Annotated in this window: 54 protein-coding genes and 1 pseudogene (2 of these 55 cut by a window edge); 31 read left to right on the forward strand and 24 right to left on the reverse strand. The window is 75.8% G+C overall.

Annotated elements, in window-relative coordinates; translation table 11 throughout:
* Positions 1-349: the 5' portion of an FAD-binding and (Fe-S)-binding domain-containing protein gene (locus V1J52_RS15620; protein ID WP_330140403.1), read on the reverse strand. Its footprint begins 2,450 nt before the window's first position; the window shows 349 of its 2,799 coding nt (coding positions 1-349); its start codon is at positions 347-349; its stop codon lies beyond the left edge, outside the window.
* 363 nt (positions 350-712) lie between these two features.
* On the opposite strand from V1J52_RS15620, the gene V1J52_RS15630 reads away from it, so the two are divergent.
* The gene (locus tag V1J52_RS15630; RefSeq protein WP_443075831.1) at positions 713-2,287 is read left to right on the forward strand and encodes an RICIN domain-containing protein; all 1,575 of its coding nucleotides are present in this window, start codon (positions 713-715) and stop codon (positions 2,285-2,287) included.
* Between the two features lie 391 nt (positions 2,288-2,678).
* Positions 2,679-3,122, forward strand: a complete 444-nt coding sequence (locus V1J52_RS15635; protein ID WP_330140404.1) for a DoxX family protein — start codon at positions 2,679-2,681, stop codon at positions 3,120-3,122.
* A 162-nt stretch (positions 3,123-3,284) separates the two neighbouring features.
* Here V1J52_RS15635 and V1J52_RS15640 read toward each other — a convergent pair whose 3' ends face one another.
* Positions 3,285-3,632, reverse strand: a complete 348-nt coding sequence (locus V1J52_RS15640) for a DUF2530 domain-containing protein (protein ID WP_330140405.1) — start codon at positions 3,630-3,632, stop codon at positions 3,285-3,287.
* Positions 3,633-3,898: 266 nt separating this feature from the next.
* Here V1J52_RS15640 and V1J52_RS15645 point away from each other — a divergent pair, with 266 nt between their 5' ends.
* The 4 genes from V1J52_RS15645 (at position 3,899) to thpR (ending at position 8,266) form a co-directional block, all read left to right on the forward strand.
* Complete coding sequence (locus V1J52_RS15645) at positions 3,899-5,359, forward strand: NCS2 family permease (protein WP_330140406.1); 1,461 nt, start codon at positions 3,899-3,901, stop codon at positions 5,357-5,359.
* Between the two features lie 192 nt (positions 5,360-5,551).
* Entirely contained in the window at positions 5,552-5,989 is a 438-nt protein-coding gene (locus V1J52_RS15650) for a MarR family winged helix-turn-helix transcriptional regulator (RefSeq protein ID WP_330140407.1), read from the forward strand.
* 28 nt (positions 5,990-6,017) lie between these two features.
* Positions 6,018-7,538 carry an MFS transporter gene (locus V1J52_RS15655; RefSeq protein WP_330140408.1) on the forward strand — a complete coding sequence of 507 codons (1,521 nt, stop codon included), beginning with the start codon at positions 6,018-6,020 and terminating at the stop codon, positions 7,536-7,538.
* A gap of 56 nt (positions 7,539-7,594) precedes the next feature.
* Positions 7,595-8,266 (forward strand): RNA 2',3'-cyclic phosphodiesterase, encoded by a 672-nt coding sequence (gene thpR / locus V1J52_RS15660; RefSeq protein ID WP_330140587.1) that lies wholly within the window; start codon positions 7,595-7,597, stop codon positions 8,264-8,266.
* A gap of 158 nt (positions 8,267-8,424) precedes the next feature.
* Here thpR and V1J52_RS15665 read toward each other — a convergent pair whose 3' ends face one another.
* Positions 8,425-8,658, reverse strand: coding sequence for a hypothetical protein (locus V1J52_RS15665; RefSeq protein ID WP_330140409.1), 234 nt, complete (start codon positions 8,656-8,658; stop codon positions 8,425-8,427).
* A gap of 183 nt (positions 8,659-8,841) precedes the next feature.
* Entirely contained in the window at positions 8,842-9,837 is a 996-nt protein-coding gene (locus V1J52_RS15670) for an aldo/keto reductase (protein ID WP_330140410.1), read from the reverse strand.
* 118 nt (positions 9,838-9,955) lie between these two features.
* Here V1J52_RS15670 and V1J52_RS15675 point away from each other — a divergent pair, with 118 nt between their 5' ends.
* Positions 9,956-10,513: a GNAT family N-acetyltransferase gene (locus V1J52_RS15675; protein WP_330140411.1), complete on the forward strand. Its 558-nt coding sequence runs from the start codon at positions 9,956-9,958 to the stop codon at positions 10,511-10,513.
* A 34-nt stretch (positions 10,514-10,547) separates the two neighbouring features.
* On the opposite strand, the gene V1J52_RS15680 is transcribed toward V1J52_RS15675, so the two are convergent.
* Positions 10,548-11,252 (reverse strand): GDSL-type esterase/lipase family protein, encoded by a 705-nt coding sequence (locus tag V1J52_RS15680; protein WP_443075842.1) that lies wholly within the window; start codon positions 11,250-11,252, stop codon positions 10,548-10,550.
* Positions 11,253-11,424: 172 nt separating this feature from the next.
* Between V1J52_RS15680 and V1J52_RS15685 the strand changes: the two genes are divergently transcribed.
* The 5 genes from V1J52_RS15685 (at position 11,425) to V1J52_RS15705 (ending at position 17,882) form a co-directional block, all read left to right on the forward strand.
* Positions 11,425-12,738, forward strand: a complete 1,314-nt coding sequence (locus V1J52_RS15685; RefSeq protein ID WP_330140413.1) for an ATP-grasp domain-containing protein — start codon at positions 11,425-11,427, stop codon at positions 12,736-12,738.
* 91 nt (positions 12,739-12,829) lie between these two features.
* Positions 12,830-14,851: a CocE/NonD family hydrolase gene (locus tag V1J52_RS15690; RefSeq protein WP_330140414.1), complete on the forward strand. Its 2,022-nt coding sequence runs from the start codon at positions 12,830-12,832 to the stop codon at positions 14,849-14,851.
* A 22-nt stretch (positions 14,852-14,873) separates the two neighbouring features.
* The gene (locus tag V1J52_RS15695) at positions 14,874-15,032 is read left to right on the forward strand and encodes a tryptophan-rich sensory protein (protein WP_330140415.1); all 159 of its coding nucleotides are present in this window, start codon (positions 14,874-14,876) and stop codon (positions 15,030-15,032) included.
* Positions 15,033-15,651: 619 nt separating this feature from the next.
* Positions 15,652-16,806 (forward strand): cytochrome P450, encoded by a 1,155-nt coding sequence (locus V1J52_RS15700; RefSeq protein WP_330140416.1) that lies wholly within the window; start codon positions 15,652-15,654, stop codon positions 16,804-16,806.
* 71 nt (positions 16,807-16,877) lie between these two features.
* Positions 16,878-17,882 (forward strand): hypothetical protein, encoded by a 1,005-nt coding sequence (locus V1J52_RS15705; RefSeq protein WP_443075832.1) that lies wholly within the window; start codon positions 16,878-16,880, stop codon positions 17,880-17,882.
* A 77-nt stretch (positions 17,883-17,959) separates the two neighbouring features.
* Here V1J52_RS15705 and V1J52_RS15710 read toward each other — a convergent pair whose 3' ends face one another.
* Positions 17,960-18,724: a TetR/AcrR family transcriptional regulator gene (locus V1J52_RS15710; RefSeq protein WP_330140418.1), complete on the reverse strand. Its 765-nt coding sequence runs from the start codon at positions 18,722-18,724 to the stop codon at positions 17,960-17,962.
* A gap of 103 nt (positions 18,725-18,827) precedes the next feature.
* Here V1J52_RS15710 and V1J52_RS15715 point away from each other — a divergent pair, with 103 nt between their 5' ends.
* Positions 18,828-19,886, forward strand: a complete 1,059-nt coding sequence (locus V1J52_RS15715; RefSeq protein ID WP_330140419.1) for an ATP-binding cassette domain-containing protein — start codon at positions 18,828-18,830, stop codon at positions 19,884-19,886.
* The gene (locus tag V1J52_RS15720; protein WP_330140420.1) at positions 19,883-20,722 is read left to right on the forward strand and encodes an ABC transporter permease; all 840 of its coding nucleotides are present in this window, start codon (positions 19,883-19,885) and stop codon (positions 20,720-20,722) included. The genes V1J52_RS15715 and V1J52_RS15720 overlap by 4 nt, the downstream gene beginning before the upstream one ends.
* 33 nt (positions 20,723-20,755) lie before the next feature.
* On the opposite strand, the gene V1J52_RS15725 is transcribed toward V1J52_RS15720, so the two are convergent.
* The 4 genes and pseudogenes from V1J52_RS15725 to V1J52_RS15740 form a co-directional block, all read right to left on the reverse strand.
* Positions 20,756-21,148 (reverse strand): PPOX class F420-dependent oxidoreductase, encoded by a 393-nt coding sequence (locus V1J52_RS15725; protein ID WP_330140421.1) that lies wholly within the window; start codon positions 21,146-21,148, stop codon positions 20,756-20,758.
* Between the two features lie 125 nt (positions 21,149-21,273).
* Entirely contained in the window at positions 21,274-22,392 is a 1,119-nt protein-coding gene (gene serC / locus V1J52_RS15730; RefSeq protein WP_330140422.1) for a phosphoserine transaminase, read from the reverse strand.
* 139 nt (positions 22,393-22,531) lie between these two features.
* Positions 22,532-25,693, reverse strand: a complete 3,162-nt coding sequence (locus V1J52_RS15735; protein ID WP_330140423.1) for a sacsin N-terminal ATP-binding-like domain-containing protein — start codon at positions 25,691-25,693, stop codon at positions 22,532-22,534.
* A gap of 85 nt (positions 25,694-25,778) precedes the next feature.
* Positions 25,779-26,618, reverse strand: a pseudogene (locus V1J52_RS15740) (DUF3027 domain-containing protein).
* 392 nt (positions 26,619-27,010) lie between these two features.
* On the opposite strand from V1J52_RS15740, the gene V1J52_RS15745 reads away from it, so the two are divergent.
* From V1J52_RS15745 to V1J52_RS15760, 4 genes are all read left to right on the forward strand, one after another.
* Positions 27,011-28,363, forward strand: a complete 1,353-nt coding sequence (locus tag V1J52_RS15745) for an MFS transporter (RefSeq protein WP_330140588.1) — start codon at positions 27,011-27,013, stop codon at positions 28,361-28,363.
* Between the two features lie 27 nt (positions 28,364-28,390).
* Positions 28,391-28,906 carry a DUF2771 domain-containing protein gene (locus V1J52_RS15750; RefSeq protein ID WP_330140424.1) on the forward strand — a complete coding sequence of 172 codons (516 nt, stop codon included), beginning with the start codon at positions 28,391-28,393 and terminating at the stop codon, positions 28,904-28,906.
* Positions 28,907-28,913: 7 nt separating this feature from the next.
* The gene (locus V1J52_RS15755; protein WP_330140425.1) at positions 28,914-29,705 is read left to right on the forward strand and encodes a futalosine hydrolase; all 792 of its coding nucleotides are present in this window, start codon (positions 28,914-28,916) and stop codon (positions 29,703-29,705) included.
* Between the two features lie 94 nt (positions 29,706-29,799).
* Positions 29,800-30,636 (forward strand): 1,4-dihydroxy-6-naphtoate synthase, encoded by an 837-nt coding sequence (locus tag V1J52_RS15760; RefSeq protein WP_443075843.1) that lies wholly within the window; start codon positions 29,800-29,802, stop codon positions 30,634-30,636.
* Positions 30,637-30,696: 60 nt separating this feature from the next.
* Here V1J52_RS15760 and V1J52_RS15765 read toward each other — a convergent pair whose 3' ends face one another.
* Positions 30,697-31,272: a DUF488 domain-containing protein gene (locus V1J52_RS15765; RefSeq protein WP_330140427.1), complete on the reverse strand. Its 576-nt coding sequence runs from the start codon at positions 31,270-31,272 to the stop codon at positions 30,697-30,699.
* A 157-nt stretch (positions 31,273-31,429) separates the two neighbouring features.
* Here V1J52_RS15765 and V1J52_RS15770 point away from each other — a divergent pair, with 157 nt between their 5' ends.
* On the forward strand, positions 31,430-31,948 hold the full coding sequence (locus V1J52_RS15770; protein ID WP_330140428.1) for a hypothetical protein: 519 nt from the start codon (positions 31,430-31,432) through the stop codon (positions 31,946-31,948).
* A gap of 82 nt (positions 31,949-32,030) precedes the next feature.
* On the opposite strand, the gene V1J52_RS15775 is transcribed toward V1J52_RS15770, so the two are convergent.
* Positions 32,031-32,414 carry a cold-shock protein gene (locus V1J52_RS15775; RefSeq protein ID WP_330140429.1) on the reverse strand — a complete coding sequence of 128 codons (384 nt, stop codon included), beginning with the start codon at positions 32,412-32,414 and terminating at the stop codon, positions 32,031-32,033.
* A 202-nt stretch (positions 32,415-32,616) separates the two neighbouring features.
* Between V1J52_RS15775 and V1J52_RS15780 the strand changes: the two genes are divergently transcribed.
* On the forward strand, positions 32,617-32,913 hold the full coding sequence (locus tag V1J52_RS15780) for a hypothetical protein (protein ID WP_443075833.1): 297 nt from the start codon (positions 32,617-32,619) through the stop codon (positions 32,911-32,913).
* Here the strand turns inward: V1J52_RS15780 and V1J52_RS15785 are convergent.
* Positions 32,895-33,515, reverse strand: a complete 621-nt coding sequence (locus V1J52_RS15785; protein WP_330140430.1) for an HAD family hydrolase — start codon at positions 33,513-33,515, stop codon at positions 32,895-32,897. The genes V1J52_RS15780 and V1J52_RS15785 overlap by 19 nt on opposite strands.
* A 94-nt stretch (positions 33,516-33,609) precedes the next feature.
* Positions 33,610-34,710 (reverse strand): hypothetical protein, encoded by a 1,101-nt coding sequence (locus V1J52_RS15790; protein WP_330140431.1) that lies wholly within the window; start codon positions 34,708-34,710, stop codon positions 33,610-33,612.
* A 40-nt stretch (positions 34,711-34,750) separates the two neighbouring features.
* On the opposite strand from V1J52_RS15790, the gene V1J52_RS15795 reads away from it, so the two are divergent.
* Positions 34,751-37,255, forward strand: coding sequence for a helicase-associated domain-containing protein (locus V1J52_RS15795; RefSeq protein ID WP_330140432.1), 2,505 nt, complete (start codon positions 34,751-34,753; stop codon positions 37,253-37,255).
* A 399-nt stretch (positions 37,256-37,654) separates the two neighbouring features.
* The gene (locus V1J52_RS15800) at positions 37,655-37,954 is read left to right on the forward strand and encodes a DUF6355 family natural product biosynthesis protein (protein WP_330140433.1); all 300 of its coding nucleotides are present in this window, start codon (positions 37,655-37,657) and stop codon (positions 37,952-37,954) included.
* A gap of 91 nt (positions 37,955-38,045) precedes the next feature.
* On the opposite strand, the gene V1J52_RS15805 is transcribed toward V1J52_RS15800, so the two are convergent.
* Genes V1J52_RS15805 through V1J52_RS15825 form a run of 5 tightly spaced genes read right to left on the reverse strand, consistent with a single transcriptional unit; the run spans position 38,046 to position 42,085 of the window.
* Complete coding sequence (locus V1J52_RS15805) at positions 38,046-39,107, reverse strand: serine hydrolase domain-containing protein (protein ID WP_330140434.1); 1,062 nt, start codon at positions 39,105-39,107, stop codon at positions 38,046-38,048.
* The gene (locus V1J52_RS15810) at positions 39,104-40,063 is read right to left on the reverse strand and encodes a DUF6895 family protein (RefSeq protein WP_330140435.1); all 960 of its coding nucleotides are present in this window, start codon (positions 40,061-40,063) and stop codon (positions 39,104-39,106) included. The genes V1J52_RS15805 and V1J52_RS15810 overlap by 4 nt, the downstream gene beginning before the upstream one ends.
* Positions 40,060-41,049 (reverse strand): DUF6895 family protein, encoded by a 990-nt coding sequence (locus V1J52_RS15815; RefSeq protein WP_330140436.1) that lies wholly within the window; start codon positions 41,047-41,049, stop codon positions 40,060-40,062. The genes V1J52_RS15810 and V1J52_RS15815 overlap by 4 nt, the downstream gene beginning before the upstream one ends.
* Entirely contained in the window at positions 41,046-41,840 is a 795-nt protein-coding gene (locus V1J52_RS15820) for a hypothetical protein (RefSeq protein ID WP_330140437.1), read from the reverse strand. Before V1J52_RS15820 ends, V1J52_RS15815 begins: the two co-directional genes overlap by 4 nt.
* A gap of 11 nt (positions 41,841-41,851) precedes the next feature.
* A complete protein-coding gene (locus tag V1J52_RS15825) occupies positions 41,852-42,085 on the reverse strand; it encodes a hypothetical protein (RefSeq protein ID WP_443075834.1) in 234 nt (77 codons plus the stop codon).
* A gap of 179 nt (positions 42,086-42,264) precedes the next feature.
* On the opposite strand from V1J52_RS15825, the gene V1J52_RS15830 reads away from it, so the two are divergent.
* Both V1J52_RS15830 and V1J52_RS15835 read left to right on the forward strand, forming a co-directional pair.
* Positions 42,265-43,908, forward strand: a complete 1,644-nt coding sequence (locus V1J52_RS15830; RefSeq protein WP_330140591.1) for a DNA repair helicase XPB — start codon at positions 42,265-42,267, stop codon at positions 43,906-43,908.
* Between the two features lie 141 nt (positions 43,909-44,049).
* On the forward strand, positions 44,050-45,093 hold the full coding sequence (locus tag V1J52_RS15835; RefSeq protein WP_330140438.1) for an NAD(P)-dependent alcohol dehydrogenase: 1,044 nt from the start codon (positions 44,050-44,052) through the stop codon (positions 45,091-45,093).
* Positions 45,094-45,137: 44 nt separating this feature from the next.
* On the opposite strand, the gene wrbA is transcribed toward V1J52_RS15835, so the two are convergent.
* Positions 45,138-45,740 (reverse strand): NAD(P)H:quinone oxidoreductase, encoded by a 603-nt coding sequence (gene wrbA / locus V1J52_RS15840; protein ID WP_330140439.1) that lies wholly within the window; start codon positions 45,738-45,740, stop codon positions 45,138-45,140.
* A gap of 178 nt (positions 45,741-45,918) precedes the next feature.
* Complete coding sequence (locus V1J52_RS15845; RefSeq protein ID WP_330140440.1) at positions 45,919-48,042, reverse strand: HelD family protein; 2,124 nt, start codon at positions 48,040-48,042, stop codon at positions 45,919-45,921.
* A gap of 240 nt (positions 48,043-48,282) precedes the next feature.
* Between V1J52_RS15845 and V1J52_RS15850 the strand changes: the two genes are divergently transcribed.
* The gene (locus V1J52_RS15850; RefSeq protein ID WP_330140441.1) at positions 48,283-48,507 is read left to right on the forward strand and encodes a hypothetical protein; all 225 of its coding nucleotides are present in this window, start codon (positions 48,283-48,285) and stop codon (positions 48,505-48,507) included.
* A 45-nt stretch (positions 48,508-48,552) separates the two neighbouring features.
* Here the strand turns inward: V1J52_RS15850 and V1J52_RS15855 are convergent, their stop codons facing one another.
* Positions 48,553-49,296, reverse strand: coding sequence for a copper homeostasis protein CutC (locus tag V1J52_RS15855; protein ID WP_330140442.1), 744 nt, complete (start codon positions 49,294-49,296; stop codon positions 48,553-48,555).
* A gap of 61 nt (positions 49,297-49,357) precedes the next feature.
* Here V1J52_RS15855 and V1J52_RS15860 point away from each other — a divergent pair, with 61 nt between their 5' ends.
* The 3 genes from V1J52_RS15860 (at position 49,358) to V1J52_RS15870 (ending at position 51,937) form a co-directional block, all read left to right on the forward strand.
* Complete coding sequence (locus V1J52_RS15860; RefSeq protein WP_330140443.1) at positions 49,358-50,014, forward strand: HD domain-containing protein; 657 nt, start codon at positions 49,358-49,360, stop codon at positions 50,012-50,014.
* A gap of 28 nt (positions 50,015-50,042) precedes the next feature.
* Complete coding sequence (locus V1J52_RS15865; RefSeq protein WP_330140444.1) at positions 50,043-50,606, forward strand: TIGR03086 family metal-binding protein; 564 nt, start codon at positions 50,043-50,045, stop codon at positions 50,604-50,606.
* A gap of 167 nt (positions 50,607-50,773) precedes the next feature.
* A complete protein-coding gene (locus V1J52_RS15870) occupies positions 50,774-51,937 on the forward strand; it encodes a Cmx/CmrA family chloramphenicol efflux MFS transporter (protein ID WP_443075844.1) in 1,164 nt (387 codons plus the stop codon).
* On the opposite strand, the gene V1J52_RS15875 is transcribed toward V1J52_RS15870, so the two are convergent.
* Both V1J52_RS15875 and V1J52_RS15880 read right to left on the reverse strand, forming a co-directional pair.
* Entirely contained in the window at positions 51,923-52,255 is a 333-nt protein-coding gene (locus tag V1J52_RS15875) for a DUF4031 domain-containing protein (RefSeq protein ID WP_330140446.1), read from the reverse strand. The genes V1J52_RS15870 and V1J52_RS15875 overlap by 15 nt on opposite strands.
* Complete coding sequence (locus tag V1J52_RS15880) at positions 52,252-52,605, reverse strand: DUF8819 family protein (RefSeq protein ID WP_443075835.1); 354 nt, start codon at positions 52,603-52,605, stop codon at positions 52,252-52,254. The genes V1J52_RS15875 and V1J52_RS15880 overlap by 4 nt, the downstream gene beginning before the upstream one ends.
* Before the next feature lie 80 nt (positions 52,606-52,685).
* Between V1J52_RS15880 and V1J52_RS15885 the strand changes: the two genes are divergently transcribed.
* The 3 genes from V1J52_RS15885 to V1J52_RS15895 form a co-directional block, all read left to right on the forward strand.
* On the forward strand, positions 52,686-53,768 hold the full coding sequence (locus tag V1J52_RS15885) for a MurR/RpiR family transcriptional regulator (RefSeq protein ID WP_330140448.1): 1,083 nt from the start codon (positions 52,686-52,688) through the stop codon (positions 53,766-53,768).
* An 86-nt stretch (positions 53,769-53,854) separates the two neighbouring features.
* Positions 53,855-54,835, forward strand: coding sequence for an N-acetylmuramic acid 6-phosphate etherase (murQ, locus tag V1J52_RS15890; RefSeq protein ID WP_330140449.1), 981 nt, complete (start codon positions 53,855-53,857; stop codon positions 54,833-54,835).
* 213 nt (positions 54,836-55,048) lie between these two features.
* A protein-coding gene (locus tag V1J52_RS15895) for an ATP-binding protein (protein WP_330140592.1) crosses the window boundary here: on the forward strand, positions 55,049-55,638 show its 5' end (the start). It continues 1,939 nt past the right edge of the window; 590 of the gene's 2,529 nt are visible here — the first part of the coding sequence; it begins with the start codon at positions 55,049-55,051; its stop codon lies beyond the right edge, outside the window.

The raw sequence follows: 55,638 nt of genomic DNA on the forward strand, positions 1-55,638 counted from the left end.
CGGCCTGCGCGCGCAGGTCGTCCAGGATGACGCCGGGCTCGACGACGGCGGTGCGGCTGCCGGGGTCGAGGTGGCGCACGGCGTGCATGTGCCGGGTGAAGTCCAGGACGACGCCGGTCCCGGTGGCCTGTCCGGCGATGCTGGTGCCCGCGCCCCGGGCCACGACGGGCACGGCGTGCTCCCGGCACACGGCGAGCGCGGCGGCGACGTCGTCGGCGTCGCGCGGGGCGACCGTACCGACGGGCACCCGGCGGTAGTTGGAGGCGTCCATGGTCATGAGCGCCCGGCTCGCCGCGTCGAACTCCACCTCGCCGCGCACGGCCTTGCGTAGGTCAGCTGCCAGTCCCATGGCACCAGGGTGCACCCTGGTGCCCGGCGCGACGGGGTGCGGGCCCGGGGCGCGTCTCCCCGCGGGCGCCGCGCGGGGCTCACCACGGGGGTGCGCGTGGGTCGCCGCAGGGGTGCGCGGGGGGCCACCGCGGGAGGGCGCGGGGGCGCTGCCCCGGAGTGCGGGCCATTGACGCGCGCTGGGGCCGTCGTTACGTTCCACCCCCGTGGGCGCGCTCCCACGGGGCGTGCCGCCAACCGACGGGCTTCGTGGGCGCGGACGCCCCGCGCCCCCCGGTCTCTCCCCGCACGAGAGGAAGTCCGCATGCCCCCCACACCGCGACCCGCCCCGGCGGCCTCGCCGGCCAGAACGCGGCACGCTGCCGTGACCACGGCCGCCGTCGCCGTCCTGGCCGTCGTGCTCAGCCTGCTGACCGCCGCCCCCGGCGGCTCCCGCGCGGCGGCCGCCCCCACGCCCGGCACGTACTACGTGCTCCAGGCCCGCCACTCCGGGAAGGTGCTGGACGTCTACGAGCACAGCACCGAGAACGGGGCCGACATCGTCCAGTGGTCCCGCACCGACGCCCCGAACCAGCAGTTCCGCTTCCTGGACTCGGGCGGTGGCTGGTACCGCCTCCAGGCCCGCAGCTCCGGCAAGGTCCTGGACGTCTTCGAGCACAGCACCGAGAACGGCGCCCGCATCGTCCAGTGGGACGACACCGGCGCCGCGAACCAGCAGTTCCGGATCGAGGAGACGGGGGACGGCCACCACCGGCTGGTCAACCGGCTCAGCGGCAAGGCGCTCGACGTGTGGGAGCACTCCACGGACGACGGCGCCCGGCTGTCCCAGTACACGCCGGGCAGCAACCCCAACCAGCAGTTCGCCTTCGTCCCCGTCGGCCCGGACGACGGCGGCGGGGACGCCGCGTGCGGCACCGGCAGCTACCGCGCCGAGGCCGTCCAGAGCGGCGGCACCTGGACGGCGCCGGGCTACCGCGGCACCGACATGCTCGCCGCGATGCGCGCGGCGGTCGGCTCGCTCACCCCGGGCCGCGGCTCCATGGAGCGGGTCGTGGTGCGCGGCTCCGGCTCCGTGCCCGCCGACCAGTCCCTGGACCTGCCCAGCCACACGTCCGTCGAGGTGTGCGGCACCATCCACGTCACCGGCACCCCGCGCGGGGACAACGCCGTCATCCGGGCCCGCGGGGCGGTGAACGTGGCCGTGCCGCACCTGCGCGTCACCGGCAACCCGTACTTCGGCATCTTCTTCCGCAACGGCAGCGACTACCACCTGGGCCGGATCGACCTGCGGCTGTCCGGCGGGCTCGGCATCCGCATCGACAACCACAGCAACCGCTCGGCGCCCACGCGCAACGTGCGGATCGACGACGTGTACGTCTCCGGGACCGGCAACCACGGCGTCGAGACGTACGGCGTGGACGGCCTGACCATCGGCACCGTCACCGCCCGCGACACCGCCTACTCGGGGCTGCTGCTCAACGACACGAGGAACGCGACCGTCGGCCGCGTCGACGCCGAGGGCGCCGGGACCGGCACCGGGTACGCGGCGTTCCGCATGGCGAACCGCAACGGCCGCGTCGGTGACAGCTACCCGGTCAACATCCGCGTCGGCGAGGTCGTCGCCCGCGGCGGCGGACGCGGCGTCTTCTGCGTGTCCGAGAGCGGCGGCGCGGTCATCGAGCGGGTGGACATCGCCCGTACCGGCGGGGACGCCGTGCTGATCGAGAACTGCTACAACGTCACGCTGGCCAGCCAGAGCGGCACCGTCGCCGGTCCCGGCGGCATCCGGCTGGCGGCCCGCACCGAGTTCCCCGGCAACCGGGACATCACCCTGGCGAACCTGCGGATCACCGACTCCTCGCTGGTGGAGCGGCCCTGTGGCACGAACATCACCTACCGGGCGCTCACCCTGGTGAACACCAGCCGCAGCACCTGCTGAGGACTTCCGGACCACCATCCGGAGCCCGGCCCGCCGCCCCGGCGGGCCGGGCTCCCCTGTGCCGGCGGGCCGGGGCTCCCCCACCGCCACGGCAACGGGTGCGGGCCGCCGCGCACCGGCGGCCCATCCGGCGCTCACCCGCCGGGCGCCGCGGGCGGGGCCGCGAGGGGGCGTGGCCGGGCGCCGGCGCGGCGGGGCACGGGCAGCAGCGGGCCGGGCAGTCAACTGACCATGCCATGAACGGATTTGGCTCGCCCGTTGAAACCCTGCAGTAACTCTTGACGTTGACTCAAGGCTGGCTAGTGTCACGTGTGGGAGCGCTCCCATGCCGGTGGAGGACACTCCACCGGCACCCCACACTGCGCGAAGTCCAGAAAGGCAAGGGCCTGCCATGGAAGTCCTCGACAAGAGCAAAGACCACGTCATCGGCGTCTACCGCATGGTCGTCGGGCTGCTGTTCGCCTGCCACGGCGCGGCGACCCTGTTCGACGTGCTCGGCGGTCCGCACGGCCAGGCACCGGCGGTCGGCCAGTGGCCGGGCTGGTGGGCGGCCGTCATCCAGCTGGCCGGCGGCGCGCTGGTGCTCTGCGGGATCGGCACCCGCACCGCCGCGGTGGTCTCCTCGGGGTCCATGGCGTACGCCTACTTCGTCCACCACCAGCCGAACGCCCTCTTCCCGATGGAGAACGGCGGCGAGGCGTCCGCGATGTTCTGCTGGGCGTTCCTGCTGATCGCCGCGCTCGGCCCCGGCCGGTGGGCCCTCGGCACGGCGCTGACCCGGGGCCGGACGACCCCGGCCCGCGAACGCGAGACGGTCACCGTCCCCGCCGCCTGACCCCACCCCCGCTCCGTCCCGCCCGCGAGGGGCGCGACCACGCACGCGCAGGCATCCGCGTGCCGCCCCTCGCGGCGCCGGGCGGGGCACCCCGCCGCGGGCGGGCCCCCTGGACCGGGAGCGCCCGCCCGCGGCGGCCCTTCCCCGTCCAGGGGGCGGTGGCTACGGACGCCGCGGCGGCGGCTGCGGCCCGCGGCCGTCCGCCCGCCCGGAATCGGCCGCCCGCCCGGCATCGGCGGCCCGCCCGGCGCCGTCGGCCGCTTCGGCACGGCGCAGGGCGGCGTCCCGGGCCCGCACGTACCACAGGCCGACGAACCCGAGGCCGCCACCGGCCAGGCACGTCCAGAGCCACCACGTGTGACCGTGCTCGGCGAACCAGCCGTAGAAGGGGAGCTGACCGAGGAACAGCAGGAACCAGATCGCGGTACCGACGAGGACGGTGGCCGTGATGGGCCCCTCCAGCGGCTCCGGCGCCTTGCGCTTGCCGTCGGTCCAGTCGCTCAGCCGCATCCGTCCGTCCCTCCCCTCGGCGTGGTGACGGTGACCAGCCTAGCCGGGCCGCCCACCGGGGCGACGCGGGCGGGGCGCCCGGCCGCTGCCGGACGGCAGGGGTTCGGAGCACCGCTGTCTACGCGCGGAGATAGCGCTCAACTCGCTCATATGTTCATACTGAAACGACCTGGACCCGCCCGACGTCCGTCGTGGTTTCCTCCAAACCGACGCCGCCGCCGGTCCGCCCCTCCCCCGCTCCCCGCACACACTCCCGAGGTATCCGCATGTCCGCTCCGGCCGCCCCGGCTGCGCCCAGCCATGCCCCGCCGCCACCCAGGAACGGCGTCGACCGCTTCTTCAAGATCAGCGAGCGCGGCTCCACGGTGGGCCGCGAGCTGCGCGGCGGTCTGGCGACGTTCTTCGCCATGGCGTACATCATCGTGCTCAACCCGATCATCCTGGGCGCGGGCACCGACAAGTACGGGCAGCAACTGGACAACGCCCAGCTCATCACCGCCACCGCGCTGATGGCCGGGCTCAGCACCGTGCTCATGGGCGTCATCGGCAACGTGCCGATCGCCCTGGCCGCCGGGCTCGGCATCAACGCCGTCGTCTCCCTCCAGCTCGCCCCGCAGATGAGCTGGCCGGACGCGATGGGCATGGTCTGCCTGGCGGGCCTGGTGCTGATGATCCTCGTCGCCTCCGGTCTGCGGCAGCGGGTGATGGACGCCATCCCCGGCGGCCTGCGCCGGGCCATCGCGATCGGCATCGGCCTGTTCATCGCCCTGATCGGGCTCGTCGACTCCGGTTTCGTGACCCGCAACCCGGACGCCGCCCACACCACCGTGCCGCTCGGCCTCGGCCAGGGCGGACAGCTCACCGGGTGGCCGGTGCTCGTCTTCGTCCTCGGCCTGGCGCTGATGTTCGTGCTGCTGGTCCGGCGCACCCGGGGTGCGATCCTGCTCAGCATCCTGGCGATGACGGTGGTCGCGGTCGTCGTCAACACCGTCGCGGAGATCCCGGACGCGGCGTGGGGCCTCGCCGTGCCCGCGCTCCCCGGCCAGGTGGTCGGCGCACCGGACTTCGGGCTCGTCGGGGAGGTGTCGCTGTTCGGCGGCTTCGCCGAGGTCGGCGTCGTCACCGGCTGCCTGTTCGTCTTCACGGTGCTGCTGTCCGGCTTCTTCGACGCGATGGGCACGATCATCGGCGTCGGCGAGGAGGCGAAGCTGACCGACTCCGACGGGCAGCTTCCCGGCATGGGCCGCATCCTCATGACCGACGGCGTCGCCGTCGTCGGCGGCGGCTTCGGCTCCTGCTCGGCCAACACCTGCTTCGTGGAGTCCACCGCAGGCGTGGGCGAGGGCGCCCGCACCGGCCTGGCCAACCTCGTGACCGGCGGCCTGTTCCTCCTCGCCCTGGTGTTCACGCCGCTGGCCACGGTGGTGCCCTCGCAGGCGGCGACCCCGGCCCTCGTCGTCGTCGGCCTGCTGATCATGGCCGCGAACGTCCGCGAGATCGACTGGAGCGACCTGACGATCGCCGTCCCCGCGTTCCTGACGATGGTCTCGATGCCGTTCACCTACAGCATCACCAACGGCATCGGCATCGGCGTGCTGGCCTTCGTCCTGCTCCGCACGGCGACCGGCCGGGTGCGCGAGGTGCCGTGGCTGCTGAACGCGGTCGCGGCGTGCTTCCTCGTCTACTTCCTGCTGGACCCGATCGAGCAGCTGCTCGGCCTGGGCTGAGCCGCCGGACCGACGGGCCGACGGGCCGCCGACGCGACAGGACGCCCGCCTCCCCCGCACCACGCGGAGGGGGCGGGCGTCTTCGTGCGCCGGCCCCCTTCCGTCCCCCGGTGTGACCTCACCCATACGGGTGACTCGGAACAGCGGGGAACCCGGTACTTGTTAGGCGAGGTAATGAGTTAAGCTAACGACATGCCGGAACTGTCCAGCGGTGCGGACGCCGCCGCCGTCAACGCACTCCGTTCGGCGGTCATGCGGTTGTCGCGCCGCCTCAAGCACCAGCGCGTCGACGAGTCGCTGAGCCCCACGGAGATGTCCGTCCTGGGCACCCTCGCCCGGTGCGGCTCGGCCGGGCCCGGCGAGCTGGCCCGCAAGGAGCACGTGCAGCCACCGTCCATGACCCGCATCGTGGCCATGCTGGAGGCGAAGGGGCTGGTCCGCCTGGACCCGCACCCGGAGGACCGGAGACAGAAGATCGTGACCCAGACCGAGCGGGCCGAGTCGATGCTGGCCGCGGCCCGCAGCAAGCGGAACCACTGGCTCGCCGAGCTGGCGGGCGGCCTGGACGAGGACGAGTGGGCGAAGCTGCGCGAGGCCGCGCCCGTCCTGGAGAAGCTCGCGCACCTGTAGGAGACGACGAAGAGGAGGCGAAGCCGAGTTGAGTTCGGGACCCGGAGCAGATTCCGCACCCGCACCGCACGACACGCGCAAGAAGACCGCTCCCGGGGAACGGGAGGGACGAGCGGAACGCCCGGCGAGGACGTCGATGTTCAGCTCGCTGCGCATCCGCAACTACCGGCTGTTCGCCATGGGCCAGCTCGTGTCGAACACCGGCACCTGGATGCAGCGCATCGCCCAGGACTGGCTCGTCCACAGCCTCACCGGCTCCGCCACGGCCGTCGGGCTCACCGTCGCACTCCAGTTCCTGCCCATGCTGCTGTTCGGCCTGTACGGCGGCGTCCTCGCCGACCGGTGCGCCAAGCGCCGCCTGCTGCTGATCACACAGGCCACCATGGGCCTCACCGGACTCGCGCTGGCCGCGCTCACCCTCAGCGGCTCCGTGCAGGTGTGGCACGTCTACGCGCTCGCCTTCGCGCTCGGCCTGGTCACCGTCGTGGACAACCCGGCGCGGCAGACCTTCGTCGCCGAGATGGTCGGCCCGGCGCAACTGCGCAACGCCGTCTCGCTGAACTCGGCCAACTTCCAGTCCGCCCGCCTCGTCGGGCCCGCCGTCGCCGGTGTGCTGATCACCGCCGTGGGCAGCGGCTGGGCGTTCCTGCTCAACGGGCTCTCCTTCCTCGCGCCCATCACCGGGCTGCTGCTCATGCGCGCCAGTGAACTGCACTCCTCCAAGCCGGTCCGCCGCGGCAAGGGGCAGCTGCGCGAGGGGCTCGCCTACGTGCGCGGCAAGCCGGAGCTGATGTGGCCCATCGTCCTCGTCGGCTTCATCGGGACGTTCGGCTTCAACTTCCCGATCTGGCTCACCGCCTTCACCGAACGCGTCTTCGACCAGGGCGCGGCCACCTACGGGCTGCTCAACGTGCTGATGGCCGCCGGGTCCGTGACCGGCGCCCTGCTCGCCGCCCGCCGCGCGTCCTCGCGGATGCGGCTGCTGGTGGGCGCCGCGGCCCTGTTCGGGCTGCTGCTGTCGGCCGCGGCCCTCACCCCGTGGTTCTGGCTGTTCGCCGCGCTGATGGTCGCCGTGGGACTCATGGGCCTGACGTTCAACGTGACGGCGAACTCCAGCGTCCAGCTCGCCACGGACCCGGTCATGCGGGGCCGCGTGATGAGCCTGTTCATGATGGTCTTCGTGGGCGGCACGCCCATCGGCGGACCACTCATGGGCTGGGTCACCGACGTCTACGGCCCCCGGATCGGGCTGCTGGCGGGCGGCGGCATCGCGCTGCTGGCGGCCGTCCTGGTCGCCCTGGCACTGGCCAGGGCGGCGGGGCTGCGCCTGCGGCTGGACCTGCGGCGCGGCAGCCGCGGCCTGTCGTTCGTCCCCCGCGAACCGCTCCCGGTCTCGCCGCTCGCCTCACCCGCGAGCCCGGCCCAGGCCGCGGAGGCGGCGGAGGCCGCGGACGGTCCGGCCCCGGAGGCGGACCCGGGGGACGGTCCGCGGGCGGACGGGCCGCAGAACCGGGCCGCCCGGGAGGCCGTTCCCGGGGGGACCCGGTGAACGAGGACCCGGCGGCCGGACCGGGCGGACCCGGCGAGGCGGGTGGACCGGGCGCAGTGGACGGACCGGGCGGACCCGGCGCGGCGGACGGAGCGGACGGCGGCACGGCGCGGCTGTTCGCCGCGCTGCTGCCGCCCCCGCCCGTGCTGGACGGGCTGCGGGAACGGGTGACGGCGCTCCGGGAGGCACCCGGAGCCGGGCGGCTGCGGTGGACGGAACCGGACGGGTGGCACCTGACGCTCGCCTTCTACGGCGCCGTCCCCGGCTCCGTCCGGCCCGGCCTGGACGCCCGGCTGGAACGGGCCGCCCGGCGCGGGAGGCCCGCGGCGCTGGAACTGCGCGGCGCCGGCCGGTTCGGGGACCGGGCGTTGTGGGCGGACGTCGCCGATGCCGAACCCGGCGCCGTCGCCGCGCTGGCCCGGCTGGCCGGAGCCGCGGAGGCCGCGGGCCGCCGCGCCGGGACGGGCGGCGGCCCGGGCCGTCGCCGGTTCACCCCGCACCTCACCCTGGCCCGCTCCCGGAACCGGGAAGCCGGGCCGCCGGTTCCGCTCGCGCCGTACGTCGAGCGGCTGGCCGACCACGTCTCGCCGCCGTGGCGCCCCGGGCGGCTCGCCCTCGTCCGCAGCCACCTGCCCGTCTCCGGGGTGCCCGGGGAGCAGCCCCGCTACGAGACGGTCGCGGCGTGGCCGCTCGGGGACCCGGCCCGGACGGATACGGTGGAGGGGTGAACCCCAAGATCAGGACGCGGATCGTGACGGGAACCCTCGTCCTGCTGTTCGCCGTCGTCGCCGTCACCGCCGCGCTGGGCCGCTGACCGGCCGGTCGGCAGCACACACCGAAGGCCCGCTCCGGGGGGAAGTTCCGGGGCGGGCCTTCGGGTGCGGCGTCAGAAGTTGATGCAGACCGGGCCGCTGAACGGTGCCACGTTGCCGCTCGAACCGATGGCGACGGAGTTGCAGTGGGCGGTCAGCGCCATCTGGGCGACGGAGTGGTGGGGGCGGTCGTCGTAGCCACCGCCGTGGGGCCCGTCGTGGGCACCGCAGGCGGAGGCGGCACCGGCCCCGGCGACGAGGCCCACCATGGCCAGGGCGGTGGCGGCGACTGCTGTGCGGATGCGCATGCTGCTCCTTCGGAAGTACGAACGGAACGATCACGTGGCAGCTCACCAGCAGAGGACTGGCACACCCGTGCATTACGCCATCCGTGGGCCATGCCGCCCCGGCCCCCGGCCGTCCGGTCACCCGCGCGCCCGCCCGGCGGCCCGCGCACACCGGACGGGCGCGCCAGCCCCCGCGTCCGCCCGCTACCAGGCGAACGCCTCCGGGGACGGGCCGGGGCCGGGGAAGATCTCGTCCAGGGCCGTCAGCACCTCCTCGCCCAGCTCCAGCTCCACCGCGCGCAGCGCCGAGGCGAGCTGCTCGCCGGTGCGCGGCCCCACGATCGGGCCGGTGACGCCGGGCCGGGTCAGCAGCCAGGCCAGCGCCACCTCACCGGGCTCCAGACCGTGCTTCTCCAGCAGGCTCTCGTAGCTCTGCACCTGCTCGCGCAGGGCGGTGTTCCGCAGCGCGTCCCCCGAGCGTCCCGACGCCGTGCGGGTACCCTCACCCGCACGCTCCTTGCGGAGGGCGCCGCCCAGCAGCCCGCCGTGCAGCGGCGACCACGGGATCACCCCGAGCCCGTACGCCTCGGCGGCCGGGACGACCTCCATCTCGGCACGGCGCTCGGCCAGGTTGTACAGGCACTGCTCGCTCACCAGTCCGAGGCTGCCGCGCCGCGCCGCCGCCTCGTTGGCCTGGGCGATGTGCCAGCCCGCGTGGTTGGACGAACCGGCGTACAGGATCTTGCCCTGCTGCACCAGCACGTCGATCGCCTGCCAGATCTCGTCCCACGGCGTGCGCCGGTCGACGTGGTGGAACTGGTAGAGGTCGATGTGGTCGGTCCGCAGCCGCTTCAGGCTGGCGTCCACGGCCCGGCGGATGTTCACCGCGGACAGCCGGTCGTGGTTGGGCCAGCTCTCGCCGTCCGCGCCCATGTTGCCGTACACCTTGGTGGCGAGCACGACCTTGTCCCGGCGCCCGCCGCCCTGCGCCAGCCAGGAGCCGATGATCTCCTCCGTGCGGCCCTTGTTCTCGCCCCACCCGTAGACGTTGGCGGTGTCGAAGAAGTTGACGCCCGCCTCCAGCGCGGCGTCCATGATGGCGTGGCTGCCCGCCTCGTCCGTCTGCGGCCCGAAGTTCATCGTCCCCAGCACCAGTCGGCTGACCTTGAGCCCCGTACGTCCCAGCTGTGTGTACTTCATACCCCCACACAAGCCGCTGGAGCCCGTTCGAATCAACCCCGCCACGCCCCTCGGCCGCCCCCGCGTGCTCATCCGGCGCGGCCTTGGCCCGGGACGGGGCGGGCGGCATGATCGGAGCATGGACGACACCCGGCAGCGCCTGCCGCTTCCCGACCGCCTGCTGATCGAGGGGCACGGGCTCGTGCTCAGGGAATGGTCCGAGGCGGATCTGCCCGACCTGGCCGAGCTGTACGACGACCCCCAGATGGCCCGCTGGACGCCCGCCGCCGACCCGTTCGACGCGGAGGCCGCCCGCGCCTACCTCGCCCGCGCCCGGGAGGCCCGCGCGCAGGGCGAGCGGGTCCAGCTCGCCATCACCACGGACGGTGGACGGGCGCGGGGCGAGGTGCTGATGTTCCGCTGCCCCGTGGACGCCCGCGACGTCGAACTCGGCTACGGCGTCGCCGCCCGGCACCGGCGGCAGGGGCTCGCCGCCCGCGCCGTCCGGGCGCTGGCCGACCACGCCACCGGGCACGTGGGGGCGCGCCGGACGGTGCTGCGCATCGAGGCGCGGAACACCGCGAGCGAGGCGGTCGCCGCCGCGACCGGGTTCCTGCTGACGGACGAGGAGCCGGTCTACCGCGACATCAAGGGCCGCCCGGCCGAGCTGCGCACCTGGAGCCGCCCCGCCGCCTGACCCGCCGCACCCCCGGCCGCCGGGCCGGCGACCGTCACGCGACGGGGGCCGCCTCCGGCAGGACCGCCTCCGCCGGGGCCGCCTCCGGCAGGGGGTAGGGCGCGGCCAGGGACCACGCGGCGTGCAGGGCGTCCGCGAAGGCGGCGGCGAGGCGGTGCTCGCCCGGGGCGGCCGGGTGGGTGCCGTCGTACGTGTCGCGCACGGGGTCCCAGTCGGCGGGCGGGTCGGCCAGCACCAGCGGGGACGCGGGCGTCGTCAGCTCGGCGACGGCGTCGGCGAGGAGCGCGTTGAAGCGGGCGCACTCGGCGGCGAAGGGCGGGTCCGTCGCGGCCCGGATGTTGGGGATGACGGGGAGCAGGACGGCGCGTACGGCCGGATCGGCGGAGCGCGCCCCGGCGACGAAGCGGCGCACGTTGGACGCCGTCTGCCGGGCGTCGGTGTAGAACCCGAGGTCGATGAGGCCCAGCGAGACGAGCAGGGTGCCGGGGCGGTGGACGCGGACGGCCTCGGCGATGCGGGGGGCATGGTGCAGCCAGCCCTCGCCCCATCCGGCGAGGTGCCGCCTGGCGTGCCGGGGGAAGGCGGGGTCGCCGTAGGCGTGGGACCCTTCGTACAGGGCCTCGCGCGGGCCGACGAACCGGACGGGGACCGTCCCGCGGGCGCGCAGGTGCTCCCACAGGCGGTACCGCCAGGTGTAGTCACCGGCGCTGCCGATCGTCATCGAATCCCCGACACACATGATGCGCACCGGCACATTCTGCCGGGCGACCCCCGTGACCTGCGGCGTGATGCCTGTCACGCACCGAGATGAGCACGCCCCGGGTGTGCGGAACAGGAGGGCGGGTAACCGACCCGGACGGCCGACGGTAACGCTCGGATAACAGCTCGGCCGGGTTGAGGAGAGGATTCCCATGGCGCAGAAGAACATCTTCGTGATCGGTCTGGACGAGGAGAACATGGAGACTCTCCGTGACGTTCCGGACTCGATCCACTACCGGTTCCACCCGCTGCTGGGCATCGACGAACTCCAGACGGGCGACATCGACGTCAAGGGGCTGATCCGGAAGGCGCAGGCGGAGCTGGACGCCTTCGAGGGCAGCATCGACGCGATCGTGGGCTTCTGGGACTTCCCGGTCTCGACACTCGTCCCGATGCTCGGCGAGCGCTACGGCACCCGCAGCACGAGCCTGGAATCGATCATCAAGTGCGAGCACAAGTACTGGAGCCGGCTGGAGCAGCAGAAGGTCATCGACGAGCACCCGCGGTTCGCGCTGGTGGACCTGGAGAATGACGCGAAGCCGCCGGAGGGGCTGCGGTTCCCCATGTGGCTCAAGCCGGTGAAGTCCTTCTCCTCGGAGCTGGCCTTCGGCGTGAAGAACGAGGAGGAGTTCCACGAGGCGGTGGCCGAGATCCGCGAGGGCATATCCCGGATCGGCGCGCCCTTCGAGATCATCCTCGACCGGCTCGACCTGCCGCCCGAGATCGCCGACGCGGGCGGTCAGGCGTGCCTGGCGGAGGAGTCGCTGACCGGTGAGCAGTACGCCGTCGAGGGGTACGTGTACGACGGTGAGGTCACCGTCTACGGCGTGCTGGACTCGATCAACTACCCCGGCAGCTCCTGCTTCCTGCGTCACCAGTACCCCTCCCGGCTGCCGCAGCAGGTCGCCGACCGGCTCCGGGACGTCTCCAAGCGCGTGATGAAGCAGCTCGGGATGGACAACGCGACGTTCAGCATCGAGTTCTTCTACGACGCGGAGACCGACGAGGTGAACCTGCTGGAGGTCAACCCGCGCCACTCCCAGTCGCACGCGGAGATGTTCGAGTACGTGGACGGCGTGCCCAACCACCACTGCATGATCAGCCTCGCGCTGGGCCAGGACCCGCAGCTCCCGCACCAGGAGGGCCCCTACCAGGTGGCCGCCAAGTGGTACTACCGCAGGTTCGCCGACGGCGTGGTGCGCCGCGTGCCGACGGCCGAGGAGCTGCGGGCCGTCGAGAAGGAGATCCCCGGCGTCAAGGTCGAGGTCATCCCGTCCGAGGGCCAGCGGCTCTCCGAGATGCCGGGGCAGGACCAGTACAGCTTCGAACTGGCGCACATCTTCGTCGGCGCGGCCGACGACGAGGAGCTGCGGGAGAAGTACGACCGCTGCGTGGAGGCGCTGCGCTTCGAGTTCGACGACGACGGCACGGCCCCGGCGGCCGACGGCGGCACCGGCCCGAACTGAGCCGGGGCACGCCGCACCGGAGGACCCGTGCGGGCCCGCAGCGGGCCCGCGCGAGCGAGCGAGACCCGATCGAGAGGAGCACCGCACCGGCATGCGCTACGTCACCAGCCTGCCGCACGACGTCAGGGAAGAGGAACACGTCTGGATCACGGTGTCCGACGGCACCCGCCTCGCGGCCCGCGTCTGGCGCCCGGTGTCCTCGGACGGCGAACCGGTGCCGGGCGTGCTGGAGTACATCCCGTACCGCAAGCGGGACCTCACGTCCGTCCGGGACTCCATCCACCACCCCTACCTCGCCGGGCACGGCTACGCCTGCGTCCGCGTCGACCTGCGCGGCACCGGCGAGTCGGAGGGCGTGCTCACCGACGAGTACCTGGAGCAGGAGCAGCGCGACGCCGAGGACGTGCTCGCGTGGCTCGCCGAGCAGCCCTGGTGCGACGGCAGCACCGGCATGATGGGCATCTCGTGGGGCGCCTTCGCCGCGCTCCAGGTCGCCGCGCGCCGGCCGCCGGGCCTGAAGGCGCTCGTCCTGTCGTCGTTCACCGACGACCGCTACTCCGACGACATGCACTACATGGGCGGCTGCCTGCTCTCCGACAGCCTCGCCGAGGCGGGGACGATGTTCGCCCACTCCACCTGCCCGCCCGATCCGGCGCTGGTCGGCGACCGCTGGCGGGACATGTGGCACGAGCGGCTGGAGGCGAACGGGCCGTGGGTGGCCGAGTGGCTGCGCCACCAGCGCCGTGACGACTACTGGCGGCACGCCTCGGTGTGCGAGGACTACTCCGACGTGCAGGTGCCCGTCCTGGCGTCCAGCGGCTGGGCGGACGGCTACTCCAACGCCGTGACCCGCCTGCTGGAGAACCTGGACGTGCCCCGGCGCGGGCTGATCGGGCCGTGGTCGCACAAGTTCCCGCACCTGGGCGAGCCGGGACCGGCGATCGGCTACCTCCAGGAGGTCGTCCGCTGGTGGGACCACTGGCTCAAGGGCGCCGACAACGGGGCGATGGACGGTCCGATGCTCCAGGCGTGGATGCAGGAGAGCGTGCCGCCCTCGACGTCGTACGAGGAGCGCCCCGGGCGCTGGGTGGCCGAACCGGCGTGGCCCTCCCCGCAGATCGAGCAGGTCTCCCACCCGCTGAGCGCCCACCGCATCGGCGCGCTCGGTGAGGAGCCGCCGCCCGCCGAGCTGACGGTGCAGTCGCCGCTGTCGGTCGGCCAGTTCTCCGGGAAGTGGGCCTCCTACAACGCGCCGCCCGACCTGCCCTACGACCAGCGCGAGGAGGACGGCGGCTCCCTCGTCTTCGACAGCGAACCGCTGCCCGAGCGGCTGGAGATCCTGGGCGTGCCCAGTGTGGAGCTGGAGCTGTCGGTGAACCAGCCGGTCGCCATGGTGGCCGCGCGGCTGTCCGACGTCGCCCCCGACGGGCGGGCCACCCGGGTCACCTACGGGCTGCTCAACCTCACCCGCAAGGACGGCACCGAGGCGCCGGAGGCCCTCGTGCCCGGTGAGCGCTACCGGGCGACCGTCCAGCTCAACGGGGTGGCGCAGGCGTTCCCGCCGGGGCACCGGCTGCGGCTGTCGCTGTCCACGTCGTACTGGCCGCTGGCCTGGCCGCCGCCGCGGCCCGTCATGCTGAGCGTGTACGCGGGGGCCAGCACGCTCACCCTCCCGGTGCGGCCCGTCACCGACACCGAGGAGGAGCCCCGGCCGTTCGGCGAGCCGGAGGGTTCGCCGCCGCTCACGACGTCCCAGATCGAGCCGGGCGACCACCGCTGGGAGGTCTCCCGCGACCTGGTCGGCTACAACTCGGCGCTGGAGATCGTCAAGGACAGCGGGACGGTCCGCTACGACGCGATCGGCCTGGACGTGGGCCGCCGCGCCTACGAGCGCTACGACTCGGTGGCCGACGACCAGGAGTCGGTGCGCGGCGAGTCGACGTGGACGATGACGTTCAGCCGGGACGACTGGCACGTCCGCACGGTCACCCGCACCGTGCTGCGCTCCACCGCGACGGACTTCCTGCTGCACGCCACCCTGGACGGCTACGAGGCGGGCCAGCGCGTCTTCTCCCGGGTGTGGAACGAGTCCATTCCGCGCGACCTGCTCTGACGCGGGGCGCGGTACCGCCCGCGTGCGCGGACGCCCTGCGCAGGGCGTCCGCGCACGCGGGCGACGTCTGGTGTTCTTCTGGCGGGTGCGGCGGACGGCGGGGCTGCTCCTCGTGCCCTGCCTGACGTGGGTCGCCTACGCGGCGGCCCTGAGCGGCAGCGTCCGGCTCGCCGAGCCCTGACCTCCTCCGGCCCCGGCTGCCCCGGGGCCGGGGCAGCCGGGGCCGGGCCGCATCTGGCCGGTTTCACCGGTCCGTCCGGTCTGCCGCGTGTGTAGCGTCGGGAGGCGAGCGAGCGGCGGGCCCACGGCCCGCGGGGCTCGCACCAGTGGGCTGATCACGCGCTGAGACGTGCGGTGGTGTGCCGAGCGGCGTACGCCGGGCCGGCAGCGGTGGTCAGCGACCAGGAGGAGGACACCATGACCAGGATCACCAACGGCCTGCGGGCGCTCAGCGGCGAGATGCGCGCACGCTGGCACGGCTACTTCGTCGGCTACGGCAAGGAGGACTGACCCGGGGCCGGGCCGGACAGCGCGGAGCACCGCGCGGCAGCCGGAGAGCGCCGCCGCGCGGAAGGCACCGCACCACAGGAGAGCGTCATACAGTCGTACGACAGGAGGACGGCCATGTCGTGGGTCAGCAGGAGCTTGCGGGTGCTCAGCGGTGAGATGCGCGCCCGCCGCAACTCGTACGGCGACAGGTACGGACGCGAAGCCTGACCAGGCTCCCCGTACGAGTACGGGAGGGGGTGCGCAGGCGGGACCGCGCGCCCCCTCCCCCGTCAGAGAGGGGCGGCGGCCTCGTGTTCCTGGACCGGCAGAGCCTGTGGCACCACCTCCGGCGCTGGGAGGGGCTGGCGGCGGATGCCGACGGCCCGTTCAGGCTCCGCTTCGGGACCCTCTTCGTCGCCGACGCGGACGCGGCCCGGGACGTCCTGGTGGACTCGGCGGACCGGTACCTGTCGCAGTCCGGGTTCTACCGCCTCGGGCTGGTGCCCCTCCCCCAGGGCTTGCGGGCCGAGGCGTCACACGAACTGCTGAAGGTGTTGGCCCGTCACGGCCCCCGCGCGTCGTTCGACGTCGGCTCCGCACTCCGCGAGGCGGGTGACAGCCGGGGCCGCCTGCGGCACCAGCGCTGGGGCGTCCAGGTGGTCCGCCGGTACTTCGCACCGGTGATCGCGCACCCGCGCCACCGTGAGATCAACGCTCTCGTCGACGCCTACGTGACGTCGAGCGTCGTCGCCGACGACATCGTCGGTCACGTGGTGCGGCGCTCCCACCGTTCGGTCCCCCGCATCCGGGCCGGGTTCGCCGATCAGCTGGGACGGCTGCCGCCACCGGACGACGGCCCGCGGGACCTCGTTGACGTGGTGCTGCGCCTGCCCGGCGAGCTGTCCCCGGCGGATCGCGCGCAGCTCCTGCAACGGCTCGTCCTCTCCACCGTCGGCTTCACCGGCGTGGCCCTCGAATGGGTGGTGCTGCTCGGCGTCCGGCACGGGTACGACGATCCGGCCGTACGACCGGAACAGGTCCGTTCCCTGGTCAAGGAGGCGCTGCGCCTCTATCCGACGGCGTGGCGCCTGCTCAGGGTGGCCGCCGCCGACCACGAGATCGCCGGAGTCCCGGTGCGCGAGGGCGAGCACGTCCTGATCGGCACCCACGCGCTCCACCGGTCGGCGGCCGTGTGGGACGAGCCGCTGCGCTTCCGTCCCGCGCGCTGGGAGAACCCCACCGACGAGCAGAGGCGGTCCTACCTGCCCTTCGGGAAGGGGAAGGGGATGTGCCCGGCGAACGGGTTCGCGGTCAGGGCGCTGGAGCACCTCGGCTCCCTCATCCTGCGCGGCTACCGGGGCGAGGTGCGGCTCTGTGGACGCAAGCCCCACGCCCGCACCCTCCTGGCACCGCCGGCGGGCTGGACCCGCCTCACCGGGGAGCCGCGGCCGGAGAGGCAGGGCTGAGGCCCCGGGCGTGCTCCGCCCGGCGCCGGGGGCCGGTTCCGGGCGTGGGGGCGGGGTGGGAGGCTGGGGGGATGCGGACGTGGGTGGCAGGGGTCGGGGCCGGGCTGGTGCTGGCGGCGGGGACGGGCGGGGCGGCCGTCGCGGAGGACGCGGAGGGGTTCGCGTTCGCCGACGAGCGGATAACCGAGTCCAGCGGGCTGGCGCCCAGCCGGGCGCACGAGGGCGTGTACTGGACGCACAACGACAGCGGCTACGACCCGACGCTGCTGTACGCGGTGGACGGCAGGACCGGGCGGACGGTGGCCACGGTGACGCTCGCCGGGGTGGAGGGCCGGGACCTGGAGGCCGTCTCCGTCGGTCCGGACGGCGCCGTCTACGTGGGCGACATCGGGGACAACCTCGGCGGGACGTGGCCGGAGGTGTGGATCTACCGCTTCCCCGAGCCCGCGCGGCTGGCGGACACGACGGTCGAGCCGGAGCGCTTCACCGTGCGGTACGCGGACGGGGCGCGCGACGCCGAGTCGCTGGCCGTGCACCCGGTGACCGGGCGGGTGTACATCGTCGGGAAGAACGAGGACGGCGACGGGCTGTACGCCGGGCCCACGGAGCTGTCGGCGTCGGGGGTGAACACCTTCGAACGGGTCGCGGAGATCGACCTGTGGGCCACGGACGCGGCCTTCTCGCCGGACGGGACGCGGCTGGCGGTGCGCAGTTACTTCGGCGGCATCATGTACGCCTGGGAGGACGGCGCTCCGCAGCGTCTGAGCCGGTTGCGGGTGCCGATCCAGCAGCAGGGCGAGGGGGTGGCGTTCGGTCCCGGCGGGCGGACGCTGCTGTTCGGCTCCGAGGGCGCGGGCAGCGAGGTCCGCGTGGAGGAGCTGAGCGGCGATCTGCTCCCGCTGGACGCGCGGGAGGAGCCCGGTTCTCCGGACGGGCCGTCCTCGCCGGACGCGGAGGCCGGAGCGGACGGGGGCGGTGACGACGAGTCGGGGGGCGGCCCGCTGCTGGGCGGCGCGGCCGTGGCGATCGCCGTCGCCCTCTGGGCCGCCCTGCGCGGCGGACGCCGCAAGGACTGACGGCAGCGTCCGGGCACGCCGTTGCCGGCAGGCGTCAGCCGGGGCGCCACGCCTGGAGCCCCTGGAAGCCGCGTGCGTCAGTCCCCGGGTGGGCGGCGGGCGTTGATCATGAGTTCGAGGCCGTCCAGGAGGGGTTTGAGGCCGAACTCCAGGATGTCGGGGCCCTCCGAGGTGAAGGTGTCGGCGGGCAGCGCGGCGATCTGCGGGTAGTCGCCGCGGTTCATGGCCTTCTCGATGTAGGGGTACTGCGCGGCCCAGAAGTCCTCGTCGCTCACCCCCGTCTCGGCGGCCGACTGCTGCGCGAGGACGGCCATGCGGGCGGTGCCGGTCACGTAGTTGTCGACGGCGACGAGCACGGTCGCCTTCTCCTTGCCGCTCAGCCCGATGCCGTCGAGTCCGGCGAGGGCCATGTCGAAGCTCGCCATCGAGTTCGGCCCGAGCACCGGCCGGGTCTGGTTGATCTGGAGCAGCCAGGGGTGGGTGGTGTAGAGGTGCCAGCTTCCCCGGGCGACGGCCTCCAGGGTGATGCGCCAGTCCGTGCCGAACCCCTCGGGCACGTGGTCGAGCGGGCCCTGCACGTGGTCGAGCATGAGGTCGAGCAGTTCGCCCTTGCCGGGCACGTACCGGTACAGGGACATGGTGCCGACGCCGAGGCGGGCGGCGACCTTGCGCATGGAGAGCGCGGCGAGCCCCTCCTCGTCGGCCAGTTCGACGGCGGCCTGCACGACGGCTGTAACGCTGAGCCCGGGTTTGGGGCCGCGTTGTGACCGCTCGCCCGTCCCCCACAGCAGGGCCATGCTGCGGCTGAGGTCGCCGCTTCCGGTGTGTTCCGTCGTCGCCATCGTGCCCACCATCGTAATCCCCTGCGCACGGCTCTGCGTATGCTGTACGCTTTTCCCACTGGGTACAGTGTACCCAGTTCGTCGCGGTCCAAGGGGGACACCAGTGCACCCGTCCGACTCCACCCGTTACGCGGTCCTCGCCGAAGGACTGCACAAGCGCTACGGCCCCAAGGCCGGGAAACCCGCACTGAGCGGCTTCGACCTCGCCGTTCCGGCCGGCACCGTCCACGGGCTGCTCGGCCCGAACGGGGCGGGCAAGACCACCGCCGTCCGCATCCTCGCCACGCTGCTGCGGGCCGACGGCGGCCGTGCCCGGGTCGGCGGCTTCGACGTCACCCGGCAGCCCCGGCAGGTACGCCGCCAGATCGGCTTCACCGGGCAGTACGCGGCGGTCGACGAGATCCTGTCCGGGCGGCAGAACCTGGAGATGTTCGGCCGCCTCTTCCACCTCAGCGCGGCCCGCGCCCGGCGGCGCGCCGCCGAACTGCTGGAGCAGTTCCGGCTCACCGAGGCCGCCGAACGGCCCGTCTCCGGGTACAGCGGCGGCATGCGGCGCCGGCTGGACCTCGCGTCCTCACTGATCCTGGCGCCGCGCGTGCTGTTCCTGGACGAGCCGACGACCGGCCTGGACCCCCGCGCCCGCAACGAGGTGTGGGACGCCGTCCGCCAGCTCGCCGCCTCCGGCACCACGGTGCTCCTGACCACCCAGTACCTGGACGAGGCCGACCAGCTCGCCGACCGGATCGCGGTCATCTCCGCCCCGCCCGGCGAGGGCGGCCGCACCATCGCCGACGACACCCCCGAGGGGCTGAAGAACCTCGTCGGCGGCGACCGCGTCGAGGTCGTCGTCGGCGGCACCGAGCACCTGGCGGCGGCCGAGCGGGTCGTCGCGCGGGTCAGCGGCGTCACGCCGGAGAGCAACGCGGAGGCGCTGCGGGTCAGCGCACCGGTCACCGACCGGGTGCACGCCCTCACCGAGGTCGCCCGCACCCTGCGGGACGAGGCCGTGGACGTCGTGGACCTCGGCGTGCGCCGCCCGACCCTGGACGACGTCTTCCTCCGGCTGACCGGCACCGCCGCCACCGGGACCACCGACGAAACCACCCCCGCCACCCGGTCCGCCGCCGCCCGGCCCGCCGCCACCGAGGGAGCCTCCGCATGAGCGCCGCCACCCCCGCACTCCGCACCGCCGACGACGGCCCCGAGCGGCGCTGGCGCTGGGCGGTGACCGACTGCTGGACCATCGTCCGCCGGGAGCTGACGCACCTGGTGCGGCAGCCGTCCCTCATCGCCTGGCAGCTCGGCTTCCCCATCGTCTCGGTGCTGCTGTTCGTCTACGTGTTCGGCAGCGCCATGGAGGTCGGCGGCGGCACGGACTACAAGGACTTCGCCATGCCGGGCATGTTCGCCATGACCATGGCCTTCGGCTTCATGAACACGGCGATGTCCGTCGCCATCGACAAGGACCGGGGCGTCATCGACCGGTTCCGGTCCATGCCCATGGCGCCCTCGGCCGTCGTCACCGGGCGCGGCGTGTCCGACGTGCTGCACGCGGCGCTCGACCTGGCCGTGCTCGCCGGTATCGCCCTCGTCATCGGCTGGCGCCCCGCCGGCGGGCTCCCGGGCGCGCTGGCCGCCTTCTCCCTGCTGCTGCTCCTGCGCTTCGCGCTGATCTGGGTCGGCGTCTGGCTCGGGCTGAAGGTCAAGAACCAGGAGGCCGCGGGGAACCTGTTCGCGGTCGCCTTCCCGTTCGGCATGGTCTCCAGCGTCTTCACGCCGCCGTCCCTGATGCCGGACTGGCTGGGCGCCATCGCCATGTGGAACCCCGTCTCCTCCACGGCGGGCGCCGTGCGCGACCTGTTCGGCCAGCCCATGGCCGCCTCCGGCGGGAGCTGGGTGGAGAGCCACGCGCTGCTGATGGCGGTGGTGTGGCCGCTGGCCATCGCCGCCGCGTTCCTCCCGCTGGCCGTCCGCCGCTTCCAGCGCCTCTCCCGCTGACGCTGACCGGCTGAGCTGCCGGGCGGCGGCGGGTCAGTCGCCCGGGAGCCAGATCTCGTAGAGGACCGGGCGGTCGAGCTTGAGGGCGTAGCCGAGGGGGACGGCGACGCCCTGGGCCAGCGGGTGCTTGCGGGCCAGGCGGCGGGCGGCGTGCCGGGCCTCGTCTCCGGAGAGCCGTCGCGCCCGCGCCTTCAGGGGCGCCCCGGTCGGTGTGCCGCCCGCCGTCGCCGGGGCGATCTCCACCTCCGGGTAGCGTCGCAGCCGGTCGTTCTCCTGCGCGCGGGCGCAGGTGCGGACGTAGGCGCGGTCACCGTCCACCGCGATCCGCGTGGCCCCGCCGACGGGAGCGCCGTCACGGGCGTAGGTGGTCAGCCGGATGTGGCGCTCCTCGGCGAAGTGGGCGAGGCCGGTCGTCGGAGTCGTCATGCGGCGCCGGTTACCCGATCGGCGCCTCCCCAAACGCGGCGCGCTCCCACACAGCCGCCCCGCCACAGCCTCCGGGGGCGGGCCCGCCGCGTGGCCGGGCCCGCCCCCGGAGGGCCGGACAGGGGTCAGAGACGCTCGATGACGTGGTCCACGCAGGCCGTCAGGGCCTCGACGTCGGCCGGGTCCACGGCCGGGAACATCGCCACGCGGAGCTGGTTGCGGCCCAGCTTGCGGTACGGGTCGGTGTCCACGATGCCGTTCGCGCGCAGCACCTTGGCCACGGCGGAGGCGTCCACCTCGTCGGCGAAGTCGATCGTGCCGACGACCTGCGAACGCTGCGCCGGGTCGGTGACGAACGGCGAGGCGTACTTCACGTCCTCGGCCCAGCCGTACAGGGCGCGGGCGGAGGTGGCGGTGCGGCGCACGGCCCAGTCCAGGCCGCCCTGCCCGTTGATCCAGTCGAGCTGGTCGGCCAGCAGGAACAGGGTGGCGAGCGCCGGGGTGTTGTACGTCTGGTTCTTGCGGGAGTTGTCGATCGCCGTCGGCAGGTCGAAGAACGCCGGGACGTGCCGCTCGCTCGCGGCGATCCGCTCGGCGCGCTCCAGCGCGGCCGGGGAGAACACGCCCAGCCACAGCCCGCCGTCGGCGGCGAAGGACTTCTGCGGGGCGAAGTAGTAGACGTCCGTCTCGGCGATGTCCACGGGCAGGCCGCCCGCGCCGGAGGTGGCGTCCACCAGGACGAGCGCGCCCTCGTCGGCGCCGGGGACGCGCTTGAGGGGGGCCGCGACGCCGGTGGAGGTCTCGTTGTGGGTGAGGGCGTAGACGTCGGCGCCCGCCTCGGCCGCCGGCTCCGGGTGTGTGCCGGGCGGGGAGGTGATGACGCTGGGCTCCGCCAGCCAGGGCGCCTGCTGCGCGGCCTTGGCGAACTTGGAGGAGAACTCGCCGAAGGACAGGTGCTGCGACTTCGTCTCGATGAGCCCGTGCGTCGCGACGTCCCAGAACGCGGTGGAACCGCCGTTGCCGAGGACCACCTCGTAGCCCTCGGGCAGGGAGAACAGCGCGCGCACGCCCTCGCGGACCCGGCCGACCAGGTCCTTCACCGGGGCCTGGCGGTGGGAGGTGCCCAGCAGGGAGGTGCCGGTGGCGGCCAGGGCGCTGAGCGCCTCCGTCCGCACCTTGGAGGGGCCCGAACCGAAGCGTCCGTCGGCGGGCTTGATGTCAGCGGGAATCCGGATCTCAGCCACGTGGCCGAGCCTAACCGGTGCGCATACGGCCGGGCGCGCCGTCCGCCCGCTGAGACGCCCGGCCGGATGCCGGCGCGCCCGGGGACAGGAGACGCGTCCGGGGACGGACGCCGCCCCCGGACGCGCCGGGCCGCCCGGGTCAGTCGAACCAGCGGGCCACGGCCAGTTCCGGCCCGCGCGCGGCGTCCTCCAGCAGCGCGGCGGTTTCGAAGCGGCGCGGCCAGGCGCCCGCCGCCCAGGCCAGCCCCGCGGCGACGCCCTCCAGCGTGGCGGCGTGCAGCACCCCGTCCGGCGTCAGCCGCCAGTCCAGTTCCGCACCGGCCACGACCAGCTCGTCGTGCTCGGTGTACGTGGCGGGGGTTCTGGCGCCGAGCAGTTCCCGCACGGCGTCCGGCACCGCCCGCACGGCGCCGCCCTCCGGGGCGGGGGCGGGCACGGCGTCGCTGAGCAGTTCCACGTCGAGCACGGCGGCGAGGCGTCCGGCCAGCCCGGGGCGGACCGGCAGCAGCGGGCGGCCGGTGGCGAGCGGCAACAGGTCCGGGGCGTCGGCGACGAGGGCGTCGGCGGCGTCCACGACCCGGACCCGGCCGTCCACCACCGCGCGGACGTCCTCGGGCAGGGTGACCTCGTCCGGGTCCAGCCCGGCCAGCAGCGTGTACAGGCCGTGCAGCTGGGCGGCGTGGACGGGCAGTTCCGGGTCGGCGAGGCGGGCCAGCAGTTCGGCGGCGCCGCCCGGCTCGTCCAGCAGGGCTGCGGCCGAGGTGCGCACGCCCAGGGCGTGCAGCAGCGCCGGGTCGTCGAAGCCGGAGGCGTCGGCCTCCTGGTAGAGGCCGGCCAGCAGCGGGTCGCCTCCGGCCGCGCGCAGCCCGGCGGGGCGGCGGCCGTCCAGAACGGGGTGGCCGCGCAGCCACCAGGCGGTGTAGGGGCGCACGTTCTCGGCGGTGCCGTCGGGCAGCAGCACCCGCACGGGGGTGGTGAGCGCGTCCCGCAGCGGGGGCCGGGCGAGCAGCGCGAGGGCGGCGGGCCACTGGTCGTCGTCGACGAGGTCCAGGTCGCGGACGGCGAGGAGTTCGGTGGCGACGGGCGGCACGGGCGTCTCGGGGAGCTGGTCGAGCACGTCCTCGCACCACACGTCCACGGCGTCCAGCAGCCCGGCGTCGTCGGGTTCGGCGTAGGGGCCCTCGCGCGGCTCCAGCTCGTCCGGGTCGAGGGGGACGTCCTCGGCGCGCACGAGCGGGAAATCGGCCAGGACGCCGACGGCCGTGAGCGTCTGCCCGCCCCAGCGTGCGGCCAGTGCGGCGTCGCACCCGGGCACCTCGCCCTCGCGCAGCACGCGGGCGAAGGGGCTGCCGGGCAGGACGAGTTCGCCCGCCGGGGTGAGTTCGCCGTCCTCGTCCGGCAGGGCGAGCGCGGCCAGCCACGGTTCGTCGCCGGGCGCGAGGGCGGCGTCGCGGACGAGCCCGAGGACGGTGTCGGCCAGCTCCTCGGCGTCGAGGGCGCCGTCGTCCTCGTCCCAGATCTCGCCCGCGTCCAGGGACGCGGCGACGGCGGCCCGGACCTGCGGCGTCGCGAGCACGGCGCGCGGGGTGGCGGGGACGGCGCCGAGCCGCTCCAGCAGCGGGTGCGCGGCCTCGGCGTGCGCGACCTTCAGGCCGAGCCGGGCCAGCCGTCCGGCTCCGCCCGCCTGGTCGGGCAGCGGCAGCAGGACGTGCCGGGGGCCGATGGTGGTGCGTCCGTCGGCGAGCGGGACGGGCAGGCCGGTGAGCCGGTCGGCGTCCACTCCGGCCAGCGAGTCGTACAGCCGCCGCCACCACGCCGGGTCGCGCTCGGTGCCGGCCAGCCGGTCGATGACCTCGCCCAGCGGGATGCGCGGGACGCCGAGGGTGCGCAGCCCGGCGCGGCGTTCCAGCCCGGCCGGCAGCAGGCTCGGGAACAGCTCCGCCAGGACGGCGACGGTTCCGGCGCCCGCGCCCTCGGCCAGCTCCGCGTCGCGCGGGCGCAGGACGTGCGGCTCGCCGCCGTCGGCCGGGGCGGCGTCGGCTGCGGCGTCCGCGTCGGCGGTGGCGTCCGGCGCGGTGGCGTCCCAGGCGCCCGCGTCATCCGGCGCGGTGCCGTCGTCCGGCGCGGGCCGCGCCGGGGCGGCGGAGGGCAGGAACGGGACGTCCGGCAGGCGTTCCAGCAGCAGGGCGCGCAGGGCGCCGTCCAGCTCGCCGCGGCCGATCGGCTCCGGGACGAGGTCGATGACGCCGGGCCCGGCCGGGCGCCAGTGGCGCAGCAGGTCCGCGTAGGTGTCGGCGGCCCGTTCCAGCAGGAAGTCGGTCAGCGGGCCGGGCGCGGTGTGCCGCCGGGTGGATTCCAGCGGGAACGACGCGAGGAGCAGGGCGGGCAGGCCGAGCGGCTCGTCCGTGGGGGTCGGGGCGTGCACGACGGGCGCGGTGGCCGGGCGGACGGGAGCGCCCGCGTCGTCCACGGGCACCGCCCACGTCACCGTCCAGCCGGGGCGCCGCCGCTCCTCGACCGGACGGTCGGCCAGCAGCTCCGGCGGGGCGGTGCCGTGCGCGCTGGCGACGCGCCAGCGCCGTCCGCCGACGACGGTGTACGGGCCGTCCTGGCGGCGGGTCAGCGTCCGCTCGCCCGCGGCCGTCTCCACGACGACCTCGGCGAGCCCGGGCAGGGCCAGCAGCAGCGCGTCGTCCACGGCGGCGAGCAGCCGCTCGGCCAGCTCCCGGGCGGCGGGGTCGCGCAGCGGCAGCACGACGGCGGTGTCGTACCCCTCAGGGGCGCTGCCCCCGGCCGGGAACGGCAGCCGCAGCACCGGCAGGTGGCCGTCGCGGCGCCGCAGTTCGTCGTCGAGGCCGGGCACGGCGGCGGCCAGCTCCCGCGCCTCGGCCAGCGACCAGCGCACGCCGCCGCCGTGGCTGACGACGGCCGGTTCGTCGCTGACGGTCAGTACGGCGGCGAAGCCGACGCCGAACCGGCCGACGCCTGCCGCGTCGTCCCGTTTGGCGGAGGCCCGCAGGGTGGACAGCGACTCGGCGCCCGCCGCGTCGAGGTGGGCGCCGGTGTTGGCGGCGACGAGGGTGTCGCCCTTCAGGGTCAGCCGGAGTCTGCCGGGCACCCCGGCGCGGGCCGCGGCGTCCGCCGCGTTCTGGGCCAGCTCCACGACGAGGCGGTCGCGGTAGCCGCCGAGCGCCAGCTCCTCCTCGGCGTTGGCGTCCTCGCGGAACCGCGCGGGCGCCGCCGCCCACGCGTCCAGCACACGCCGTCGCAGTTCCGCCGTGCGGAACACATCACCGTCCATGCGGCTGACGGTACCGCCCGCGCGGCCCGCCGCCGCACGCCGCCCGCCCCGGGGCGCAGGCCGCCCGCCTGGGGCCCGGGCGCGGTCAGTCGCCGGTTTCGCCGTGCTCGGTGCCGGTGGCCGGGTCCGCGGGCGTGGCGTGCAGCGGGAGCGCGTCGACGCGGGTCTCGTCGATGACCGGCGGCGCGGGCCGCGGCGGCTTGGGCATGACGGCGGCCTCCGAGTGCCCGCCGCAGCCGTAGCCGAAGGACACCACGCGTCCGTCCGCCGGGGCGTACTCGTTCGCGCACACCCCGAACGCCTGGCGCAGGGAGCCGGAGAGCGGCACGAGGAAGCCGCACGTCTGGCAGGACGCGGGGGCGGCCTGGGCCATCGGCGTGCGCGGGCCGAAGCCGTCCTCCCAGCGTTCGGCCGCCAGGTGCAGCCCCAGCCGGGACAGGACGCGGGCGCGGCCCATGCCCAGTTCCTCGGCGAACCCCCCGATGTCGGCCCGCTGCGGAGTGGCCGGTTCCTCCTACGCGACGACGGAGTCCGGCGGCGGTGCGTCCTCGCCGGTGAAGCCCGGTTCCAGGCGCAGGTCGTCGGACTCGGTGGGCAGCAGGTCGCCGGTGCCCAGGTCCCCGGGGCGCAGCCGTTCGCTCCAGGGCACCCATGCGGGTGCGAGCACGGCGTCCGGCCCCGGCAGGAGCACCGTCTCGTCCAGCGTGACGAGGCGGGCGCGGGAGGCGCGGGCGACGGTGACGGCCCAGCGCCATCCCCGGTAGCCGAACTCCTGGCACTCGAAGAGGTGGGTGACGACCCGGTCGCCGTCGGCGACGGCACCGAGGTAGTCGCCGACCGCGCCGGGACCGGCGGCCTCCACGGCCGCCTCCCGGGCGAGCTCGACTGCCTCGGCGCACAGCCGGTCGGGGGTACGGCTTCGCATCGCAGCACTCACAAGAATCGTCTCTTCCTACGCCATGTCGCGCCTGCGCGCACGGCGGGACCGGACGTTCACCGCGAGGGGGGACGGAGCGGACCGGTGGGCCGCTGCGACGTCTCCGCGCGGGGTGGGACACCGGGGAATGCCATGCGGGGCGCGCTGTGCTCCCACGCTACCCCACAGCTGCCCGGTGGCGCCCTTGGCCCGCTGCGGTGCAGCTCCCGTTCAACCGGCGGCCACTGGGGCACACTGACGGGGTGACTGACGACGTGGGCGGCGCGAGGGTGTCGGAGCGGCCCGGCCGTCGCGAGCGGCCGGAGGGGCCGGGTGCAGGGCCGGGCGGCGGATCGGGCACGGAGGCACGCGGCGGGCCGCAGGGCCGCGTCCGCCGCTCCGTGCGCGGCCTGGGACGCGCCGTGCACCGGCCGCCGGCCGCGCTGGGCCGGGGCATCCGCCGTGCCACGCACGCGCAGGGCGCGGGCGAGTCGGGGCTCGGCAAGCTCACCGAGCTGCACATGATCAACTCCGCCGGCGACATGCTGATCACCATGGCGCTGGCGTCCACCGTCTTCTTCGCCGTGCCGACGGGTGAGGCGCGCGGCCGGGTGGCGCTCTACCTGGCGGTCACCCTGGCGCCGTTCGTGCTGCTGGCGCCTGTGATCGGCCCGCTCCTGGACCGCGTCCCGCACGGCCGCAGGGCGGCGATGGCGGCGACGATGCTGGGCCGGGCGCTCCTCGCGCTCCTGCTGACCGGCGTGGTGGCGGACGGCGGCCTCGCGCTGTACCCGGCGGCGCTGGGCGTGCTCGTCGGGTCCAAGGCGTACAACATCGTGCGGTCCGCCGTGGTGCCCCGGCTGCTGCCGCCCAGGGTCGCCCTGGTGAAGGCGAACTCGCGGGTGACGCTGGCAGGACTGCTGGCCACCGGGGCCGCGGCGCCCGTCGGCGCCGGGCTGCACCAGATCGGGCCGCAGTGGCCTCTGTACGGGGCGTTCGCCGTCTTCGTCGTCGGCCTGTTCCTCGCCTTCACGCTGCCGCACCACGTGGACTCGGCCAAGGGTGAGCACAAGGCGCGGCTCGCCGCGGCCGCCGGTGAGGACGAGCCGTGGATGGCCCGGCACAGCCCGGGGCACGACCGCCGCGCCGCGCGCCGCCCGGGGCTGCGGACGGTCGGGGCCTCCGTGCTGAACGGGCTGGTGGCCAACTCGTCGGTGCGGGCGCTGTCCGGTTTCCTCACCTTCTTCCTGGCCTTCCTGCTGCGCGAGCATCCCCTGGACGGGCGCAGCGCGGCCTTCTCCCTGGCGGTGGCGGTGGCCGCGGCCGGCGCCGGCAACGCGCTGGGCACCTCCGTGGGCGCCTGGCTGCGGGCCCGGGCACCCGAGGTGATCATCGCCATCGTGCTCGTGCTGGCGCTGGTGGCGACGGTCGCGGCGGCCGTGCGGTTCGGGCTGGTCACGGTGGCCGCCGTGGCGGCGTGCGCCGGATCGTGCCAGGCGCTGGCCAAGCTGTCCCTCGACGCGCTGATCCAGCGGGACGTACCCGAACAGGTGCGCACGTCGGCGTTCGCCCGCTCCGAGACGCTGGTGCAGATGTCGTGGGTGGCCGGAGGGGCGGTGGGCATCCTGCTGCCGCTCAACGGGACGCTGGGCATGTCCGTGGGAGCGTGCCTGGTCGCGGCCGGGGCCGTCGCCACCGTGCGGGGTCTGCTGGCCGCCGCGCGCCGCGGCACGCCGCACCCCCGCGTCGCGTGAGGGAGCGGGGGCGATAGCCTGCCCACCATGACCAGCATGCTCCCTGGGGCCCGGGGCCGCCGAGTCCGGACCGCCGCGGCCGCCGGCGCCGCCTGTTTCGCGCTCGTCGCGCTGTCCGCCTGCGAGAAGCCGACGCCGGTTTCGACGATCACCGTCGGCTCCGACAGCGTCCACACCGAGGCCGCCTGCTACAACGAGGGCAAGAAGCTCGGTCAGGAGGAGCTGAACAAGTGCCTGGAGGAGGGCGACGACGTCACGACGATCGACGTCCCCCGCGGCCGTGACATCAGCTTCGGCGTCGAGCCGGACATCGCCGAGCGCGGCTGGCAGGTGTGGCTCGGCGGCCGTCCGCTGACGGCCTACGAGGAGACGACGTTCCAGTCGCTCCCGGGTGACGAGCTGCTCCGCTACGCCCAGCAGACCTCGCAGACCGGCGAGGTGCCCGAGACGCTGGACGTCGCCATCGTCGAGGCCACGCAGGGCACCGCCGACGAGCAGCCGGGCTACTACGGCGTCTGGCGCTTCGAGCTGAAGACCGGCTGACGGTTCCTTGACCGCGCGCGTCCTCGTCGTCACCGCCGTGCCCGCCGAGCGGGACGCGGTGGCGCGTGCCGCGTCCGGCGGCCCCGGCGCGGCCCCCGGGCAGGGGGACGGCGGGCCGGGCCGGGACGGCGGGCCGCACGGGGACGTGCGGCGGACGGACGTCCTCGGCCGGGAGCTGCACCGCCTCCGCCCGCACGGCGCGCCGGGCACGCTCTGGGACGTGCTGGCCGCCGGGGTCGGACCGGCCGCCGCCGCGTCCGGCGCCGCGACGGCGCTGACCGCCGCCGCCCTGGCGGGACGGCCCTACGCGCTGGTGGTCTCCGCCGGGATCGGCGGCGGCTTCCCCGGCGCGGTCGCGCCCGGCGGTACCGCGGTGGCCTCGGCCGTCGTCGCCGCCGACCTGGGCGCGCGGACGCCCGAGGGCTTCCTGCCGGTGACGGAGCTGGGCTTCGGCACCGGCGCGCACCACCCGCCCGCCGCGCTGGCCCGCGCCGTGGCGGAGGCCGCCGGCGGCGTGCTCGGGCCCGTCCTGACCGTCTCCACCGTCACCGGCACCGCGGCGGACGCCGCCGAGCTGGTCCGGCGGCATCCCGGCGCGGTGGCGGAGGCGATGGAGGGCTTCGGGGTGGCGGAGGCCGCCGCCGCGCACGGCGTGCCGGTGCTGGAGGTGCGCACGGTCTCGAACGCGGTGGGGCCGCGCGACCGGGCGGCCTGGCGCATCCCCGAGGCGCTGGCCGCGCTGACCGGAACGTTCCGGGCGACCGCGCCCGTGCTGGAGGGCTGGCTGACCGATGACTGAACCGCACACGGCCGACGGCCACGCAGGATCGCGGCCTGACGGATCGCGGCCTGGCGGGACGCCGTCTGACGGGCCGCCGCCCGCGAGGCTGCGCATCGCCTACTCGCCGTGCCCCAACGACACGTTCGTCTTCCACGCCTGGGCGCACGGGCTGGTGCCCGGCGCGCCCGCGCTGGACGTGACCTTCGCGGACATCGACGTCACCAACGGGCTCGCCGAGCGGGGCGCCGACTGCCCCTTCGACGTCCTGAAGATCTCCTACGCGCAGCTCCCGTACGTAGCGGACGACTTCGCGCTGCTGCCGGCCGGCGGCGCGCTGGGCCGGGGCTGCGGTCCGCTGGTGCTCACCCGGGAGCCGGGCGTCGCGCTGACCGGGCGCCGTGTCGCCGTGCCCAGTGAGCGCTCCACCGCGTACCTGCTGTTCCGGCTGTGGGCGGCGGCCGAAGTGCCCGGCGGCGTCGGGGAGATCGTGGTGCTGCCGTTCCACGAGATCATGCCCGCCGTCCGGGACGGCGCGGTGGACGCCGGGCTCGTCATCCACGAGGCGCGCTTCACCTACCACCACTTCGGGCTGCACCGGCTCGCCGACATGGGCGAGCACTGGGAGCGCACGACGGGCCTTCCCATCCCGCTGGGCGCGATCGTCGCCCGGCGCTCGCTGGGCCCGGCCACGCTGGCGGCGTGCACCGACGCCGTGCGCGCCTCGGTGCGCCGGGCGTGGGACGACCCGGACGCGTCCCGCGAGTACGTCCGGGAGCACGCGCAGGAGATGGACGAGGCGGTGGCCGGGCAGCACATCGGCCTGTACGTCAACGAGTTCACCGCGGACCTCGGGGAGGACGGCCACGGCGCCGTCCGGGCGCTGCTCACCCGGGCCGCGGCCGAGTCCCTGGTGCCCCCGGTCCGGCCGGACGCCCTGCGCCTGCCCTGAGCCGGTGCCGGGCGCCGGGCGGTCAGGGGCGCCGGGCCGGGGGCGGCCGGGGCCGGGGCGTCACGTCCGGTCGTAGACGAGGAGGCCGTCGGCGCGGAGGCGGGCCCCCGGGGTCGGGCGGTGGCCGGTCAGCCGGCCGTCGTGCATGAGGTGCCGGACGGGCGTGGCGCGGGCCAGGACGGCGAAGTCGGCGATGATCCGCCGGTGGCAGCGCCACCACACCGACTCCGCGCACATGACGGCCGTCCGCCGCTCCGCCGCCTGCCGCAGCAGCTCGTCCGCCGCCGCGACGAAGGCGGGGTCCCGGGTGTACCCGGCGTAGCCGCGGAACGAGGCGTTCTCCCAGAAGACGTCGGGTGAACCGGGCGCCGCCTTCCGGAAGCCGCCCAGCCGCTCCTCCCACCGGTAGGCGAGGCCTGCCTCCGGCATCCACTGCCGCAGCGCCGCACGTCCGGCGTCCGGGTTGCGACGGCTGCCCGGCGCCGTCCGCACGTCGACCACGGCCGCCACGTCCGCATCCCGCAGGAGGGCCGTCAGCGCGGCGCGCGGCGCCGTGCCGTGCCCGAACGTCAGCAGGGGCAGCGGCACGTCCGGGTGAATTCCGTCCTCGGTGGCGGCGGGGTCGGAAGAGCGCATGGGACCGAGTGTGCCCGGCGTCGCCGCCGGTGCCACTCGTGTCCGCCGGACGGCGGTGCGTCCCGCCGCCGCCGGTGCGCCCCCGCGCGCCGTGTGACGGCGGCGGCGGGACGCGCACAATGGTGGGAAACCAGCCCGCGACGGATCAGGTGTGCCCGTGCCCGACAGCTCCGCTCCCCCGACCGCCCGCGTGGTCGCCGACCTCCGCGGCTTCCTCGACGGAGCCGCCGAGCGGGGCCGGGGAGCGTTGTGGCGGCTGGCCGAACCGGAACGCGGCCTGGACGCGAACTGCGTCCGTCTGGCCCCGGGCGCCGAGGTCGCGGAGCACGTCGAGAACACCGTGGACGTCCTGCTGCTCGTCCTGTCCGGCGACGGCCACCTCACCGGCGGCGGCGGGCGCCTCGCGTTGTCCGCCCACACGGTGGCGTGGCTGCCGCGCGGGGCGCGGCGCTCCCTGCGCGCGGGCGCGGACGGGCTGCTCTGCCTGACCGTCCACACCCGCCGTCCCGGCCTGACGATCACGCGGGCCGCGCCCGGCGTCCCGGAGCGCGCCGAGGACGGGGAAGGCGGCGAGGAGGCGTGCCTGCTCCACCGCGTCTGCCCCGGATGCGGACGGCTGTCCGGCAACGCGTCGGCCCGCTACTGCGACCGGTGCGGGCACGCCCTGGAGGGCTGATCCCGGCGCCCCGGCGGCCCCGGACGGCCGGACGGCCCGCAGCCCCGGACGGCCGGGGACGCACCGGCCGTCCGGGCCGCCGTCACACGTCGAGCTGGTCGGCCACGGCCCGCAGCATGCCCGCGATCTTGTGCCCGTGCTGCCGGTCCGGGTACCGGCCGCGTTCGAGCTGCTGCGAGACGCCGTCGAGCAGCGTGGTGAGGTCCTGCACGATGGAGGCCAGCTCGTCGGGCTTGCGGCGCTGGGCGGCGGCCACGGACGGGGCCGGGTCGAGCAGTGTCAGGGAGAGCGCCTGGTCGCCCCGCTGCCCGGCGACGACTCCGAACTCCACCCGCTGGCCCGGTTTGAGCGCGGTGACGCCGCTCGGCAGCACGGAGGAGTGGACGAAGACGTCGCCGCCGTCGTCGCGGGCGAGGAAGCCGAAGCCCTTCTCGCTGTTGAACCACTTGACCTTGCCGGTAGGCACGTCTGTCCTCGTCCTCGCACTCGTGTGGCAGCCGGCTGGATGGCAGGGACCGGCTCTCGCATAGCACTCGGCGGGTCACCCCCTGACCCGCCGTACCCAAGATTAATGTCCCTGCGCCCGGTGACAAGACGGTGTCGGAACGTCAGCACCGCGCCGCCGTCCGGGCTGCCGGGCGTGCCCGCCACCGGCTTACCCTGGACGGGTGAGCACTACACCAGCCCCGCCCTCCCCCGGCCCCCGCCACCCCGCCGAGCCCGGCGGCGACCCGCGCCGCGCCGGTGACCTGCTGGTCCGCTTCGGCGGCGGCGTCTTCGCGCTCGGCGCCGTGGCGACCCTCATCACCTTCGTGCCGCTCTTCCTGGGCACCGAGCCGTTCCCGCCGCCCGCGTACTTCCTGTCGATGCTGATGGGCGCCGGTTTCGCGCTGGCCGGTGCGGGCTTCCTGCGCTCGCTGGCCGCCCAGCGCCGGGAGGTGCGCCGTCAGGCGGCGGACGCGTAGCGCTCCAGCCAGGCGGGGAACGCGGTGAGGTCGGGCAGCACGACGTCGGCGCCCGCCGCGCGCAGCTCCGCCGCCGGGCACGGCCCGGTGACGACGGCGACGGACAGGGCGCCGGCCGCGCGGGCGCCGCGCACGTCCCCGGTGTGGTCGCCGACGTAGACGGCCGCGCCGTGCGCGCGCAGCGCCTCCGCCTTGGCCTCGGCCCAGCGGGACCCGGCGACGGCGTCGGCCGCGAGCCGCAGGTGGTCCAGGTGCAGCTTCGCGTTCGGCTCGTGCTTGGCGGTGACGACGACCGAGAGCCCGCCGTGCGCCCGCACGGCTGCCAGCGCCTCGCGCGCGCCGGGCATCGCCGTCGTGGGGCCGATGGCGTGGACGACGTAGAGCCGCCGGTAGCGGTCGGCGACGGCGGGGATGTCGGCGGCCGGGAACCAGTGCGCCAGCTCCGTCTCCAGCGGCGGCCCGAGACGGCTGACGGCCAGCGCGCTGTCGATGTACGTGCCCGTCTCGGCGGAGAGGGCGTCGTAGGTGGCCCTGATGCCGGGCCGGGAGTCGATCAGGGTCATGTCGAGGTCGAAGCCGACGGCCTCGGGGTACGCGGACATGGCCCCATGGTCCCAGGGCGCGCCGGGCCGGACGCCGCCGGGCGGGGCGGACGTCCGGTGGGAGCCGCGGGCCGGTGGTGCGGGCGGGCCGCCGTCAGCCGCCCGCGGGACGGCGGGCGCGCCACAGCAGGAACAGCGCCGAGGCGAGTGCGGCGGCGCGCACCAGCCACGGGTACGTCTCGTCGAGCACCTCCCGCATGCCGCCCTCGGCGATGGGCTCGCCCCAGCGTCCGCCCGCGCGGCCCCACAGCCACACGACCGCAGCGCCGGCCACCGTGCCCGGCATGCCCAGCACCGCCCACTTGCGCTCGGCGAGCTGGAGCCGGGGCGACCACCAGGCCAGCAGCCAGCCGGCGCCCAGCGCGATGAACGAACCGGTCACCGTGCCCGCGACGAGCGCGAGCGCGGCGAGCAGTTCCACGGGGCCGCCGGCCCGGGGTATGCCGGGGACCTTGGCGGCCTTCTCCTCCACGTTCCCGGCCGCCCGGCGCAGCCGCCGCAGCCGCCGTCGCCGCGCGGGGGGCGCGGCGTCCGCGCGCGGCGCCTCCTGCTCGACGGCGGCGGGCGGCGCGGCGTCCTGCTCGCGGGCGGACCGCGCGTCGGCGGACTGTGCACCGGGGGACTGCGGGGGCAGGAGCCGTCGCGGCTCACCGTCCTTGCCGGGGGGCCGCAGCATCTCGGGGACCTCGATGCCGCCGGTGAAGCCCGGCACCTCGCCGCCACCGGTCTCGGTGACCGGGCCGTCGCGCCACCACTCCAGGTCCTGCCCGGCCGCCGACAGCTCGTCCAGACCGGCCAGGTGCGGAGGCGAGGCACCGCTGTCCGGCACCTCGGAGCCGGTGGCCGGGGACGGGGCCGGGACCGCCTGTGCGGATGCGCCGGGGGACGGGCCGCGCCACCGGCCCCGGCGCCCCGGCCCGCCGCGCCGGCCCAGCGGGCCGGGCGGCCGCGGCTCGGGCAGCGCCCCGGTGGAGTCCGCCGCGGCCACCACGTCCTCCGGGCGGCCGAAGCTGCGCAGGATGCGCCGCACCTCGGCGGCGGACTCGGTGCCGCCCGGCGACCGCATCCGGTCGATGCCGGTGCGCAACTCCCCCACCAGCCGGGCTCGTTCGGCGGCCGTCATCGTCGTCCCGTGTGCCAGATCCCCGACCCGGCTCAGGTAGTCGAAGACCAGCTTCTCGCTCTCGATCCCCACGCACCGACCGTACCGCGCCGGGGCCGGTACCGTGGGACGGATGACCAGTGAGACCGGTACGCCGCGCACCCTCGCCGAGGAGTTGCGCGGGCGGCCTGACGACGCGCTCGCGGCCCTGCTGCACGCCCGGCCCGACCTCCTCTCACCGGTCCCCGGCGACCTCACCCAGCTCGCCACCCGGGCCGCCACCCGCGCCTCGGTGACGCGCGCGCTGGAACGGACGGACCGCTTCACCCTCCAAGTGGCCCAGGCCCTCGCGGTGGCCCCCGACCCGTGCCCGCTGCCCGCGCTGACCGCCCTGCTGCCCGGCGGCGAGGACGCGCTGCCCGGCGCGCTGGCCGCCCTGCGCGCCCGCGCCCTGGTGTGGGGCGCGGACGCGCAGCTCCGCCTCGTGCGCACCGCCAGGGAACTGCTCGCGCCCTCGGCCGCCACCCCCTCGCCCACCGGCCTCGGACCCACCCTGGCCGAGGCCGCCTCCGGGATGTCCCCCGGCCGCGTCCAGGAACTGCTGGCGGCCGCCGGACTCCCGGCCACCCACGACGCGGTCAGCGGCACCGCCGCGCTCACCGCGCTGTTCACCGACCGCGCGCGCATGGCCGCGCTCCTCGCCCGGGCACCCGCCGACGCCGCCGCGCTGCTCGACCGGCTCGTGTGGGGCCCGCCGTACGGGACGCTGGGCTCCGACGCGTCCGGCGGCGCCTCCCCGCCGGTGCGCTGGCTGCTGGACCGGGGGCTGCTGATGCCCGCCGGGGGACGCGTCGTCGTCCTGCCCCGCGAGGCCGCCCTGCACCTGCGGGGCGGGCGGGCCCACCGCGAGCTGGAACCCCGCGCGCCGCGGGTGGAACCGCACCGGACGCACCCGCCCGCCACGGTGGACGCCACCGCCGCGGGCCAGGCGTTCGCCGCCCTCGGCACCGTCGAGGAACTGCTGACCGCGTGGGAGGCCGCGCCGCCGCCGGTCCTGCGCGCGGGCGGACTCGGGGTGCGCGAGCTGAAGCGCACCGCCGCCGCCCTGGACCGCACCGGGCCGCAGACCGCGTTCTGGGTCGAACTCGCCTACACCGCCGGGCTGCTGGCCTCCGACGGCGAGCCCGACGAACGGTACGCGCCGACACCGGCCGCCGACGCCTGGCGGGACGCGCCGCCGCAGGAGCGCTGGGCCGCGCTCGTCACCGCCTGGCGCGCCGCGACCCGGGTGCCGGGACTCGCCGGGGGCCGGGACGCCAAGGGCCGGGCGCTGGCGGTGCTGGGTCCCGGCCTGGACCGGACCGGCGCGCCCGGCCTGCGCCGCCGCGTGCTGGAGCTGCTCGCCGCGCTGCCGCCCGGCGCCGTCCCGGACGAGGCCGCCGTGCTGGCGCGGCTGCGCTGGGAACGGCCGCTGCGCGGAACCGAGGAACTGCGCGCCCGGCTGTGCGCCGCGACCCTGGCCGAGGCGGAACTGCTCGGCCTCACGGGACGGGGCGCCCTCGCCGGGTACGCCCGCCCGCTGGCAGCCGCGGAACCGGACGGCGGGGGCGGAGCCGGCGGGGACGGAGCCGGCGGGGGCGCGGAGGAGGCGGCCGGAGCCGGGCGGGCCGGAGGCGGGCGGGCCGCGGAGGCGGCGGCGGTGGAGGCGGCCGCCGGAGGGCTGGCCCCGCTGCTGCCGGAACCGCTGGACCACGTCCTGCTCCAGGCCGACCTCACCGCCGTCGCCCCGGGACCGCTGCGCCAGCCCCTCGCCGACGCGCTGGCGGTGCTGGCCGACGTGGAGTCCAAGGGCGCCGCGACGGTGTACCGCTTCACGCCCGGCTCCGTCCGCCGGGCGCTGGACGCGGGGCGCAGCGCCGCCGACCTGCACGCCTTCCTCGCCGCCCACGCGCGCACGCCGGTGCCGCAGCCGCTCACGTACCTGATCGACGACGTCGCCCGGCGGCACGGAATCCTGCGGGTGGGCGGCGCGTCGGCCTACGTGCGCTGCGACGACGACGCCCTGCTCGCCGAGGTCATGGCCGACCGGCGCTCGGCGCCACTGGGCCTGCGCCTGCTGGCCCCCACTGTGCTCGCGGCCACCGCCGACCCGGGCCTGCTGCTGGAGCGGCTGCGCGAGATGGGGTACGCCCCGGCGGCCGAGTCGGCGGACGGGGACGTGCTGATCACCCGCGCCGCCGCGCACCGCACCCCGCCCCGGGCCGCCCCCGAGCCCGTGCCCGACGGCCCGCCCCGGCCCGACGGGACGCTGCTGGCCGCCGCCGTGCGGGCCATCCGCGCCGGTGACATGGCCGCGACCGCCCCGCACCGCCCGCACCGGGGCGGCGCGGCGCCGGCGGGCGGCGGGCTGCCCCGCACCGCGGCGGCCGAGACCCTCGCCACGATGCAGTCGGCCGTGCTGACGGGGACGGCCGTGTGGATCGGCTACGTCAACGCCGACGGCGCGGCGAGCCAGCGGGTGATCGCTCCCGTCCGGGTGGAGGGCGGCTTCGTCACCGCCTACGACCACACGGCCGACGAGGTCCGCACGTTCCCCCTGCACCGGGTCACCGGCGTCGCCGAACTCGCCGACGAGTAGCCGAAACCGCGTCGGCGCCTTCGTATGAGCACAAGCAGGCCAACTCCCGCGGGGTGCGCGCCGCCCTGGGGCGCAGCCGTGCGGTCCCGGGCGGACGGCAGATGGCCGATACCCCGCAGCAGTGATCGGCCAGCGCGAACAATCCGTTCCCGTTCGCACAGGCATGGTCAAAGCCGCGCAGCGTGCCCGGCCGCTTCCTCTGACCGATTACGCCCTGCACAACACACCGGCATGCTCCCTAACGTGGAGTGCGCAGGGCCGGCAGGCACTGCGGACCACACCAACGGGGACAGCACCAGTCGGCGTTCCGAACGTCCGCTAAAGCGAACGACCAACGGCAGGAACGCCGTGCCGTCGCCTCTCCCTGACGATGTCTGGAGGCACACCATGATGCGTTTCATGCGCCACTCCCTCATCAGCGCCGCGTTCGCCGGCGCGCTGCTCGCCGGCGCCGGGGCGGCCACCGCCCACGCGGGAACCACCGCCCAGCCCCCGGCCCCGGCCGGAGCCGAGGCGTGCGGCTACTGGCAGACGTCCGCCGACGCCTGGTACAACCACTGCGCCAAGGACACGCGCGTCGTCATCAACGTGGACGTCAAGTGGGCCAGCGACTACACCAAGTGCGTCGGCCCGGGGAACACCTACCTGGGCAGCACGAGCAGCATCCGCGGCGCCTGGTACGTCGGCCGCACCTGCTGAACCTGGGCGGTCACCCCCGCCCCCGCCGTTCCGGGCGAACGGCGGGGGCGGGGGCGGGGGCAGCGCACCGCCGGGGGCGGGGGCCGGGGGTTCAGACGTCGGGCGGTGTCGTCAGGAGGTCGTAGGCGAGGGCGCCCAGGGGGCTGCGGGAGGTCCACGGGCGGGTGGCGAGCACGGCCACGGCGGTGCCGGTGGCGGGGCTGAACCCGAGGAACGCCTCCTGGCCCGGAGTCGCGCCCCCGTGGAACAGCACGGGGCCGCACTCCCCCGGGTGCTGGAACCAGGCGAGGGTGTGGGTGCGGCGGCGCACGACGCCCCGGACGAGCCGGGGCACCCGCACGGCACGCAGGGCGTCCGCCAGCGGCGTGCGTCCGGGGTGGAGGTGCGCCTCCAGGTAGGCGAGCAGATCGTGCGGGGTGGCCCGGACGGCACCGGCCGGGGCGAAGCCGCTCATCTCCAGCGGCGGCACGGCGCCGCCGCCCGCGCCGCGGTGTCCCTCGGCGTCGCGGCCCGCCACGCTCGGGTGCAGGCCGGTGCCGGGCAGGCCGAGGGGGGCCAGGACGCGGTCGGTGAGCAGGTCGGTGTAGGAGGTGCCGCTGGTGTGGGCGAGGGCCTGGCCGAGGACGGCGAGACCGAAGCTGGAGTAGTGCCAGCGGGTTCCGGGCGCGTGCCGGGTCCGGGCCCGGGCGAAGGCGTCCAGCAGCAGACCGGTGTCGTAACGCGCGTAGGGGTTGGTGTGCCGGTGCGGCACGGCCTGGCGGTAGAACGTGGCGTCGTGGGGCAGGCGGGGCAGCCCCGCGGTGTGGGTGGCCAGGTGCGTGAGCGTGAGGGCGGTCTGCCTCCGGTGGGCGCCCGGCAGCGGCGGCAGGTGGGCACGCACCGGGTCGTCGGCGCCCAGCCGTCCGGAGCAGGCGAGGTCGGCGAGGAGCAGCCCGGTGTACGTCTTGGTGGCGGAACCGATCTCGTAGCGCAGCCGGGTCCGCTGCCCGGCCGTGCGCGGGCCGTGCCCGCCGGTGGCCACGGTCCGCTCCCCGTCGCGGCTGACGGCGACGACGACGTCGGGGCCGTCCAGGGCGGCCAGCGTCTCCTCGACGCGGGCGGCCAGGGTGGCACGGGCGCGGGGGACGGCGCGGGGGTGCGCGGCGGCCGTCATCCGGCGGTCCCGGAGAGTCGGGCCAGGGCCCGGGAGGTGGCCATGGTGGAGGCGAACGCGGCGACGAGCGTGGGGTGGTAGACGAGGTCGAACAGGTCGGCCGCGTCCTCCGCCTGGGGCTGCCCGCTCCTGATGGGCATGGCGCCGGACGGGTCCTGGGCGGCGGCGAAGCGGCGCCACACGTGCGCGTCGAGCGTCGGGCTCGGCAGGCAGGCGTCCACGACGAGGAGTTCCCCGAGGACGTCCCAGTGCTCGCGGGCGAGCCAGTCCTCCAGCCACACCGGCAGCCACAGGTCCAGGTAGCCGGCGAGGTCGCCGGGGAGGCCGGAGGGGTCGGCGCCCCAGCGGGTGAGGTGGAAGACGGTATGGGTCACGTCGTAGGCGATGTGGAAGCTCAGCGTCCAGGGCTCGGGCGTCCGGCCCAGCCAGGTGCGGCGCGCGGCCTCGGCCACCGGGACGCTGGGCGCCAGCCCGGCGCGGGCCTCGGTGGCGGCGATGCCCAGCCGCCGCATCGGCAGCACCTCCAGCGCGGCCCAGCTCGTGAGGCCCTGGGAGACGGCGGCGGCCCGCTCGACGGCCGGGTTGGTGTAGCCCAGCTCCTTGAACGGCGTGTAGACCTCCAGCGGCACCGGGCTCAGGGGTTCCTCGCGCTGCATCCACGCCAGCAGGCCGCCGCCGTCCAGCAGGTCGCCCCAGGCGAACTCCAGGAGCTGCCGGGCGAGCGCCGCCTGCCGGGACCCGGCCACGCCCTCGCGGAACAGGGTGGTGCCGATGGCGGCCAGCTCCCCGACGGGCTTGAACCGCTCCTTGATCTCCGGCTCCGGCGTGTCGGTGGCGGGGCGCGGGCGGAAGTGCTCGCGGTGGTCGGCGAGCCACTCCAGAGCGCGCACGCCCACCTCGTGGATGAGGGGCGTGGGCGGCGCGGGCAGCGCGCCGGGGGCGGTCGCGGACGTCACCGGCGGCCTCCTGCGGGAACGGGGGCGGTCGCGGGGGCGGGGGTGCTCGGGGCGCCGGGCGCCGGGCGGGCCAGGGCGAGGGCCGCTGCGGAACCGGCGACGACGGTGGCGTGATAGCAGCCGAGGAACGTCTCGCGGGTGATCTGGCCCCGGGGCGCGGGGCCGCGCTCGGCGTACCCGCCGTCCGGTCCCTGGGCGGCCGCGTACGTCTGCCACTCCGTGTCGGCGGGCAGCGGTTCGGGCAGGCTCGCGCAGACGGCGAGGAGTTCCCCGGCGAGGTCCCAGTGCTCCTCCTCCAGGCAGGCGGCGAGCCAGGCGGGCAGCCAGGCGGTGAGGTAGTCGCACACGGCGGCCGGCAGCCCGGACGGCTGCCGGCCCCAGTCCGTCAGGTGGAAGACGTAGTGGGTGAGCGCGTACCCGGCCCGCGCCTCGAAGGCCCACGGTTCGGGGAGTCCGCCGAGCCAGGTCCGGGCGGCGGCGTCCGGGATGTCGGCGTGCGGGGTGAGTCCGAGGCGGCGCTCGGCGGCCAGGACGGCGAGGGTGCGGGTGGGCAGCAGCTCGGTGCCGCGCCAGTACCGGGTCCCGGCGGCGAAGGCGACGTACCGCTCGACGCCCGCGTGCCGGTACCCCGCCTCGGCGAACGTCGCGTAGATCTCGGCCGGGTGGGTGGCGTACGGCTCCAGCAGGGCGAGGGCGTGCAGCAGCTCGCCCTCGCGGGTCTGCTCCCAGGCGTAGTCGGCGAGGCCGCGCGCGGTGACGTGGGCGGGGCTGCCGGACGCGGTCTCGCGCAGCACGCCCGCGGCGAGCTGCGCCAGCTCCCCGAGCGGTTTCAGCGTGGTGCCGTGGGGGACGTGCGGCGCGGTGACGTCGTCGGGAAGCCGGAAGTGGGCACGGTGCGCGCTGAGCCAGTCCAGCGCACCGTCGCGTACCCGCGTCAGGGCGGGTGCGCTGGGCCGCGGCGCTCCGTGCGGCGCCCCGGCGCTCACGCGCGGCTCCGCGCGGCGGCGGGGCCGCCGTCAGGGGGCCCGCCGTCCGGGAAGCCGCCGCCGGGGGCGCCGTCGTCACGCGCGGCGCGCAGCAGCCGGGCGGCCCGCACCTGGAGCAGGACCCGGGCGTCGGCCCCGCCGAGCTGCTCCACGAAGGCCAGTCCGGCGTCGAGCCCCAGGGTGGGCGGGACGCCGGGCAGCAGCGCGAGCCAGCGGGCGGCGCCCGCGGCCTGCGGCCAGTCCCGGCGGCGGACGGCGCGGACGAAGCTGCGGGCCAGGTCCACCGGACGCCGTGCGGCTTCCTCCCGCAGCGCGCAGTGCACACCGGGCAGCGCCAGGGCGGAGAGCCGGGCGAGGGGGTGGGCCAGCGACGTCCACGGCTCCCGGGCGACCCAGGCGGCGTCGGGCTGCGGCGCCAGGCCGCCGCCGCCCACCCGGTCCAGGGCGGCGCACAGTCCCCAGTGGCTCCAGGCCGTCACCGGAGCGGTGTCGGCGGCCGGGACGTAGGCGGCTCTCGCGGCCTGGGCCAGCGCGAGGTCGGCGGTGGGCACGGGCAGGCCGCGCAGCAGGGCGGGCGCCAGGGCGTCCGCACCCAGCACCCGGAAGGCCGCCACCAGCAGCGGGTCATCCGGGTCGCGCGCGTCGGCGCCGGTGCCGGACGGCCCGCGGCCGTCCTCTGCGGCGGTCCGCTCGGCGATCAGCAGGCGGGCGATCTCGGCGGCCGTCTCCTGCACGACATCCGGCAGCCTGGTGGCCGGGCTGCCGGATGTGGTGTCTGTGGTCTCTCCCACGACTGACCTGCTCAGCCCTTCTTCGGCCGCGGGGCCGGAGGCGCGAGCGCCAGCCCGCCCTGCTTCGCCAGCAGGCCGAGACACTCCGCCGAGTCGCGGAAGATGCCGTCGGCCTCCGCCGGGTTCAGCAAGGAGTCGACATCGTGCGCGAGTGCTTCCCGCGTGACCTGTGTGGTGCGGGTTTCCTCGAGCGGCTGCATTGGATCATCCCCTTCGGATTTATCCGTTTTGCGGCGTATCTTCATTCGAACGCACTTTTGTGACTCTCGCAACAGGAGCCCCCGGCGTCCGGGCGGCACCGCTCGTGGTCCCGGTGGGGGACGATGGAGGGCGGTGCGCCGCCGGTGCGCCCGCCGCTACCGTCAGCCCGTTGAGACCGCAGCAGCCGCCGTGGCCGCCGTCCGCCGTAGCCCTGGAGGGGTTCGTGTCCTGCCTGATCGTCCAGAGCGACAAGACGCTGCTGCTCGAAGTCGACCACGAGCAGGCTGACGCCTGCCGCCGTGCCATCGCCCCGTTCGCCGAGCTGGAGCGGGCGCCGGAGCACATCCACACCTACCGCCTCACCCCGCTCGGCCTGTGGAACGCCCGCGCCGCCGGGCACGACGCCGAGCAGGTGGTCGACGCCCTCGTCACGTACTCCCGCTACCCAGTGCCGCACGCGCTGCTCGTGGACATCGCGGACACGATGGACCGCTACGGGCGCCTGACCCTCAGCAAGCACCCCGCGCACGGCCTGGTGCTCCAGACCACCGACCGGCCCGTGCTGGAGGAGGTGCTGCGCTCCAAGCGCGTCGCCCCGCTGGTCGGCGCGCGCGTCGACCCGGACACCGTCGCCGTCCACCCCTCCGAGCGCGGCCAGATCAAGCAGGCCCTGCTCAAGCTGGGCTGGCCCGCCGAGGACCTGGCCGGGTACATCGACGGCGAGGCCCACGCCATCGACCTCGTCGAGGACGGCTGGTCGCTGCGGCCCTACCAGAAGCAGGCCGTCGAGGGGTTCTGGCACGGCGGCTCCGGCGTCGTCGTCCTCCCCTGCGGAGCGGGCAAGACGCTGGTGGGCGCGGGCGCGATGGCGGAGGCCCGCGCGACGACGCTCATCCTCGTCACCAACACCGTCTCCGCCCGGCAGTGGAAGAGCGAGCTGGTGCGCCGCACCTCGCTCACCGAGGACGAGATCGGCGAGTACAGCGGCACCAGGAAGGAGATCCGCCCCGTCACCATCGCCACCTACCAGGTGCTGACGACGAAGCGGAAGGGCGTCTACCCGCACCTGGAGCTGTTCGACTCCCGGGACTGGGGGCTCATCGTCTACGACGAGGTGCACCTGCTGCCCGCTCCGGTGTTCAAGTTCACCGCCGACCTCCAGGCCCGGCGCCGCCTGGGCCTGACCGCCACCCTGGTCCGCGAGGACGGGCGCGAGTCGGACGTGTTCTCCCTCATCGGCCCCAAGCGGTTCGACGCGCCGTGGAAGGAGATCGAGGCGCAGGGTTACATCGCCCCGGCCGACTGCGTGGAGGTCCGGGTCAGCCTGACGGAGTCCGAGCGGCTGGCCTACGCGACCGCCGAGGCCGAGGACAAGTACCGCTACTGCGCCACGACGCCGTCCAAGCTCCGCGTGACGGAGGCCCTCGTGCGGCGGCACCGCGGCGAGCAGACGCTCGTCATCGGCCAGTACATCGACCAGCTCGACGAGCTGGGCGAGCGCATCGGCGCCCCCGTCATCAAGGGCGACACGAGCAACGCCCAGCGCGAGAAGCTGTTCGGCGCCTTCCGGGCCGGGGAGCTGTCCGTGCTGGTCGTCTCCAAGGTGGCCAACTTCTCCATCGACCTGCCCGAGGCGACGGTGGCCATCCAGGTCTCCGGCACGTTCGGCTCCCGCCAGGAGGAGGCCCAGCGCCTCGGGCGCGTCCTGCGCCCGAAGGCCGACGGGCACGAGGCCCGGTTCTACTCCGTGGTCGCCCGCGACACCGTCGACCAGGACTTCGCCGCCCACCGCCAGCGCTTCCTCGCCGAGCAGGGCTACGCCTACCGCATCGTCGACTCCACCGACCTCCCGGAGGAGGCGGCGTAGCGCGGCCGGAACCGCGCGCGGCGGGACCGGGACGGGGCCCCGCCGCCGTGCGGCTCGCCGTGCGCCGCGCCGGAGGAGGGCGCATGGTGGGTGGGGGCCGCGCGGGCGGCCGTTCGGGGCCCACGCGTGAGGAGGTCCGCCATGAAGGCCGTGCAGTACCGCGAGGTCGGCTCGGCGCCGGAGGTCGTCACGGTGCCCGACCCGGAGCCGGGGCCCGGTCAGGTGCTCCTGAAGGTGTCGGCCGCCGGGGTGTGCCACTCCGACATCGCGGTGATGGAGTGGCCCGCCGAGGGTTTCCCCTACGAGCTGCCCATGACGCTCGGGCACGAGGGCGCCGGGACGGTCGCCGCCGTCGGTGACGGCGTCGCGGGCGTCGCGGAGGGCGACTCCGTGGCCGTCTACGGCCCCTGGGGCTGCGGCCGGTGCCCGAAGTGCGCGGAGGGCAAGGAGAACTACTGCCTGCGCGCCGCCGGGCTGCGGATCTTCCCGCCCGGGCTGGGCAGGCCCGGCGCCATGGCCGAGTACCTCCTCGTGGACGACGCCCGCCACCTGGTGCCGCTGGGGGACCTGGACCCGGTCCGCACGGTGCCGCTGACCGACGCCGGGCTCACGCCGTACCACGCGGTCAAGCGCTCCCTGCCGAAGCTGACCCCCGGCAGCACCGCCGCCGTCATCGGCGCGGCCGGCGGCCTCGGGCACGTCGCGGTGCAGCTCCTGCGCGCACTGACGTCCGCCCGCGTCGTCGCCCTGGACGTCACGGAGGAGAAGCTGGAACTGGCCCGCGCGGTCGGCGCCCACGAGACGGTGCTCTCCGACGAGCACGCGGCCGGCCGGGTGCGGGAGCTGACCGGCGGGCTCGGCGCGGACGCCGTGTTCGACTTCGTGGGCGTGCAGCCGAGCGTCGACACCGCCGGGGCCTGCGCCGCCGTCGAGGCGGACGTGACGATCGTGGGCATCGGCGGCGGCACGCTGCCCGTGGGGTTCGGCGCCCAGGCGTACGAGGTGTGCGTCTCGGCGCCGTACTGGGGCAGCCGGGGCGAGCTGACCGAGGTCCTGGAGCTGGCCCGCACCGGCGCCCTGGACGTGCACGTGGAGACCTACGCCCTGGACGAGGCGCCCCGGGCCTACGCGCGGCTGCACGCGGGCGAGGTGCGGGGCCGGGCGGTGATCCTCCCCGGCGGCTGAACACCGCGGCGGCGGCTGGCCGCCGCGGCCCCGCCGCGCGGTGTTCAGCCCCGCAGGCGGGTGGCGATGTCGGCGAGGTGGCGGCCCTGGTAGTGCGCGGCGTCCAGCGTCGCCTGGTCCGGGCCCTCGCCGCCGCCGCTCGCCCAGCTCGTGCCGTACGGGTTGCCGCCCGCGGCGAAGAGCACGGGGTCGGTGTAGCCGGGGGGCACGATGACGCAGCCCCAGTGGTAGAAGACGTTGTTCAGCGCCAGGATGGTGGACTCCTGCCCGCCGTGCCGGTTCATCGCCGACGTGAAGCTGGTGACGGGCTTGTCGTGGAAGACGCCCGCCTGCCACTGCCCGCCGGTCAGGTCGATGAACTGCTTCAGCTGGGCGGTGACGTTGCCGTAGCGGGTGGGCGAGCCGAAGGCGTAGGCGCTGGCCCACTCCAGGTCCGCGAGCGTGGCCTCGCGCACCTCGTCCTTCGTCGCGTCGACGTGCGCCCGCCAGGCCGGGTTGGCGTCGATGGCCTCGTCGGGGGCCAGTTCGGGGACCCTGCGCAGCCGGACCTCCGCGTCACGGCTCTCGGCTCCCCGCGCGACGGCACTGGCGAGCTGGTGGACGTTGCCGGTGGCGCTGTAGTAGACGACTGCGACGCGGACGCTCACGTGCGGGCTCCTTCGGTGGAACGGGACGGCCGCCCCGCACGCTGCCCACCGGAGGCCGCAGCGCGGGTGCGACACGCGGCGCGTGTCCCCCGGGGCGCGCAGCGACTGCCCCCGTGTGCCGCAGCGCCGCCGCCTCCCCGGAGCCCGCCCCGGCCGCTGGCGGGCCCGCGGACGCGGTTCAGGCGCGGAGGGCGGCGGGCAGCGGCGCGGCGTGGAGGACGGTGAGGGCGGAGACGGCCCGGGTCAGGGTGACGTAGAGGCGGCGCAGGCCGGTGCGCTCGTCGGGCTCGCCGTCCACGATGGCGGCGGGTTCGTCCAGCACGACCGCGTCGTACTCCAGGCCCTTCGCCAGGGAGGCGGGGACGAGGGTGAGACGGGCGTCCGCCGTCGTCTCCTCGCCGGGCGCCAGGTGCGCGAGACCGTCCGAGGCCAGGGCGGCGGCCAGCTCGGGGACGCGGGCGTCGGCGGCGATCAGGCCGACCGAACCCTCCTGGCGCAGGGCCTGGCGGCAGGCGTCCAGCACCGCGCCGGTCAGCTCCCCGGCCCCGGCGACGGCGCGCACCGTGAAGTCACCGGGCGACTGCCGCACGGAGGTGGCGGGCGCCAGCTCCGGTGCGATGTCCGGCAGGAGCCGGGAGGCGAAGGCGATGACCTCGCGGGGCACGCGGAACCCGCGCGTCAGCTCCTCGACCGCCGCCTCCGGCTTGCCCAGGTGCGCCAGTGCCTCCGTCCAGCTCGCGGTGGCCCACGGCGTCGTGCCCTGGGCGATGTCGCCGAGCACGGTGGCCGAGCCGGTGGCGCAGCGGCGGCCGACCGCGCGGTACTGCATCGGGGAGAGGTCTTGCGCCTCGTCCAGCACGACGTGGCCGAGCGAGGGCGTGCGGGAGACCAGGTCCGTCGCCTCGTCCACCAGCACCGCGTCGGCCGCCGTCCAGGGGGCGGACTTCACGCCGCGCGCGGGCCGGGCCCACAGGACGGCCTTCTGCTCGTCCGCCGTGAGGACGCCCTCGGCGTGCTCGGCGAGGAAGTCGGCGTCGGACAGCAGCCGCAGCACGAGCTTGGCCGGGTCCACGGCGGGCCAGACGGCCTTCACCGCGGCCTTGACGGCGGCGTTGCGGGCGACCGCGTCCTGCACCCGGTCGTCGGGGGCCTCCCCCGACTGCTCCATCCGCACGAGCACCGCGTGCGCGATGCGCTGCGGCAGCGCCTCGCGGGCGGCGCCGTAGCGGATGCCGCGGGCCAGCAGCTCCTCGACCATCCCGGCCACCTCGTGGGCGGGGACGCGCCAGCGGCGGGAGCCGCGCACGACGACGCAGGGCTCGGTGGGCGGCGTGACGGACGCCCGCAGCGCCCGGCGCAGCACCTCCGCCATCCGGGCGTCCCCCTTGACCGCCGCCGCGGCCGCGTCGTCGGTGCCGCGCACGGGGACGTGCGCGACGAGCCCGTCCACCGTCGTCTGCCGCACCCGCAGCTCGCCGAGCGCGGGCAGCACCTGTTCGATGTAGCGCAGGAAGGAGTCGTTCGGGCCGATGACGAGGGTGCCGGTGCGCGCCAGGCGCTCGCGGTGCGCGTAGAGCAGGTAGGCGACGCGGTGCAGGCCTACCGCCGTCTTGCCGGTGCCGGGCGCGCCCTGCACGCAGACGGTGCCCTCGATCCCGGCGCGCACGATGGCGTCCTGCTCGGGCTGGATGGTGGCGACGATGTCCCGCATCGGGCCGACGCGGGGCCGCTCGATCTCCCGCTGGAGCAGCGCGCTCGTCTGCTCGTCGGCCTCCTCGCCCGGCCCGGTCAGGTGCTCGTCCTCGTAGGCGGTGAGGTTGCCGCCGGTGTAGCCGAAGCGGCGGCGCAGCGCGACGCCCTGGGGGTCGCGGCGGGAGGCCCGGTAGAACGCCTGGGAGACGGGTGCGCGCCAGTCGATGACCATCGGGTCCCCGGCGGCGTCGTGCACGTGGCGGCGGCCGATGTAGTAGCGGTGGCCGTCCTCCGCCCCACCGGTCCCGTCGGCCCCGCCGGCTCCGGCCGCATCGCCGCCCGGGGGCGGTCCGTCCGCGCCGGGGGTGCCGTCCCCGGCCCTGGGCGTGTAGTCGAGACGGCCGAAGAACAGCGGGGTGTGGGCGAGGTCGGCGAGCGCCGTGATGCGCTGGTCGATCTGGGCCTGGAGAACCTCGGCGTTCACCCAGTTGGCGGTGACGTCTCGGATGTCGAGCGCTTCGACGTCCTGGCGCATGGCGCGCAGGGCGGCACGGGACGCGGCGAGGTGGGCCTGCTCGGCGGCGAGCGGGCCGTGGGCGGGGGCGGGCACGGCGGAGCCTCCGGGGGATGCGGCTGCGGGGCGGCGGAGAGCGGCCGGTTCCGACCGGCCGGAGTCCTCCCCTGGTCCGGGAGGAGGCAAGACGGGAGAGTGTACTCGCGCTCCTCCGCGCGGGCGACCGCTTTTCACCGGTCCCGTAGGGGGCGCCGTACCCGGGGTTGACGGGCGCCGACGGCGGAATGGGTCCTTCGGCCGATGCCCGGGGGACGCGGGACGCGCATGCTGGGAGACATGAGCAGCGCATCTGTCACTCCCGCCGTGGGCGGCCGTCCGGGTGGCCGCGGGGCGGCGTCGTCCCGGGGTCGCGGCGCGACCGCCGTCGGGCCCGGCGCCCACCCCCGCCACCTCACCGGTGACGCACTGCGCGCGGTGAAGGTGTTCGCCCGAGCCGCGTTCGACGTCGCCGTGCTCGGCGAGGCGGCCGAGGACGCGGGGGCGCGCCACCGCACGCCCTGACCCGGGCCGCTCGGCCGTCACGCGCCAGCCGTCACGCGCCTGCCGTCACGCGCCGGTGGTCAGGTTCCGCACGTCGGAGGTCACGGGCGAGGCGTCCAGCGCGGTGCGCCAGCGGGCGACGGTCCCGGCGTCCACCGGGGCGTCCCAGCCGCCGGGGCGGGCGGCGCCGCCGATGTGGAAGGCGTCGACCCCGGCCGTCCGCAGCCGGGGGACGTGGTCGAGGCGCAGCCCGCCGCCCGCCATGATGCACGGCGCGTAGCCCGGTTCGCCCGCGGCGGCGCGGGCCGCCTCGTCGATCAGCACGTCCAGGCCCGCGTCCACGCCGCCTCCCGCACCCGCCGTCAGGTAGGTGTCGAGTCCGGGCTGTTCGGCGAGGGCCTTGCGCAGGGCCTCCCGGTCGGCGGCCCGGTCGATGGCCCGGTGGAACGTCCAGCGGCTGCCGTCCACCACGCCGAGGAGGGCGTGGACGGCGGGCAGGTCGGGGCCGCCCGCGTCGTCGAGGAAGCCGAGGACGAACTCGTCGGCGCCCTCCGCCCGGAGCGCTCCGGCCCGCTCGCAGAGCGCGTCGAGGGTGGCCGGGTCCCCGGCCGCGAACCCGTCGGAGGCGCGGAGCATGACCCGCACGGGGAGGTCGACGGCCTCGCGGACGGCCGCGAAGGTCTCGCGCGCGGGGGTGAGCCCGTCGGCGGCCATGTCCGTGACCAGTTCGAGGCGGTCCGCCCCTCCGGCCTGGGCCGCGACCGCGTCGTCCGCGCCGAGCGCGATCACCTCGAGAATTGGTCTAGACATATAACACAGGGTGCCACACCCCCGGGCGGACGGAAACCCCGCGGGTCCCGACAATGGGCCCATGGCCGACGACGCACCGCTCCTCGCCCGCTGGACCGCCCTCCTCACGCGCGCCCGCGCCGGGGCGCCGGGGCCCGACCCCGGGCCCTACGGGCGCGACCTGCTCGGCCGCTGGGCCGAACCGCAGCGCCGCTACCACACCACCGCCCACCTGGAAGCCGTGCTGGACCGCGTCGACGAGCTGGCCGGGCACGCCGAGGACCCCGAGGCGGTGCGGCTCGCGGCCTGGTTCCACGACGCCGTCTACCGGCCCGACCGAAGCGAGAACGAGGAGCGCAGCGCCGCCCTGGCCCTGCGCGCCCTGCCGGAGGCGGGCGTGGCGCGGGAGCGGTGCGCGGAGGTGGCGCGGCTGGTGCGGCTGACCGTCTCCCACGACCCGGCGCCGGGCGACACGAACGGCGAGACGCTCTGCGACGCCGACCTCGCGGTGCTGGCCGGGACACCGGAGGCGTACGCGGCCTACGCGGCGGCCGTGCGCGCCGAGTACGCGTTCGTACCCGAGGACGCCTTCGCCGCCGGCCGCTCCGAGGTGCTGCGCGCCCTCCTCGGGCTGCCCCGGCTCTACCGCACGCCGCACGGCGCCGCGCACTGGGAGGCCGCGGCCCGCCGCAACCTCACCACCGAACTGGAGCTGCTCGCGGCGCGTGCTCCCCGCTGAGCGGTCCGGCTTTGGCACCCTCGGCCGTATGGAACTCCTGGAAGCGTTCGACCGCTCATACGAAGCCTTCGACCAGCGCGTCCTGCGGGTGGAGGACGAGCAGTGGACGGCGGGGACGCCGTGCACGGAATGGACGGTGCGGGATGTGGTCAACCACGTGGTCAGCGAACACCTGTGGGCGCCCTGGCTGCTGCGCGGGGCGACGCTGGCCGAGGTCGGGGACCGGTTCGACGGGGATGTGCTCGGCGGCGATCCGAAGGGCGCCTGGGCGCGGGCCGCCGCGGCCTCGCGGCCCGCGTTCCACCGGCCCGCCGCCCTGTCGGGGACGGTGAACACCTCCGGCGGCCCGAGCCCCGCCGACGCGTACGCGTGGCAGATGACGCTGGATCTCGCGGTGCACGGCTGGGACGTCGCCCGCGGCATCGGCGCGGACGAGCACATGGACCAGGAGCTGGCCCGGACGCTCCTGGAACGTTTCGGCAGCCAGATCCCCCAGTGGCAGGGTTCCGGGCTGTTCGGCCCCTCGGTGGACGTCCCCGGCTCCGCCTCCGCGCGGGACCGCCTCCTGGCCCTGCTCGGCCGCCGGCCGTAGTCGCCGCGCGGGAGCCCGTCCCCGCGGGAATGCGCTGACGGGACGTGCTGTTGCAGGCGGACGTGCCTTCTGACGACGCCATTCCAGCCGCCCTCCCGGCTGCCCGCGTACCCGCCGCCGTCTACGTGCTCGGGGTGTCCGTGTTCGCCCTCGGCACCAGCGAGTTCATGCTCGCCGGGCTGCTGGAACCCATGGCCCGGGATCTGGGGGTGTCCATCCCCCGGGCCGGGCTGCTGGTCTCCGCGTTCGCGGTGGGCATGGTCGTCGGCGCGCCGGTGCTGGCCGCCGCCACGCTGCGCCTGCCCCGCCGGACGACGCTGCTGGTGCTGCTGGCCGTCTTCGGGCTCGGGCAGGTCGCCGGGGCCGTCGCGCCCACCTACGGCCTCCTCTTCGCCTCCCGGGTGGTGAGCGCCCTGGCCTGCGCCGGGTTCTGGGCGGTGGGTGCGGCGGTCGCCATCTCGCTGGTGCCGGTGACGGCGCGGGCGCGGGCGATGGCCGTCATGGTCGGCGGTCTGAGCGTCGCGAACGTCGCCGGGGTGCCCGCCGGTGCCTTCCTCGGGCAGCACTTCGGCTGGCGGGCGGCGTTCTGGGCGGTGGCCGTCCTGTCCGCCCTGGCCCTCGTCGGCGTCTTCGCCCTGGTGCCCCGCACCGCCGCCCCCACCGGCGCGGACCGGCCGGTGCTCCGCAGGGAGCTGCGCATCTACCGGGACGGGCAGGTGTGGCTGGCCCTCGCGGTCACCGCGCTCAACGCCGGTGCCGTGTTCGCCCTCTTCTCCTACCTCTCCCCGGTCCTGACCGACGTGGCGGGTCTCGACGAGAGCTGGGTGCCCACCGTGCTCGGCCTCTTCGGCGCGGGCGCGCTGCTCGGGACGGCCATCGGCGGCCGGGTCGCGGACGCCCACCTGTTCGGCACGATGTACCTCGGCATCGCGGCCTCCGGTGTCGTGCTGGCCGTGCTCGCGCTCACCGCGCAGAGCGCCGTCGCCGCCGTCGGGCTCGCGCTGCTGCTCGGCGTCACGGCGTTCTTCACCGCCCCGGCGCTCAACGCGCGCATGTTCAACGTCGCCAGCGCCGCGCCGACGCTGGCGGGCGCCACGACCACGTCCGCGTTCAACATCGGCAACACGCTCGGCCCCTGGCTGGGCGGGCTGGTCATCAGCGCGGGCTGGGGCTATCCGGCCGTGGCCTGGACGGGTGCGGTGCTGGCCGCGGCGGCGCTGGTGCTCACCGTGTTCGCCGCCCGGCTGCACCGGTCGAGCGGCTCGTCCCGGATCGTGGGCGGCTCCCCGGCGGCGGGGGCCACCGCGGAGACGGCGTCACCGCTCCCGTGACGGCGCGGGCGGCGGCCCGGGAGCGGGCGGCGGCCGGGTCGGCGCCGGGGGCGGCGCGGGGCGGCCCTTCGGGCGGCGCAGCCCGGCGGCGGTGAGACGGCGGACGAGTTCCCGGCTGCCGACCTCCACCGCCCCCAGCCGCACCGCGTCGGCGTACCGGGCGGCGGGGAGGTCGTAGTGGTCGCGGTCGAAGGCGCGGGCCGGCGCGCCGAGGCGGGCGGCGAAGGCGTGCAGCTCCGCGAGGGACTCGTCGCTGACCAGGTGGGACCACATCCGTCCGTGCCCCGGCCACGTCGGCGGGTCGATGTAGACGGTCACGCGCCGGCTCCCAGGGCGCCGACGGACGCCACCGTCCGGCCGGACCGCGCGCACACCCAGTGCGGGTCCTCGCCCAGCTCGGGTTCGATGTCCAGGGCGTGCGGGTCGCCGTCCCCGCACAGCGGGCACAGCGGCCAGCGCCCGTACCGCTCCAGCAGCGCGTCCTGCACGTCCTGCGCGACCAGGCCCGGCAGGAACGCGGCGCCGTCCGGCCACTGCCCGACCCACCAGCGCCGGTGCGCGACGGCGTCCTCGACCAGGGAGACGGTGTCCGCCCCGGCGACGTCGTCGGCGATCAGGTCCGCCAGGATCAGCGCCCGGGCGGTGTGCAGTGCCGCTTCACTCTCCATGGCTTCCATTGGACCGCATCGCGCGGCGGGTCTTGACGCACCGGGGTGCCGAAAATAGCTTCCTTCGGGTGAGGAGTGCGATGAAGGAAACTTCCGCCACCCGCCCCGCGGCCGGGCGCCCCGCCGACCCCGGCCGCCCCGCCGATCCGGTGCGTCCCCCCGACCCCGGCCGCCCCGCCGAGCCCGCACGCGGCGCCGTGCCCGCACGCCGGGCCGAACCGCAAGCGGCGGCCCCGCCAGCGCGCCGGGCCCGCCGGGCCGCGCCCGGGCCCGCCGCCCGGGCCGGGCGCCCCGACCCCGCCGCGCTGGGGGCCAGGGTGCGCGCCCTGGTGCCCAGCATGACCCGTTCCATGCAGCGCGTGGCCGAGACGGTCGCCGAGGACCCGGCCGGGTGCGCGGCCCTCACCGTCACCGGGCTCGCCCAGCGCACCGGCACCAGCGAGGCCACCGTCGTGCGCACCTCCCGGCTGCTGGGCTATCCCGGCTACCGGGACCTGCGGCTCGCACTCGCCGGGCTCGCCGCCCAGCAGGAGTCCGGGGCCGCTCCCGCCGTCACCGCCGACATCGCCGTGGACGACCCCATCGGCGACGTCATCGCCAAGCTGGCCCACGACGAGCGGCAGACCCTCGCGGACACGGCGGCCACGCTGGACCCCGGGCAGGTCGAGGCGGTGGTCAACGCGCTGGCGGGCGCCCGCCGCATCGACGTCTACGGCTCCGGCGCCTCCGCGCTCGTCGGGCAGGACCTGGTGCAGAAGCTGCTGCGCATCGGGCTTATCGCCCACGCCCACGCCGATCCGCACCTGGCCGTCACCAACGCCGTCCAGTTGCGCACCGGCGACGTGGCGATAGCCATCACCCACTCCGGGCACACCGTGGACGTCATCGAGCCGCTGCGGGTGGCCTTCGACCACGGCGCCACCACCGTCGCCATCACCGGCCGCCCGGACGCGGGGATCGCCCAGTACGCCGACCACCTGCTGACGACGTCCACCGCGCGGGAGAGCGAACTGCGACCGGCCGCCATGTCGAGCCGCACCAGCCAGCTCCTCGTCGTGGACTGCCTGTTCGTCGGCGTGGCGCAGCGCACCTACGACGCGGCGGCCCCGGCGCTGTCGGCGTCGTACGAGGCGCTCGCGCACCGCCACTCCCCCGGCCGCTGACGGTCCGCCCGGCGCGGACCGCAGCCCGGTCCGCCCGCGCGCCGCACGCCGCCGCGCGTCACGCGAACGAGGAGAGCCGCACTGTCATGACCGCCGACCGCTCGCTGCGGGCGCAGCTCGACGCGCTCACCACCGAGGCGTTCCGCCCCGACCTCGCCGACATCGACCGGCTGTCCACCCTGGAGATCGCCACGCTGATGAACGGCGAGGACGCCACCGTCCCCGCCGCCGTGGCCGCCGGGCTGCCGCGACTGGCCGCCGCCGTCGACGCGGCGGCGGCGCGCATGGCGGACGGCGGGCGGCTCGTCTACGCGGGCGCCGGGACGGCGGGGCGGCTCGGCGTGCTGGACGCGAGCGAGTGCCCGCCCACGTTCAACACGGCGCCGGGCGAGGTCGTCGGCCTCGTGGCGGGCGGCCCGGCTGCGCTCCTCACGGCGGTGGAGGGCGCCGAGGACCGGGCGGACCTGGCCGCCGCCGCCCTCGACGAGCTGGGGCTGACCGCCGCCGACACCGTGGTCGGCGTCTCCGCCTCCGGCCGCACGCCCTACGCCGTCGGCGCCGTGCGGCACGCGCGGGCGCGGGGCGCGCTGACGGTGGGCCTCTCCTGCAACGCGGGCTCCCCGCTGGCCGCCGCCGCCGAGCACGGGATCGAGATCGTCACGGGTCCCGAGCTGATCACCGGTTCGACCCGGCTGAAGGCGGGCACGGCGCAGAAGCTCGTGCTCAACATGTTCTCGACGATCACGATGATCCGGCTGGGGAAGACGTACGGGAACCTGATGGTGGACGTGCGGGCCTCCAACGCCAAGCTGCACGCCCGCTCCCGCCGCATCGTCGCCCTGGCCACGGGGGCGGAGGAGCAGGAGGTGGAGGCCGCGCTCGCCGCGACGGGCGGCGAGGTGAAGAACGCCATCCTCACCCTGCTGGGCGGTGTGGACGGCCCGGCGGCGGCCCGGCTGCTGGCCGCGTCGGGCGGGCACCTGCGCCCGGCGCTCCAGGCCGCCGCCCGCGCGCGCGGTGACGCCCCGCCCGGCGGCGCGCCGCCCCGCCCGCCGGCCGGTGACTGACGCGCGCCCCGGCCGGGGCGGCGGGTGTGACGCAGGTCCCGGCACTGTGGTGACGCGGCTCCCGGCACCGCCGTGACGCGGGCCCCGGCCGGGCCGCGCACGGCTCCCCGCGGCGGGCACCGGCGCCCGCGCCGTCCGCCGTCGCCTTATCCTTCCTCCGGTCAGGAGTTCCTGGCGGCGGCGGGGGTCAACAGGAGAGGTGGTGTGACACGGATGACGACGGCGCGGTACCTGTTCTCCGGGCCGGGCGCCACCCGGGCACTGCTGCGGTCCCACGACTGGGCGTCGACCGGGCTCGGTCCCGTCGAGGAGTGGCCGGACGAGCTGGTGGCCGCGGTCCGCACGGTCTTCGACTCGCGGATGCCCATGCTGCTGTGGTGGGGCCCCGAACTGCTCCAGATCTACAACGAGGCGTACGCCGCCGTGCTCGGCGACAAGCATCCGCGGGCGGTGGCCCAGCCCGCCGCGGAGTGCTGGACGGAGATCTGGGACGACGTGGGCCACCTCACCGAGGCGGTGATGGCGGGCGGGGAGGCCACGTACGCCCAGGAGCAGCTGCTCTACATGCGGCGGCACGGCTACGACGAGGAGACGTACTGGACGTTCTCCTACAGCGCCATCACCGACGGCAGCGGGGTGTGCGGCCTCTTCGTCGCCGCCTCCGACGTCACCGCCCGGGTGCTCGGCGAACGGCGGCTGCTGACGCTCAGCGAACTGGGCGCGGTGTCGGCCACCGAGGTGCCGGACCCGGCCGGTGCCTGCCGCGCGGTGCTGTCGGTGCTGTCCGACAACCGCCGGGACCT

It is taken from the genome of Streptomyces solitudinis (assembly GCF_036323765.1).
GTDB lineage: Bacteria > Actinomycetota > Actinomycetes > Streptomycetales > Streptomycetaceae > Streptomyces.

Excerpts from the sequence above, each read along its gene's own strand:
- V1J52_RS15635 (WP_330140404.1), top strand. The coding sequence starts at position 2,679 with ATGGAAGTCCTCGACAAGAGCAAAGACCACGTCATCGGCGTCTACCGC.
- V1J52_RS15640 (WP_330140405.1), bottom strand. The coding sequence starts at position 3,632 with ATGCGGCTGAGCGACTGGACCGACGGCAAGCGCAAGGCGCCGGAGCCG.
- V1J52_RS15645 (WP_330140406.1), top strand. The coding sequence starts at position 3,899 with ATGTCCGCTCCGGCCGCCCCGGCTGCGCCCAGCCATGCCCCGCCGCCA.
- V1J52_RS15650 (WP_330140407.1), top strand. The coding sequence starts at position 5,552 with ATGCCGGAACTGTCCAGCGGTGCGGACGCCGCCGCCGTCAACGCACTC.
- V1J52_RS15665 (WP_330140409.1), bottom strand. The coding sequence starts at position 8,658 with ATGCGCATCCGCACAGCAGTCGCCGCCACCGCCCTGGCCATGGTGGGC.
- V1J52_RS15670 (WP_330140410.1), bottom strand. The coding sequence starts at position 9,837 with ATGAAGTACACACAGCTGGGACGTACGGGGCTCAAGGTCAGCCGACTG.
- V1J52_RS15675 (WP_330140411.1), top strand. The coding sequence starts at position 9,956 with ATGGACGACACCCGGCAGCGCCTGCCGCTTCCCGACCGCCTGCTGATC.
- V1J52_RS15680 (WP_443075842.1), bottom strand. The coding sequence starts at position 11,252 with ATGTGTGTCGGGGATTCGATGACGATCGGCAGCGCCGGTGACTACACC.
- V1J52_RS15685 (WP_330140413.1), top strand. The coding sequence starts at position 11,425 with ATGGCGCAGAAGAACATCTTCGTGATCGGTCTGGACGAGGAGAACATG.
- V1J52_RS15690 (WP_330140414.1), top strand. The coding sequence starts at position 12,830 with ATGCGCTACGTCACCAGCCTGCCGCACGACGTCAGGGAAGAGGAACAC.
- V1J52_RS15705 (WP_443075832.1), top strand. The coding sequence starts at position 16,878 with ATGCGGACGTGGGTGGCAGGGGTCGGGGCCGGGCTGGTGCTGGCGGCG.
- V1J52_RS15710 (WP_330140418.1), bottom strand. The coding sequence starts at position 18,724 with ATGGCGACGACGGAACACACCGGAAGCGGCGACCTCAGCCGCAGCATG.
- V1J52_RS15720 (WP_330140420.1), top strand. The coding sequence starts at position 19,883 with ATGAGCGCCGCCACCCCCGCACTCCGCACCGCCGACGACGGCCCCGAG.
- V1J52_RS15725 (WP_330140421.1), bottom strand. The coding sequence starts at position 21,148 with ATGACGACTCCGACGACCGGCCTCGCCCACTTCGCCGAGGAGCGCCAC.
- V1J52_RS15735 (WP_330140423.1), bottom strand. The coding sequence starts at position 25,693 with ATGGACGGTGATGTGTTCCGCACGGCGGAACTGCGACGGCGTGTGCTG.
- V1J52_RS15750 (WP_330140424.1), top strand. The coding sequence starts at position 28,391 with ATGACCAGCATGCTCCCTGGGGCCCGGGGCCGCCGAGTCCGGACCGCC.
- V1J52_RS15765 (WP_330140427.1), bottom strand. The coding sequence starts at position 31,272 with ATGCGCTCTTCCGACCCCGCCGCCACCGAGGACGGAATTCACCCGGAC.
- V1J52_RS15785 (WP_330140430.1), bottom strand. The coding sequence starts at position 33,515 with ATGTCCGCGTACCCCGAGGCCGTCGGCTTCGACCTCGACATGACCCTG.
- V1J52_RS15795 (WP_330140432.1), top strand. The coding sequence starts at position 34,751 with ATGACCAGTGAGACCGGTACGCCGCGCACCCTCGCCGAGGAGTTGCGC.
- V1J52_RS15800 (WP_330140433.1), top strand. The coding sequence starts at position 37,655 with ATGCGCCACTCCCTCATCAGCGCCGCGTTCGCCGGCGCGCTGCTCGCC.
- V1J52_RS15805 (WP_330140434.1), bottom strand. The coding sequence starts at position 39,107 with ATGACGGCCGCCGCGCACCCCCGCGCCGTCCCCCGCGCCCGTGCCACC.
- V1J52_RS15825 (WP_443075834.1), bottom strand. The coding sequence starts at position 42,085 with ATGAAGATACGCCGCAAAACGGATAAATCCGAAGGGGATGATCCAATG.
- V1J52_RS15835 (WP_330140438.1), top strand. The coding sequence starts at position 44,050 with ATGAAGGCCGTGCAGTACCGCGAGGTCGGCTCGGCGCCGGAGGTCGTC.
- V1J52_RS15850 (WP_330140441.1), top strand. The coding sequence starts at position 48,283 with ATGAGCAGCGCATCTGTCACTCCCGCCGTGGGCGGCCGTCCGGGTGGC.
- V1J52_RS15855 (WP_330140442.1), bottom strand. The coding sequence starts at position 49,296 with ATGTCTAGACCAATTCTCGAGGTGATCGCGCTCGGCGCGGACGACGCG.
- V1J52_RS15860 (WP_330140443.1), top strand. The coding sequence starts at position 49,358 with ATGGCCGACGACGCACCGCTCCTCGCCCGCTGGACCGCCCTCCTCACG.
- V1J52_RS15865 (WP_330140444.1), top strand. The coding sequence starts at position 50,043 with ATGGAACTCCTGGAAGCGTTCGACCGCTCATACGAAGCCTTCGACCAG.
- V1J52_RS15870 (WP_443075844.1), top strand. The coding sequence starts at position 50,774 with ATGCTCGCCGGGCTGCTGGAACCCATGGCCCGGGATCTGGGGGTGTCC.
- V1J52_RS15880 (WP_443075835.1), bottom strand. The coding sequence starts at position 52,605 with ATGGAGAGTGAAGCGGCACTGCACACCGCCCGGGCGCTGATCCTGGCG.
- V1J52_RS15885 (WP_330140448.1), top strand. The coding sequence starts at position 52,686 with ATGAAGGAAACTTCCGCCACCCGCCCCGCGGCCGGGCGCCCCGCCGAC.
- murQ (WP_330140449.1), top strand. The coding sequence starts at position 53,855 with ATGACCGCCGACCGCTCGCTGCGGGCGCAGCTCGACGCGCTCACCACC.